The following is a 50,000-nucleotide window of genomic DNA, read 5'->3' as shown; positions in this document are numbered from 1 at the left end:
CGTCGGCGCCGGTCGAGATCTCGGATTGCGCGAATGCCGGAACCGACAGGGCGGCCAGGATTGCGGCGGTGCTGGTCAGCAGCGTAACTTTTTTCATTTTCGTCGTCCTCACGAGCTGAGTAGGATTGTCCCGGCCCCGTTCCGGGCACCAGAGCATCTCTGCTGGGACATCAATTAGCGCCCCCCCCTTTCGGTTCAAAGCCCACCACATTTCTTCTGCAAGTCGCGCAATCGTGAGCATGCTTGGGTCTTGACAGAAAACGGCGAAACCTTGCCGAAAATGACGTGTAATGTTTGGTGATGCAACTTTTTCGCGACTTGACGAACGTACTTGGAACACGACGTTTTTATGGGTTTCGCTTCGTTCCATCACTCAAGGCCGCGAAAACAACAGACTGAAACATCAGCGTGAGTGCCTTAATATTGGGCAAGATATTGACAGCGTTCAGGCATCATGAATGTTGCACAGATGCCACGATCCCGCTGTCAGAATGACACGACGTGCAAGGCGTCTGTCAAGCGAATGAACCCGTCCGTCCAATGAAAACGGCCCGGATCAGGGATCCGGGCCGCATCGTCATGACGGGACTGTCCGTCAGCCAAGGGAATCAGGTTTGAAGTCACGCGCCATGTGGTCCAGCACGGCATTCACGAAGCGCGCCTCGCGGCCGTCCGGAAAGAAGGCCTGCGTCAGCCGGACGTATTCGGTGATGACCACCTTGGCGGGTGCACGTTCGGCCACCAGTTCGGCGCCAGCGGCGCGGAACACGGCGCGCAACACCGGATCGATCCGGTCGATGGGCCATTTCGCCACCAACCCGCGGTCGGTGGCCTGGTCGATCTTGGACTGCCACATGACGACATCGTCGACGATGCGGGTGAACAGCGCCTCGTCGGCCTGATCGGTCGGGCCGTCGCGGTCGTCGAAATCGATGCGGAAGTTCTGGAATTCGCGCGTGACACGGTCGGCGGACTGACCCGCGGCCTCCATCTGGAACAGCGCCTGCACGGCATACATCCGCGCCGCGCTGCTGAGGGCGCGCCGGTCGGGCCGCTTGTCCTGGTCGTGGTCGGTCATGCCTTGCCCTGCCCTTCAAGTTCGCCCGCCAAGCGGATCACGTCATGGGCCGCAGCCTTTTGCGGTGTCGCCGCCCAACGGCGCGCAAGTGCCACCAGATGCAGCGCGGCCGCCGCGGCGCCCCCGCCCTTGTTCTGACCTGCCGGGTCCGCGCGGACCTGGGCTTGGGCCATCGTCTCGACCGTCAGGATGCCGTTGCCAAGGCAGACGCCCTGCAGCCCCAGCAGCGTCAGCGCGCGGGAACTGTCGTTGCAAACGGTGTCGTAATGCGTGGTCTCTCCGCGGATGACGCAGCCCAGGGCCACGAAGCCGTCATACTGACCGCTGCGGGCGGCAAGGCCCACGGCGGTGGGGATCTCCAGCGCGCCGGGCACCTCGATCACGTCAAGGCTGGCGCCCGCGGCATCCGCCGTGGCGCGGACCCCCGACAGCAGGCCGTCGGTGATGTCCTTGTAATAGGGTGCCACGACCGCCAGCAGGCGCACCGGAGCATCCAGACGCGGCAGCGCCAGTTCGTGATGTTGCGTGTTCGAGGCCATGTACCTAGTCCTTGGGGATAGGCCGGGTGGAATGGATGGAAAGGCCGTAGGCGTCAAGCCCAACCACCTTCACCGGCGCCGAATTGGTCAGCAGGATCAGGTCCGACAGGCCAAGGGCCGACAGGATCTGCGCGCCCAGGCCGTATTGACGCAAGGTATGCGGCCCGACATCGCCCGGATCGGCGATCGCATGGGACAGGTCGCGGATCAGCACGACGACGCCCCGCCCCTCGTCGGCGATGGCCTGCATCGCCGCGGGCAGGCTGCCCGCGCTTTCGCGCCCGACGCCCAGCACGTCGTGCAGCGGGTCCAGCGCGTGCATCCGCACCAGCACCGGCTCGGGGGTCGTCAGATCCCCCTTGGTCAGGACGATATGCTCGCTGCCCTGCGTCTCGTCCGCAAAGACCCGCATCATCCAGTCGCCGCCATGGGCGGAATGAACCGCCTTCTGCGACCGCTCGGCGATCAGGTTGTCGTGGCGGCGGCGATAGCGGATCAGGTCGCTGATCGTGCCGATCTTCAGCCCGTGGCGCTGCGCGAAATCGACCAGGTCTGGCAGGCGTGCCATGCTGCCATCGTCGTTCATGATCTCGCAGATCACGCCCGACGCGTTCAGCCCGGCCAGGCGGGAGATGTCGACCGCAGCCTCGGTGTGGCCCGCGCGGACCAGCACGCCCCCGTCGCGGGCGCGCAGCGGAAAGATGTGGCCCGGCGTTGCGATATCGGGCGCGCCCTTGGTCGGGTCGATCGCCACGCTGATCGTGCGCGCGCGGTCGGCGGCGCTGATGCCGGTGGTGACGCCTTCGCGCGCCTCGATGGACATGGTGAAGGCGGTCTCGTGCCGGCTGGAGTTCTTGGGGCTCATCAGCGTCAGGCCCAGGGTCTCGATCCGGTCGGCGGTCAGCGTCAGGCAGATCAGCCCGCGCCCATGCGTCGCCATGAAGTTGATGGCATCCGGTGTGGCCATCTGGGCGGGAATGCACAGATCGCCCTCGTTCTCGCGGTCCTCGTGGTCGACCAGAATGAACATCCGGCCGTTGCGGGCCTCGTTGATGATGTCCTCGATCGGAGAGATGGAGGCCGACAGGTCGCGTTCGACGGGGCCGGGTTCTTCGAATTGCATCTGTTCGTCCTTCACGCAGGCGTCACGCGCCGATCGGTTGTCCGGCTTCGGCCAGCCGCGCGACATAGCGGGCCAGCGTGTCGATTTCCAGGTTCACGACATCGCCCACCGCCGCATCGCCCCAGGTGGTCACCTGCTGGGTATGCGGGATCAGGTTGATGCCGAAGCTGTTGCCAATGACCTCGTTCACGGTCAGCGAGGTGCCGTTCAGCGTGACCGACCCCTTCTGCGCGATGAAGCGTGCCAGGTCCGCGGGCGCCTCGAAGGTCAGGCGCAGGCTGTCGCCGTCCTTCGCGGCGGCGGTGATCTGGGCCACGCCGTCGACATGGCCGCTGACGATATGGCCGCCCAGCTCGTCGCCGACGCGCAGCGCGCGTTCCAGGTTCAGGCGCTGGCCCACGGACCAACCCTCGGCGCCGATGCTGGTCTTGGACAGCGTCTCGGCCGAGATGTCGACGTCGAACCAGTCCGGGCCCTTGGCCACGACCGTCAGGCAGACGCCGTCGCAGGCGATCGAGGCGCCCAGATCCACGCCCGCCATGTCATAGGCACAGCCGATGCGCGCGCGCATGTCGCCGCGCATCTCGACCGCGCGGACGATGCCGATATCCGTGATGATCCCCGTGAACATCGCAGCCCTTCCCTGATGATCCAGGTTGGAACTAGGCCATCGGCCCTGCCCGTTCAAGCACCAAGCCCCCGCCCCCGCCCCGGGCCGCTAAAGCTTGATGCACAAAATGATGGATCGGTGGGGCATGACATGGCATGTCTGACGCATGGCCCCAGGCATTGCGGCCGCCCCTCCTTTTCAAGTCGACCATGATTCAGACCGGCGTCACCCCCCTGCCCCAGACCTCGCACGCGCCGACGGGCCGCGTGTCCGCGCAGGGTGATCCGGTCTTCCTGATGCTGCAGGGGCCCCACGGCCCGTTCTTCGACCGCCTTGGACGGCTGCTGCGCGCGGCGGGGGCGGTGGTCTGGCGCTGCGGCTTCAACGCGGGGGACGAGTTCTTCTGGTCCGACCCGAAAAGCTTCATCCGCCATCAGGGCAGCGTCGACGACTGGCCCGACCATCTGGCGGCGATCCTGGACGACAAGGGCGTGACTGACATCGTCCTCTACGGCGATGTCCGCCCGATCCACGCCACCGCCCGCCGCCTGGCCGCAGCCCGCGGCCTGCGCGTCCACGTGTTCGAGGAAGGCTATCTGCGTCCCTACTGGGTCAGCTATGAACGTCAGGGATCGAACGGCAACTCGGTTCTGATGCGCATTCCGCTGGCCCAGATGCGTGCCGCCCTGCGCGAGCAGATCAACGAGGTGCGCCGCCCGCCCGCCCATTGGGGCGATATGCGCCATCACAAGTTCTACGGCGCCTTCTATCATTTCCTGATCCTGGTCGCGAATGGCCGGTACCGCGCCTATTCGGGGCACCGTGCGATCGGCGTCGTGCAGGAATTTCGCCTCAACCTGCGGCGGCTGGTGCTGGCCCCGGCCTACAACCTGGGCCGCGCGCTGCAATGGCGGCGCCTGCGCCTGTCGGGCTGGCCCTACAACCTGGTCCTGATGCAGCTGGAACACGATTCCAACTTCTTGGGACATTCGCCCTTCACCCGCAACGCCCAGTTCGTCCGCACCGTGATCGAGGGGTTCGCCCGCGCAGCCCCCCGACACCACCACCTGATCTTCAAGGCCCACCCGCTGGAGGACGGTCGCGCGGGGAACCGCGCCGCCATCCACGCGGCGGCTGCCGAACATGGGGTGTCGGACCGCGTGCATTACGTCCGCGGCGGCAAGCTGGCCGAGATCCTGTCCCATGCCCGCGCCGTGGTCACCGTCAATTCCACCGCCGGCCAGCAGGCCCTGTGGCGCGGGATTCCGGTCAAGACCCTGGGCCGCGCCGTCTATGACAAGCCGGGGCTGGTGTCCGAGCAGACGCTGGAGGAGTTCCTGGCCGATCCTGACGCCCCGGATCCGCAGGCCTACCGCGTCTTTCGCGACTATCTGCTGCAGACCAGCCAGATCCCCGGCGGCTTCTATGCCGGTCGGTCGCGCGCCCATGCGCTGCGCCTGGTGGCCGACATGCTGCTGTCGCCGGACGACCCGTACCAGGCACTGGCGACCGGCCGAATCCTGCCGCGGCAGCAACTGGCGGACCGCCATGGCTGAAAGGCAACGCCCCGCCGACATTGCTCAAGATGATATAGCCTGTCTTTGCGGACAGGGTTACAGTGGATGCAAACCGGCATACAAGGCCGGAACCAGACAACATGGAGTATCAGAGGTGACAGTTTTATCCCGGTCGTCGACCACCCTGCGGATGCTGATGATCGCGTCAATGAGCCTTTTGGCCGCTTGCGCGCTGCCCCGTTCCGGCCCCAACAAGAACGAGATCTTCAACGGCGCGGTCGAACGCGGCGGCAACACGCAGGTGATCTACGTCAACGACCACGTCACCCGTGCCTCCGCCTTCGCACCCGCCTACGGGTTCTCGAACAGCTTCCGCAATGCCGGACAGGTCGGCGCGGACGAGATCCGGGCCGGCGACACGCTTGGCCTGTCGATCTGGGAGAACGTTGATGACGGTCTGCTGACCTCGCTCGGCGCCAGCTCGACCACCCTGACGGAAATCCAGGTGGACAGCGACGGCTTCATCTTCGTGCCCTATGCCGGCCGGGTCCGCGCCGCGGGCAATACGCCCGACCAGCTGCGCCAGGTCATCACCGACGCGCTCAGCGCGCAGACCCCCGACCCGCAGGTGACCGTCCAGCGCGTCGCCGGCAACGGTGCGACCGTGTCCGTGGTGGGCCGCGTCGGCGCTCAGGGCGTCTATCCGATCGAGCGCCCGACCCGGTCGCTGTCGGCCATGCTGGCCCGTGCGGGCGGCGTCGCCATCGAGCCCGAGGTCGCCGTCGTGACCGTCAAGCGCGGCAACGACAGCGGCCGCGTCTGGCTGACGGACCTCTACAGCAGCCCCACCAACGACATCGCCCTGCGTCCGGGTGACCTCATCGTGGTCGAGGAAGACCAGCGGACCTTCACCGCCCTCGGCGCCCTGGGCGGCCAGACCCGCGTGCCCCTGGGCAACGAGGTGATCAACGCGGCCGAGGCCATCGCCATGGTCGGCGGTCTGACCAGCGCCCTGGCCGACCCCACCGGCGTCTTCGTCCTGCGCGACGAGCCGGAATCGGTCGCCTCGCGCGTCCTGGGCAAGCCGGTCGTCGGCACGCAGCGCTTCGCCTATGTCCTGGACCTGACGCGCCCCAACGGCCTGTTCCTGGCCCGCGACTTCGTCATCCGCGACGGCGACACCGTCTATGTGACCGAGGCGCCCTACGTCCAGTGGCAGAAGACCCTGTCCGCCGTCACCGGCAGCGCCGCCACCGCAGACAGCCTGTCCAGCATCGGCAACTGATCTGCTGCCGACGCCGCAAGACGATCGTTCAGCCGCCGGGGAAACCCGGCGGCTTTGCGTTTTCAACCTTGGTTTCCTGACCCGCCCCCGGATCGCACGCATCCTGACGCTGGCTGGCCACCGTCCGGTCCTGGCCCTGCCCCGGCTTGGCGATGCGGTGGGCATCTGGGGCGACAGCCCGACGGCATGGCGCGGTCGGGCCATTGCGCAACGCCACCGCTGCCCGCTGATCACGGTCGAGGACGCATTCCTGCGATCGGTCCTGCCCGGCAGGGCCCGGGGGACACTGGCGGCTCGCGGCCCGGTCGGATTGATCATCGACCCCCAGGGGCTGCATTTCGATCCTGACCGGCCCTCCCGCCTGGAACACCTCATCGGACAACCGCTGGCACCCACCACGCGCGACCGCGCGGTTCGCCTGCTGGCCCGGCTGCGCACGGCGGATCTTTCGAAATACAATCTTCATGATCCCGACGCGCCGCTGCCGCCGCCCGGCTATGTCTTGGTCATCGATCAGACACGGGGCGACGCATCCTTGCGGGGCGCGGACCGCGCTTTGTTTCTGACGATGCTGCAGGCCGCGCGTGACGAACATCCCGGCTGCCGCATCGTGATCCGCACTCATCCCGAAACCGCGGCGGGGCTGCGACCCGGCCATCTGACAGCCGAGGACCTGCGTCCCGGCGACACGCTGTGCGACGGACCGGTCTCCCCGTGGCGGCTGGTCGAGGGGGCCGATGCGGTCTATTCCGTCAGCTCTCAACTGGGATACGAGGCCTTGCTGGCCGGGCACCGACCGCGCCTGTTCGGTCAGCCGTTCTATGCAGGCTGGGGCCTCAGCGATGACGAAACCCCGCCCGCCCGGCGCGGCCGCGCCACGCGCGAGGCATTGTTCGCCGCCAGTCACCTGACCGGGCCCACATGGTACGACCCCTGCCGCGACCGTCTGACCGATTTCGAAGGCGCGGTGGATCAGATCGAGGCCGAGACCCGCGCCTTTCGCCAGGACAGGCACGGCCACACGGCCTATGGCATGCGTCTGTGGAAGCGCCGCTTCCTGGCCCGTGAATTCGGCGATGCCCGCCCGCTGCGTTTTGCTGTTGAACCCGGACCGCAGGTGACCCTGGCTTGGGTCGGGGCTGCGCCTCAGGTGCCGCAGGCGATCCGGGTCGAGGACGGCTTTCTGCGATCGAACGGCCTTGGTGCCGCGCTGACCCCGCCTCTGTCGGTGGTGGCCGACGATCTGGGGATCTATTTCGACCCGACCGCGCCCTCGCGGCTGGAGGCGCTGATCTCTCGCGGCCCGCCGCCCTGCGGACGGGACAGGGCGGAACGGCTGATCGCCGCGCTGATCGCCGCGCGGCTGACCAAGTATAATCTGGGCGGGACTATTGACCTGCCCCCGCGCGACAGGCGCCGCCGCATCCTGGTGCCGGGACAGGTCGAGGATGACGCCTCGATCCTGAAGGGCGCGGGCGCCGAACGGACCAACCTGACGCTGCTGGTGCGGGTGCGGGCGGACAATCCGGATGCCTGCCTGATCTACAAGCCGCATCCCGATGTCGAGGCAGGGTTACGCCCCGGCGCGATCGATGCCGCATCGCTGGCGGCCTTGGCCGATCATGTCGCCACCGATGCCGACCCCGTCGCGCTGATCGAGGCCGTGGACGAGGTTTGGACCATCACCTCGACCCTGGGGTTCGAGGCGCTGCTTCGCGGCAAGCCCGTGACGGTGCTGGGCGCGCCCTTCTATGCGGGCTGGGGGCTGACGCGCGATCTGGGCCCCCTGCCCGCCCGGCGTCAGGCGCGCCCCGATCTGGCGGCGCTGGTCCATGCCTGCCTGATCGCCTATCCCCGCTATCGCGATCCGGTGACGGGCTTGCCCTGCCCGGTCGAACTGGCACTGGAAAGGCTTGCGGCGGGACAGGCGCATCCGCCACCGGCCCTGCGGCTGCTGGCCAAGGCGCAGGGCGCGCTGGCCGGACATGCCTGGATCTGGCGCCGCTAGTCAGGCACGGGTCCAGCGATGGAACAGATCGCCGCCAATGGCGCGCGTCTCGGCCAGGTGGAACCGCGGTGCCTGGGCCAGATGCGTCCAGCCGGTCGGACCCAAGAACGGCCGCGCCTCGGCCCCAAGCGCCAGGCCGGCGGTATAGCCGACCAGCTGATCGACCAGCCCCGCGGCCAGCAGGCTGGCAGCCAGCCGCCCGCCCCCCTCGCAAAAGACCCGCGTGATGCCGCGCGCCCCCAGATCGGCCAGGATCTGTGCCGGTGGCCCGTCGACCCTCCACAGCGGCCCGTGATCGGCGTCCTGCGGCGGCAATGGCGGCAAGGCCTGTGCAGACACGACGATGCGGACAGGCTGCTGCGGCGTGCGGATGCCGCGCACGTTCAGATGCGGCAGGTCGGTGCGTGCCGTCGCTCCGCCGACCATGATCGCATCATGTTGCGCCCGCAGGGCATGGACATGTGCACGGGCGGCGGGCCCGGTGATCCATCGGCTTTCCCCGCTGGCCATGGCGATGCGCCCGTCCAGGCTGCTGGCCAGCTTCAGCGTCATGAAGGGGCGGCCGGCGGTGATGCGCAGCAGGAACCCCGCCTGCAGGTCCGCGGCCTGGTCCGCCAGCACGCCTTCGGTCAGCGGAATGCCGGCATCGCGCAGCATCTGGTGACCCCGCCCGGCCACGCGCGGGTCCGGGTCGGTCAGCGCCGTTACCACCCGCGCAACACCCGCGCCGACCAGCCCCGCCGCGCAAGGCGGTGTGCGGCCGTGATGGGCGCAGGGCTCCAGCGTGACATAGGCCGTCGCCCCCGCCGCCAGCGGTCCCGCCTGGTCCAGCGCCATGCGTTCGGCATGCGGCCTGCCACCGGGCTGGGTCCAGCCGCGCCCGACCACACGCCCGTCGCGCAGCAGCACGCAGCCCACCGCGGGGTTCGGCCAGACATTGCCCAGACCGCGCCGCGCCAGGCGCAGGGCATGGGCCATGTGCCGGGCGTCTTCTGTCGGATCGGGGGTCAATCGTTGGCGGCGCCGGGGCGCAGCTCGGACACGAACTTGTCGAAATCGTCCGCGTCCTGAAAGTTCTTGTAGACGCTGGCAAAGCGGACATAGCCGACATTGTCGATGCGCGACAAAGCCTCCATCACAATCTCGCCGATGGTCTTGGACGGGATGTCGGTCTCTCCGGTGCTTTCAAGCCTGCGGACGATGCCGCTGATCATCTGTTCGATGCGTTCCGGCTCGACCGGGCGCTTCTGCATGGCGATGCGGATCGACCGGGCCATCTTGTCGCGGTCGAAATCCTCGCGGCGGCCGTTCGTCTTGACCACGACAAGATCGCGCAGCTGGACGCGTTCATAGGTCGTGAAACGCCCGCTGCAGGACGGGCAGAAGCGACGGCGGCGGATCGCCACGTTATCCTCGGCCGGGCGCGAGTCCTTGACCTGGGTATCGACATTTCCGCAAAACGGGCAGCGCATTCCGTTGTCCCTGTGCCAAGGCGATCCACCGTCACTATAGGCACCTTGGCAGGGATTGGGTAGCTTTATCCACAGCCCACAAGATAGGCCCCCTGGAACCTGTGGCCCGAATGCCGCGTTGCCGCCCGTAATTTCCTGCGGGATTCAACCGATTGAGGCATCCATGACCCAGACCCTGTTCATCACCGGCGCCTCCTCGGGCATCGGTGCGGCGACCGCGCGCACCGCCGTCGCCGCCGGCTGGAACGTCGCGCTGTTCGCCCGGTCCGCGGACAAGCTGTCTGCCCTGGCGGAGGAACTGGGCGACCGGGCGATGGTCGTCAGCGGCGATGCCACCGACATCGACGCCCTAACCGCCGCCGCGGCCCAGGTCGCCGACCATTTCGGCGGCATCGACGCGGCCTATGCCAATGCGGGGCGCGGCCTTTCCAAGCCGGGGACCGAGGCGGGCGATCTGGACGACATTCGCGGGATGATCGACCTGAACGTCATGGGCGTTGTCCTGACGGCGCGCGCCCTGCTGCCGCATCTGCGCAAGACGCGCGGAACGCTGGTGCTGACCGGGTCCGCGGCGGGACGCCAGCACATCAAGGGCTCGATCTATGGCGCGACCAAGTGGTTCGTGCACGGCTATGCTGGCAACTTGGCCGAAGAGATGCGCGAATGGGGTGGGCGCTGCTGCGTCGTGGCGCCGGGGATGGTCGACACCGCGTTCTTCGACGACGGCGCCCCGGACAAGCTGCAGCCGGACGATGTCGCCGCCGCCGTCATGCACATGATCACCGCCCCGGACCGCGCCGCGATCCGCGAGGTGTATCTGATGCCTCAGGCCTGAGGCGCGAACATCGCCACAACCTGACGCCGATGCGGGGCGCGACGGTGTTCCACCAGATAGATGCCCTGCCAGCGGCCCAGTATCATCCGACCCCGGTCGACCGGGATCTGCAGGGTCGTTGGCAAAACGGTCGCCTTCAGATGCGCGGGCATGTCGTCAGGCCCCTCATAGCGGTGCGTGATCCAGCCCATGGACGGATCGTCGGCGGGCGGGGCCAGACGGTCCAGCCATGCCAGTAGGTCAGCCTGCACCTCGGGGTCGGCATTCTCTTGGATCAACAGCGACGCGGACGTATGTTGCACGATGAGGGTCAGCACCCCCCGGACCGCGCCGCCGGAACGCAGCCAATCGGCCAGTTCCGCGGTGATGTCGTGACAGGCGGGCCCCTGAGTGGCGACGGTCAGGACATGCATCATTCGGCGGCCTCCGGGCCCAGCAGCGCATCGTCGCGGTCATGGTCAAGGTCGATCTGCTTGCTGGCACGTGCGCCCAGGGACCGCAGCATCTCGACCTGACGGATGACATTGCCGGACCCGCGCGTCAGCCGGTCCATCGCCTGACCGTGGGCGCGGTTGGCCTGGTCCAGCGCGCGGCCGACGCCGTCCATCGCCTCGACGAAGCCCGCGACCTTGTCATACAGCTGCCCCGCCCGGCGCGCGATCTCCAGCGCGTTGCTTTCGCGCCGCTCGACCGCCCAGATATGATCGACCGTACGCAGCGTCAGCATCAGCGTCGTGGGCGTCGTCAGCCCCACGCGGCGTTCCATCGCGAATGCTGCCAACGCCGGATCGGCCCGCAGCGCGTCCGAGAACGCCCCCTCGATCGGGATGAACATCAGCACGTAATCGACGGAGTTGTCGTCCATCCGCTGATAGCCCTTGCCCGACAGCGTGGCGATGTGCGTGCGGATGGCGGCCACGTGGCGGCGCAGCGCCGCGGCAGAGGCCGCCGGATCGTCCAGCGTCACCGAAGCCTCGTAATCGTTCAGCGACACCTTGCTGTCGATGACCATGACCTTGCCGCGCGGCATCTTGACCACCACGTCGGGACGCCACAGCTTGCCGTCGTCGTCGCGCCAGCTGGACTGCAGGTCGTAATGCGTTCCGGCCATCAGCCCCGAATCCTCCAGGATGCGTTCCAGAACCATCTCGCCCCAGGCACCCTGCTGCTGCTTGTCTCCCTTCAGGGCGCGGGTCAGGTTGACGGCCTCGCGGCTGATCTGTTCGCTGCGGTTGTGCAGGGACAGGATCTGTTCGCGCAGGCGGGCCGATTCCTCGTCCAGCACCTTGTTCCGGGCCTGCAGCTCTGTCTGAAACCGGCCGACCTGATCGCGGAACGGGGTCAGCAGGGCCGCCAGCTGGTCGTTCTGCAACCGCTGCAGGTCGTCCTGCTGGGCACGCAGCGTCTCTGCCGACAGCAGCTTGAACTGTTGCGTCATCTCGGCGCGCAGTTCCCGCAGGGTGGCGACCTCGCGCGCGCTGGCCTCGGCGTCTTTCTCGGCGCGCAGGCGTGTTTCGGCCAGACTTGTCTCCAGCTGCGCCGCCTGCCGGCGGGCGTGATGCAGCGCGTCGGTCAGACCGTCCCGCTCTTCGGTCAGATCGGCAAGGCGGGCATCCTGCGCCTCGGCCCGGGTCTGCGCGCGGGTGCGGTCCAGGTTCGCCTCGTGCAGTCGATCCTCGGCCAGTGTCGCGCGCACACGCATCCGCGACAGTGCCACCTGCCCGCGCCACCACAGCAGCAGCGCCAGCACGACCGCCAAGGCCGGCCCGATCACCGTCATGTCGGAAAGCCACGCCCCGGCATCGTCGAACTGCATCCTGTCATCACCCCGTCGTTTCGGGGCAGTGTTCACAGTTTGTGCCGCAAGCGCAAGGCGCTGTCAGAGATCGAGGCCCATCATGAAGGCGACCACGCCGCCCGCATAATCCCCGCGATGCACGGTCGAACTGTCGGACCGTGCGAACCAGTCCATCAGCGATGCCCTGTCCCGGTCCGAGAACCGCATCCGCCAATCCTGAAAGCGCCGGTGATCCAAAGCGCCCTGGTCCAGAATCTCGAAATCGCGATGACGGTCGTCGTCCATCAGCGACGCCACCACCTTCCGCAGGCCGTCGGCCGGTCCCTCCAGCCACTGGAAGAACAGGCCGTCCTCGTGGTGCAGGCATCCGGTCAGGCCAAGCGACTGGTTGCGATGGCGCGCGGTGCGCAGGATGTCCTGCATGGCCGAGCCGTCCAGACCGGCACGCGCGGTGCTGCGGTAGAGGACAAAGCCCAGGCCCTGCAGGTCGTCCAGATCACTGGTCAAGGAAGGACCGCAGCTTTCTGCTCCGCGACGGATGCTTCAGCTTGCGCAGCGCCTTGGCCTCGATCTGGCGGATGCGTTCACGGGTCACGCTGAACTGCTGGCCGACCTCCTCCAGGGTGTGGTCGGTGTTCATGCCGATGCCGAAGCGCATGCGCAGCACCCGTTCCTCGCGGGGCGTCAGGCTGGCTAGGACGCGGGTCGTGGTCTCCTTGAGGTTCTCCTGGATGGCGCTGTCCAGCGGCAGGACGGCGTTCTTGTCCTCGATGAAATCGCCAAGCTGGCTGTCCTCCTCGTCCCCGATCGGGGTCTCGAGGCTGATCGGTTCCTTGGCGATCTTCATCACCTTGCGGACCTTCTCCAGCGGCATCTGCAGCTTCTCGGCCAGTTCCTCGGGGGTCGGTTCGCGACCGATCTCGTGCAGCATCTGGCGGCCGGTGCGGACCAGCTTGTTGATCGTCTCGATCATGTGGACCGGGATGCGGATCGTGCGCGCCTGATCCGCGATGGACCGGGTGATCGCCTGACGGATCCACCAGGTCGCATAGGTCGAAAACTTGTAGCCGCGGCGGTATTCGAACTTGTCCACGGCCTTCATCAGGCCGATGTTGCCCTCCTGGATCAGGTCCAGGAACTGCAGGCCGCGGTTCGTGTATTTCTTGGCGATCGAGATGACCAGGCGTAGGTTGGCCTCGACCATCTCCTTCTTGGCCTGACGGGCCTCCTTCTCACCGCGCTGGACCTGGGCCACGATGCGGCGGAACTCCTCGATGTCCACGCCGACATACTGGCCGACCTCGGCCATGTCGCCGCGCAGACGCTCGACCTGGTCGCGCGACCGGTCGAACAGCGCCTGCCAGCCGCGCCCGGCCTGCGCGGACATGCGGTCCACCCAGTTCGGGTCCAGCTCGCTGCCGCGATAGGCGTCGATGAACTCGCGGCGGTTGATGCGGGCCGCGTCGGCCAGCTTGACCATGCCGCTGTCGATGGTGACGATCCGGCGGTTGATGCCGTAAAGCTGATCGACAAGCGCCTCGATCCGGCCGCTGTTGAGGTGCAGCGAGTTCACCAGGACGACTATTTCCGACCGCAAGTTCTGATAGTCGCTCTCGGCACTGGCCGAGAAGCTGTTGTCCTCGTTCAGCGTCGCGGACATGCGCTGGTCCTGCATGTCGGCCAGCCCCTCGTAGTGATGGGCGATGGCTTCCAGCGTCTCCAGGACCTTGGGCTTGAGGCTTGCCTCCATCGCGGCCAGCGACAGGTTGGCGCCCTCGTCCTCGTCCTCGTCATCCTCGACGCGCAGGGGGTTGCCGTCGGCGTCGAACTCCTCGCGCTTGGTCGCGGCGGGGCTGGCCTCGCCCTCGACGGTCAGTTCGACCTCCTCGGCCTCCTCGTCGTCCATGGACTGGCCGAAGGTGGTCTCGAGATCGATGACGTCGCGCAGCAGGATCTCTTCGTCCAGAAGCTCCTCGCGCCACAGCGTGATGGCCTTGAACGTCAGCGGGCTCTCGCACAGGCCCGCGATCATGGTGTTGCGGCCCGCCTCGATCCGCTTGGCGATGGCGATCTCGCCCTCGCGGGAGAGAAGCTCGACCGATCCCATCTCGCGCAGGTACATGCGGACGGGGTCGTCGGTGCGGTCCAGCTTTTCGGTCTCGCTGGCCGACACGGCCAGTTCGCGCGACCCGGACCCGGTGGTGACGATGGCCCCGCCCTCCGACTCCTCGGCGGCGTCGTCGTCCTCGATGACGTTGATGCCCATCTCGGACAGCATCGACATGACGTCCTCGATCTGCTCGCTGCTGACCTGCTCGGGCGGCAGGACGGCGTTCAGCTGGTCGTAGGTGATGTAGCCACGCTCGCGTGCCTCGGCGATCATCTTCTTGACCGCCGCCTGGCTCATGTCCAGCGTATGGGCATTGTCGTCCTTGTCGGTCTTGTCGTGGTCATCGTCCTTGGCGGCCATCCAGGGCTCCTTCTCGGCGAGATCGTGGGCGGGTGATTCGCATGTGCGTGCGAATCGTCGCAAAGTTGCTTCGGTTCTAACGTGCTTCTCGGCCGAATCAAAGGCCGGGCGCGCTGATGATTCGCAACCCCCGGGGGTTGCGAATCGCGGTCACCGCCGGGGCGGCTTGCGCCAGATCTGGCCCGACAGCCAATCCGACAATTGCGCCGACATGGCGTCGCGATCCTCGTTCATGTCGCCCGACGTCTCCATCTCGGGGTTCTCGGCCCGGTGGCGGGCGCGGGTGATCTGGCTGATGCGCCATGTCAGTCCCTCATCGGCCTCTCCCTGGATCTCGGATTCGGCGCGGGGCAGTTCGTGCGTCGTGGCGCGCGCGACCTCGATGCGGTCCAGAAGGTCCAGCAGCATCGTCACGGCGCCGTCGTCGTCCTTCCGTTCGATGATTGCGGGCGTCAGGCCCAGATGGGCGTCGCGGCGCAGGGTTTCAAGGCCGCGCCGCCCGGCCGGGCTGTCGGTATGGGTCAGCAGATCATGAAGCAGCGCCGCGCGGTCCGGGTCGCGCGGCAGCACGCGTTCAAGACGCGCCTCGACATGCGCCACGACCGAAGGGCGCAACGCACAGATCAGCAGGGCGGCGCCCTCCAGCGTCCCCTCTCCCTGTTCCGGGACGTTGATCCCCACCGGCAGGGACGGCGCCCGCGGGGCCATCGAGGCCCCTTGGCGCCGGGCCGGGCCACGCCCGGCCGCGCCCCCCCGCGGGGTGGTCTTGCGGGCGCCACCGCCGAAGAGCTCCCACTGCTTGCGCCGGATATCCTCGGAGTACAGCGCGCGGGTGCGTTCATCGGGGATGCGGGCAACAGCCTCGGCCAGGCGGCGATCCAGGGCCGCCTTGCGTTCCGGACTGTCGAAGACCTGCCCCTGCGTCTCGCGCGCCCAGAGCAGATCCAGCATGGGCCGTGCCTGATCCAGCAGCGCCCCCATCGCGCCCGGGCCGGATGCCTTGATCAGATCGTCGGGATCCTGCCCCGCGGGCAAAATGACAAAGCGCAGTGCCTGTCCGGGTCCGGTTAGCGGCAACGCCAGGTCGATCAGCCGCTGCGCCGCGCGCTGGCCCGCCGCATCGCCGTCCAGCGCGATCACCGGTTCGGGCGAGACGCGCCACATCAGGCGCAGCTGCTCCTCGGTGATGGCGGTGCCCAGGGGAGCCACCGCCCCCTCGAACCCCGCGCGGGCCAAGGCGATCACGTCCATGTAGCCTTCGGCCACGACCAGCCGCTGGCCCTTGGCGACCGCGCTGCGCGCAGGGCCCAGATTGTACAGATTGCGCCCCTTGTCAAAAAGCGGCGTTTCCGGGCTGTTGAGGTATTTCGCCCGCGCGTTCGGGTCCATCGCCCGGCCGCCAAAGCCGATGCAGCGGCCCTGTCCGTCGCGGATCGGAAAGATGATCCGCCCCCGGAACCGGTCATAGGCCGCGCCGCCGCCTTCGGGCCGGGCGGACATGCCGGCCTCGGCGATCTGATCCTCGGCAAAGCCCTTGTCGCGCAGGGCCGCGGTCAGGGCGGTGCGGTGATCGGGGGCAAAGCCGATCTCGAACCGGTCCAGTGCGGCGGCGTCCAGGCCGCGGCGGTCCAGGTAATCGCGCGCATCCGCCGCGGCGCCGGTCTGCAACTGCAGGCGGAACCAGCGGCAGGCGGCCTCGGTCACCTCCAGCAGCCGCCTCCGCCTGTCGGTCTTTTCGCGGGCACGGGGGTCGGGTTCGGGCATGGTCAGCCCGGCCTCGGCGGCCAAGAGCTTGACCGCCTCGATGAACTCCATCCCGTCGTGGTCGCGCAGGAAACCGATGGCGTCGCCCTTGGCCTGACAGCCGAAGCAGTAATAATAGCCCTTCTGGTCGTCACAGTGAAAGCTGGCGGACTTTTCCTGGTGGAAGGGGCACGGTGCCCACCAGTCGCCGCGGGCCTGGTTCGACTTGCGCAGATCCCACGTGACCTTCTTGCCGATTACCCGGCTGATCGGGACGCGGTTGCGAATCTCGTCAAGGAAACCGGGGGGCAGGGACATGGGCGCGATTATCCGGCATGGCGCGGGGGGCAGCAAGCGCCTTCAGGCACCCACCGCGCCGCGGGCCAGCCCCCAATAGATCTGGGCGATGCGGCCCCTGTCCAGGCGCCCGCCCTCGCGGTACCAGTTCGTCACCCCGGTCAGCATCGCGATCAGGGCCAGCGTGGTCAGCTTGGGATCCTCGATCCGCATGGAACGGGAGGCAACCCCGTCGCGCAGGATCCGCTCCAACGCGGCCTCGTACCGGCCCCGCAGCGCCGCGATGCGGCCGAAATTGTCGGGCGTCAGGTTGCGCAGCTCCATGTAGGACAGGAACACCGCGTCGCTGTGATCAAGGCTGAAATCGATGTGGAACCGCACGAAGCGTTCCAGCCGCGCCAGCGGATCGGCCGCCGGATCGTCCGACCAGGCGTCCAGCAGCTCCTGCATGTGGCTTTCCAGCAGGTCGGCCAGCAGCGCCTGCTTGTCGGGCGTATAGGCGTAGAGTGCGCCGGCCTGCACGCCCACGGCGGCCGCGATCTGGCGCATCGACACGGCGGCATAGCCCTGCCGCGCGAACAGGCGGCGGGCCTTGTCGCGGATCAGGGGGCCGGTGATTTCAGCGCGGGAACCGGTGGTGCGGGCCATGGCCCCGTGTCTAGCGCGCGGCCACGGCCGAGGGAAGGCGTTGCCGGGCGCCCCCGGCCCGCGTATCGTCGCCGCCATGAAGCACGCCCTGATCCTTGCGCTGACGCTGGCCGCCTGCACCGCCGACGGGGATTATCCCCGCCTGCTGCCGACGGAACAGGCCTTGGCCGAACCCGCCCTGCCCGCCCATGCGACCGCAGCCCGCACCGACCCCGCGCCCCTGGAGGATGCGACCGCCGCCCGTGCAGCCGCCCTGCAGGCGCGGGCCGATGCGCTGCGCGGCCCGGTGGTCGATCCGGGCCTGCGGAGACGCGCGGGCGGGTGATTGCCAGGGGCCCGCGCAACTGGTAATAAGTTTTGACCAGTTCGCGAAAGGCCATGCCATGCCCGTCATCACCTGCATCGACGATCTCAAGCGGATGCACCGCGCCCGCACGCCCAAGATGTTCTACGATTACGCGGAATCGGGCAGCTATACCGAACAGACCTTTCGCGACAACACGACCGATTTCGCGCGGCTGAAGCTGCGCCAGAAGGTCGCCGTGGACATGTCCGACCGCCGTCTGTCGCGGCAGATGGCGGGTCAGGCGGTGACCATGCCGGTGGCGCTGGCTCCGGTCGGCATGACAGGCATGCAGCATGCCGACGGAGAGATCCACGCCGCCCGCGCGGCCGAGAAGTTCGGCGTGCCGTTCTGTCTGTCCACCATGTCGATCTGTTCGATCGAGGACGTGGCCGCGCACACGACCGCGCCCTTTATGTTCCAGTTGTACGTGATGAAGGACCAGGATTTCGTGGCCGCCATCATCGAACGCGCCAAGGCCGCCAACTGCAGCGCGCTGGTCCTGACGCTGGATCTGCAGATCCTGGGCCAAAGGCACAAGGACTTGAAGAACGGCCTGTCCGCGCCACCCAAGATGACCCTGCCCACGATGCTGGACCTGTCCACCCGCTGGCGGTGGGGCATGGGCATGCTGAAGACCAAGCGCCGCTTCTTCGGCAACATCGTGGGTCATGCCAAGGGCGTGGGCGACACCTCCAGCCTGATGAGCTGGACGGCCGAGCAGTTCGACGAGCGCCTGGACTGGGACAAGATCGCCAGGATCCGCGACATGTGGGGTGGCAAGCTGATCCTGAAGGGCATCCTGGACCCCGAAGACGCCCGCATGGCCGCCGATTTCGGCGCCGATGCGATCATCGTCAGCAACCATGGCGGGCGACAGCTGGACGGCGCCCTGTCGTCGATCCGGATGCTGCCCCACATCGTCAAGGCGGTGGGCGACCGGGTCGAGGTCCACATGGACAGCGGCATCCGGTCGGGTCAGGACGTGCTCAAGGCGCTGGCGCTTGGCGCGCACGGCACCTGGATCGGACGGGCCTGGCTGCACGGGCTGGGCGCGATGGGAGAGGCCGGCGTGACCCGCGCGCTGGAGATCATCCGCAAGGAGCTGGACATCAGCATGGCGCTGTGCGGCGAACGCTACCTGGACAATATCGGGCCCGAGCATCTGCTGATCCCGCGCGACTTCCTGGACGAATACCAGATCGGCCAGCCGGCCTAGAACAGGCGCGACAACCAGCGGTGGCGTCGGCCCGCAAGGCTGACGCCCCAGACCAGCAGGAACGGCAAGGCGATCCCCAGGACCGCCGTGACGCCGGGGTGGTCCACCCCCAATTTCGGCAGCCCCTGCAGCACGATCACGTGCAGCACATAGATCCCCGCCGCCGCCCGCCCCAAGGGCAGCGCCGTGTCGGGCACCCGCAGCCGCATGACCAGCAGCAGCAGCGCCGGACACAGGATCAGGTGGCCGACCGGGATCTCCAGCAGCGGCTCCTCTCCGATGCGGCGCAGCCAGTACAGGCTTTCGCCGATGGTCAGGGCCAGCCCCCCCGCGACCATCGCCCACAGAAGAGCCGTCGACAGGCGCGGCGGATGCACGGCCATCAACCAGCCCATCACCAGATAGGGATAGAGGTAGAAGGGGCCGTTGCGATAATGTTCGACGGGCATCTCGGACAGTCCCGCCATCCGCGCGTATTGCAGCGCAATCCCCACAAGCCCCAGCACGACCGCCGACGCGACCACGGCCCCCGATCCCAGCAGCCGCACCGCGCCCAGGATCACGCCGGAGATCGCCAGCCCCTCCAGGAACCACAGGTGCATGAAGCCAAGCGTCAGTTCGGTCGCGGTCAGGCCAAGGGGCCGGTTCGTGTAATAGGGCCACAGGAACAGCAGATAGACCACGGACCAGACGGCATAGAGCACCAGCAGATGCCCCACCCAATCCGACAGCCGCGCCCGCCGCAGCACCGATGCCAGGAAATACCCCGCAATCAGCGTGAAGACCGGCACCGCGACGCGCAGCACGCTGTTGCCCGTGGCCAGCGCGACCAGGCCCGCATCGCCCCAGCTCCGGAACGTCTCTCGGGCCAGGCCCGAATGCGCGACGACCACGAAGGCGGCCAGCACCACCCGCAGATAGTCCACCGACATCAACCGCGCCTGCGTCTTGTCCACCGCTGCCCCCAAGCCCCGCCCACGCCTTGCGCGCAGGCCCTGTCGGCCCATAGGGCCGGGGGGACCGGCAAGTCAATTCACCTGCGCGCATGCGTCGCGCGGCGTGGCATTTCTGACTTCACATCCGGGCCGGTCTGCGCTAAGGGCACCGCTTGGCGCCACGCACCCTTGGAGGGTGGCGTCTTCAATCATGGTTAAGGATTAAGAAAATGGCCAAAGAGATTCCGAATCTGGTGGCCGAGGCACGCGCGGGGTCAGGCAAGGGGGCCGCCCGCCAGACCCGCCGCGAAGGCAAGGTGCCCGGTATCGTGTATGGCGACGGCAAAGAGCCCGTCTCGATCGCGTTCGACTTCAACAAGCTGCTGACCACGCTGCGCGCCGGCCGCTTCATGTCCACGCTGTGGAACCTGCAGGTCGAGGGCCAGGACGATGTCCGCGTCATCTGCCGCGGCGTCCAGCGCGACGTCGTCAAGGATCTGCCGATCCACATCGACTTCATGCGCCTGCGCCGCACGTCCAAGGTGAACCTGTTCATCCCGGTCGAATTCATCAACGAGGACAAGTGCCCCGGCCTCAAGCGCGGCGGCACCCTGGTCACCGTGCGTCCCGAGGTCGAACTGGTCGTGACCGCGGGTGACATCCCCGATCACCTGACCGTGGACCTGGAAGGCCGCCAGATCGGCGACACCATCCACATCAGCGACGTCACGCTGCCGAACGGCGCCAAGGCGACGATCGACCGTGACTTCGTGATCGCGAACCTGGCCGCACCGTCGGCCCTGCGCGCCGAGGATGATGCAGAGGACGGCGACGCCGCCGAGGCAGCCGCCGAGGCCTGATCCCGCGCGGATCGGTCGCATGACCCTGGGGGCGGTGCCGACGGCGCCGCCCCTTTCCATTCCGCCACGGCCTTGCTAGCCCACCCGTCAAGGAGACACGCATGGAACCCGTCCACATCATCGGTGCCGGCCTTGCCGGATCGGAAGCCGCCTGGCAGATCACCCGGATGGGCGTGCCCGTCGTGCTGCACGAGATGCGCCCGCAGGTCGAAACCTTTGCCCACAAGACCGGCGACTGCGCCGAGATGGTCTGTTCGAACAGCTTCCGCTCGGATGACGACGTGATGAACGCGGTGGGCCAGTTGCATTGGGAGATGCGGGCCGCGGGCGGTCTGATCATGGAGATGGCGGGCCGCCACCGCCTACCCGCGGGCGGCGCGCTGGCCGTCGACCGCGAGGCCTTTTCGGCCGCCGTCACCGCCGCGCTGCAGGCGGAGCCGCTGATTACCATCGTTCCCGGAGAGATCACCGAACTGCCCGGCACCGGCAACTGGATCGTGGCGACGGGGCCGCTGACCTCGGACGCGCTGGCCGGGGCGATCCGCGGCGTGACGGGGACGGACGCGCTGGCCTTCTTCGACGCCATTGCGCCCATCGTGCATGCCGACACGATCGACATGTCGATCGCCTGGGAGCAGTCGCGCTATGACAAGGGCGCGACGGAGGCCGAGCAGAAGGCCTATATCAACTGCCCGATGAACCGCGACGAATACGAGGCCTTCATCGACGCGCTTCTGGCCGCCGACAAGACCGAGTTCCACGAGGGAGAGACCGCGGGCTATTTCGATGGCTGCCTGCCCATCGAGGTCATGGCCGAACGCGGCCGCGAGACCCTGCGCCACGGCCCGATGAAGCCCGTGGGCCTGACCAATGCCCACAAGCCTCAGGAAAAGGCCTATGCCGTGGTCCAGCTGCGCCGCGACAACGCGCTGGGCACGCTGTACAATATCGTGGGCTTTCAGACCAAGATGAAATACGGTGCGCAGACCCAGGTGTTCCGGATGATCCCTGGCCTGCAGAATGCCGGCTTTGCCCGGCTTGGCGGCATCCACCGCAACAGCTTTTTGAACTCACCGACGTTGCTGGACGACCGCATGCGCCTGCGCCTGGCGCCGAACCTGCGCTTTGCCGGGCAGGTCACCGGGGTCGAGGGATATGTCGAAAGCGCCGCGATGGGGCTGCTGGCCGGGCGCATGGCCGCGGCCCAGGCCCTGGGGCGCGATCTGGCGCCGCCGCCCTTCACCACCGCAATGGGCGCGCTGGTCAACCACATCACTGGCGGGGCCGAAGCCAAGNCCTTTCAGCCGATGAACGTGAACTTTGGCCTGTTCCCGCCCCTGCCCGACAGCCGGTCGGGTCGCCGCGGCCGCAAGGACCGCTATCCCGCCTACACGCAGCGCGCCAAGGACGATTTCAACGTATGGCTGGCCGCCCAGTAACACGGTTCGCACCGTCGCCCACTGGGCCGCTGCACCTGGGCCATGCGTTTTCGGCCCTGACCGCGGCGGCGCAGGGGGATTTCCACCTGCGGATCGAGGATATCGACCGCGACCGCTGTCGCCCGGAATACGAGGCCGCGATCTTCGAGGACCTGGCTTGGCTGGGCCTGGACTGGCCGCGGCCGGTCATGCGCCAGTCCGACCGCATGCCGGCCTATCAGGACGCACTGGCGCGGCTGGCGCCGCTGACCTATCCCTGCCGCTGCCGCCGGGGGGATATCCGCGCAGCGCTGTCCGCCCCGCAGGAGGGCGCCCTGCCTGCCGGGCCGGATGGCCTGATCTATCCGGGCACCTGCCGCCACCGCGACCTGCGCGATGCCGGCCCTGATGACGTGATCCGGCTGGACGCCGGTCGCGCCTTCGACGCGCTTGGGCTGGACAGCATCGGGTTCACGGATGAAGGCCGAAGCCACATCCTTACCCGTCAGCAGTTCCTTGCGGGCATCGGCGACGTGGTCCTGTCGCGCCGGGGGATGGGCACGTCCTATCATCTGGCGGTTGTCGTGGACGACGCGGCACAGGGGATCACGCTGGTGACGCGGGGGATGGACCTGTTCGCATCGACCCATATCCACGTGCTGCTGCAGCACCTGCTGGACCTGCCGACGCCGGCCTATCTGCACCACCGACTGATCCGCGACACGGCGGGGCGGCGGTTGGCGAAGCGCGACGATGCCCGCGCGATCTGCCAGTACCGGGCGGACGGAGCGTCCCCCGACGACATCCGCCGCATGGTCGGGCTTTAGACCATCGGTTCGGTCAGCACGACCTCGGCCCCGTCCCGGATGCCGGTGTAAAAGCAGCTGCGCCGGTTCGTGTGGCAGGCGGGCCCGGTCTGGTCGACCAGCACCAGCAGACAGTCGCGGTCGCAGTCGACGCGCATCTCGACCAGCGCCTGCACGTGGCCCGAGCTTTCGCCCTTGATCCAGAACGACGACCGCGACCGCGACCAATAGGTCACGCGCCCGGTCTCCAGCGTCCGGGCCACGGCGTCGGCGTTCATCCAGGCCATCATCAGCACCTCGCCCGAGGCGGCGTCCTGCGCGATGGCGGGGATCAGGCCGGCCGCGTCATATTTCAGGCTGAGGGGGTCGAACATCGGGTTTCCTTTCGGCATGGCCGTCCCTATCTACTCATCGACCCGCGCTGATGAAACCCCAAGGGATGACGCATGGCCGAAACCGATCTGATGCAGCTTTATTCGCGACGCATCCTCGCGCTGACGACCGCCATCCCCCATCAGGGCCGGCTGGACGACGCACAGGCGAGCGTCCAGCGCCGGTCGCCGCAATGCGGATCGTCCGTGACTGTGCACCTGTCGATGGCCGATGGCCGCATCAGCGATTTCGCGCAAGAGGTGCGGGCCTGCGCCCTGGGTCAGGCTTCGGCCTCCGTGCTGGGACAGGCGGTGATCGGCATGGACCGGGCGGGCATCGTGCAGGCGCGCGATCAGTTGCGCGCGATGCTGACCCAGGATGCACCCGCCCCCGGCGCGCCCTTTTCCGACCTCGAGGCGCTGACGCCCGCGCGCGCCTATCCCAACCGCCATCCGTCGATCCTGCTGGCCTGGGACGCCACGCTGGAGGCGCTGGACAAGGCATCTGCATGAAAAGGGCCGGCCCCCTGCGGGGCCGGCCAGGTGCGCGAGCTTTGGGGACGGATGGCGCACAGGCGGGGCGCCATCCCTGCGTCGCGGGGCAGTCGGTCAGACCTGCAGCATGGCGGGCAGCCACAGCAGGACAATGGTGGTCAGGCTGAGCGCGGCGGCCCCGATCAGGTCGATGGCGGTGTCTTTGGTCATGACAGCAACTCCTCTCTGTTGCCTCTTTGTTCTCATGTTCTCTCGATTCGGTAAAGAACTTTTTAAGAACATTCCGGCTTGTCAGCCGACCTGGATCAATCGAATCGCCTGATCCTGCTGCATCAGCCACATCAGCAGCCGCAGCGCCTGCCCCCGCGGGGTCTCCAGTGTGGGGTCGCGTTCCAGCAGTGACCGTGCGTCCTGGCGCGCCACAGCCATCAGCCCGGCCTGGTGTTCCAGGTCCGCGATGCGGAACCGCGGCAGACCAGACTGCGCGGTTCCGATCACATCGCCCGCGCCCCGCATCTCAAGGTCGACCTCCGCGATGCGGAACCCGTCCTCGGTGTCGCGCAGGGTGGTCAGACGGCGGGCGCCGGTCTCGTTCAAGGGCCCATGATACATCAGCAGACAGGTCGAGGCCCCTGCCCCGCGCCCGACCCGACCCCGCAGCTGGTGCAGCTGCGCCAGACCAAAGCTTTCGGCGCGTTCGATCACCATGATCGTGGCCTGGGGCACGTCCACGCCCACCTCGATCACGGTGGTGGCGACCAACAGCTGCGCCGTACCGTCGGCGAAATCGGCCATTGCCGCGTCGCGCTGGTCGGGGGGCATCTGGCCGTGGATCAGCCGCACCCTGTCGCCGAAGATCGCGCGCAGATGGGTGAACCGCGCCTCTGCCGCGGTCAGATCGGTGACCTCGCTCTCCTCGACCAGGGGGCAGACCCAATAGGCACGCGCGCCCTGCGCCATCGCGGCGCGCAGGCGTTCGGTGACCTGGTCCAGCCGCGTGTCCGCGATCATCACCGTGGTGATAGGCTGGCGCCCCGGCGGCTTTTCGTCCAGCACCGACAGGTCCAGATCGCCATATTGCGACAGGGCCAGCGACCGGGGGATGGGCGTCGCGGTCATGATCAGCATGTCGGGCGGCACGTCGCCCTTGGCCGACAGCTCCAGCCGTTGGGCCACACCGAAGCGGTGCTGTTCGTCGATGATGGCCAGGCGCAGGTCGTGGAAAGTCACGTCCTTCTGGAACACCGCATGGGTGCCGACCAGGATGTCGATGGTGCCGTCCGCCAGATCGGTCAGGATCTGACTGCGCAGGTCGCGCTTGTCGCGCCCGGTCAGCGCGGCCAGCCGCACCCCTGCCGCACGAGCCAAGGGTTCCAGCGCGCGGGCATGCTGGCGGGCCAGGATCTCGGTCGGGGCCATCAGCACGGCCTGTCCCCCGGCCTCGACCGCAACCAGCGCGGCCATCAGCGCGACCAGCGTCTTGCCCGCGCCGACATCGCCCTGCAGCAGGCGGTTCATGCGGCGCGCACTGGCCATGTCATCGGCGATCTCGGCGATCGCGCGGGTCTGAGCGCCCGTGGGCGGCCAGGGCAGGCTTTGCAGCACCCGCGCGCGCAGGGTGCCGTCACCCGCACTGGCCCGCCCCTTCNGCCGCCGCTTGTCCCGCCGCACCAGTGCCAAGGTCATCTGATGGGCCAGAAATTCGTCATAGGCCAGCCGCGCCCGCGCCGGGCTGTCGGGCGACAGCGCGCCGGGCGATTGCGGCGCATGCGCCTGGTGCAGCGCATCGGCAAAGGAGGGCCAGCCGCGCTGCGCGATCAGCTGCGGGTCGATCCATTCCTCGACCGGGGGCAGCCGGTTCAGCGCGGCATCGACCGCCTTGGCCATGCCCTTCTGTGTCAGCCCCGCCGACAGGGGATAAACAGGCTCGAAGCTGGGCGGCAGCGCATCGCCATCCGCCAGGATGTGGTCGGGATGCACCATCTGGGCCAGCCCGTCGAACAGTTCCAGCTTGCCGCTGAGGATGCGACGCGCGCCCACGGGCAGCTGGCTTTCGATCCAGTTGTCGCGCGGACGGAAGAACACCAGCGTCAGGTCGCCCTCTCCGTCGGTGCAATGCACCCGGAACGGGCGGCCGCGGACCTGGGGCGGATGGTGGCGTGTGACGGTAACTGTGATCGTCACGATCTCGGGCGCGCTGGCGTCGGCGATGCGCGCGATGCGGCGGCGGGTGATGCCGCTGGCCGGCAGCGTCAGGACCAGGTCGCGCGGCTTGTCGATGCCCATCTGTTCCAGCGCGGCGCGCCCCTTGGGGCCGATGCCGGGCAGCGTGTCGATGGTCGCGAACAGCGGGAACAGCGCGGGCGGGCGGCCCTTGGGCGCGGTCATCCGGCCCCCGCGATGCGCAGCCATTCGTCCTCGTCGATGACGGTGACGCCCAGGGCCTCGGCCTTGGCGGCCTTGGACCCCGCCCCGGGCCCCGCGATCAGCAGGTCGGTCTTGGCGCTGACGGACCCCGCGACCTTGGCCCCCATCGCCTCGGCCCGCGCCTTGGCCTCGGCGCGGGTCATCCGCTCCAGCGTGCCGGTGAAGACCAGCGTCTTGCCGGAAATTTCGGTCTGCACCGTATTGGCGGTATCCACCGGCCGGATGTCCAGAAGGGTCGCCAGCCGGTCGATGCTGGCGCGTTCTGTCGGCTGCGCGAACGTCGTCACCAGCGAATCGACCAGCACCGCGCCGATGCCGTCGATGCCGGTCAGCTCGGCCCAGTTCGGGCTGTCGGCCAACGCCGCGCGACGGGCCTTGTCGTCCGGGGCAGCAAAAGCGGGCTCCCGTGCCGCCCCGTCGATGGCGGCGATCAAGGCAGGCCAGTCGTGGAAATGCCGGGCCAGGGTCGCGGCCGCGACCTCGCCCACATGGCGGATGCCCAAGGCAAAGATCAGCCGGGCCAGGGGGATCGCACGGCGATCCTCGATGGCGGCGAACAGTTTTTCGGTCGAGCGTTCGCCGAACCCCTCGCGGTTCTTCAGCTTGGTGAAGTTCCGGGCGTCGCGATCGGCCAAGGTGAAGATGTCGGCGGGCTCGCGGATGGGCAGCTGATCGTCTGCGAAGAACATCTCGATCTGCTTGGCGCCCAGCCCGTCGATGTCGAAGGCCGCGCGGCTGACGAAATGCTTCAGCTTCTCGACCGCCTGCGCGGGGCAGATCAGGCCGCCGGTACAGCGGCGCACGCTGTCGCCCGGCTCGCGGATCGCCTCGGACCCGCATTCGGGGCAGTGTGACGGAAAGACATAGGGCACGCTGTCCGCGGGCCTGCGCGACAGGTCGACATCGGCGATCTTGGGGATCACGTCGCCGGCGCGATAGATCTTGACCCAGTCCCCCTCGCGGATGTCGCGACCGTCACGGATGGGCGCGCCAGAGTTGTCCTGCCCGGCGATGTAATCCTCGTTGTGCAGGGTCGCGTTGGACACGACCACGCCGCCCACGGTCACGGGCTCCAGCCGCGCGACGGGGGACAGGGCGCCCGTACGACCGACCTGGATCTCAATCCGGTCAAGCCGGGTCCAGGCGGTCTCGGCCGGAAACTTGTGCGCCAAGGCCCATCGGGGCGTGGTCGACCGAAAGCCAAGCCGCCCCTGGAATGCAAGGTCGTTCACCTTGTAGACCACGCCGTCGATGTCATAGCCCAGGGTGGCGCGCTGCTGTTCGATCTCGGCCCAGGTGGCGATCATCTGCGCGGTGTCGGTGCACAGGCGCGTCAGCGGGTTGGTTTGGAACCCCAGGGCGGCCAGCCGCTCCACGGAGGCCATCTGCGTCGGCGCCAGCGGTTCGGACAGCTGCCCCCAGCCATAGGCGAAGAAGCGCAGCGGCCGGCGCGCGGTCACCGCCGGGTCGATCTGGCGCAGCGATCCCGCAGCCGCGTTGCGCGGATTGGCAAAGACCCGCCCCGCATCGTTCAGCGCCGCAAAGTCGTCATGCCCCATGTAGACCTCGCCGCGCACCTCAAGGATGGCGGGGATGTCACCCTCCAGTTGGTGGGGGATGTCGGAAATCGTGCGGGCGTTGGCGGTCACGTTCTCTCCCACCACGCCATCGCCGCGGGTCGCGGCATGGACCAGCACGCCGCCCTCATAGCGCAGCGACAGGGACAGGCCGTCGATCTTCGGCTCGGCGGTCACCTCCAGGGGCATGTCGGGGGCAAGGCCCAGAAAGCTGCGGACGCGGGCGGTGAAGTCGGCGACGTCGCCCTCGGTGAAGGCATTGCCCAACGACATCATGCGTTGCGCGTGGACGATCTTGCCGAAGCCCTCGGCCGGGGCGGCGCCGACCTTGCCGGTCGGGCTGTCGGGCAGCGCCAGATCGGGAAAGTCCCGCTCCAGCGCCGCCAGCTGCGCCTTGAGCGCGTCGTATTCCGCATCCGATATCTGCGGTGCGTCCTCGGCGTGATAGGCCTGGTTCGCGGCGGCGACCCGTGCCGCCAGATCCGCGATGCGGTCCGCGGCCTGACCGCGATCCATCTTCCGGTCCGGTTGCCCCACCGACTTGTCCTGCGCCATCGCCGCCCCCATCATCCGCATCCGGCCGAACCATGCAACCGTCTCAGATGTGGGTATCGCCCAAGGGCAGGCAATCGTCCAGAAGCCGTATCAGGCCCCGATCGCCAGACGTTCCGCCTGCCCCGGACCCGGATCGCGCAGGACATAGCCGCGGCCCCAGACCGTCTCGATATGGCTCTCGCCGCCCAAGGCCTCGGACAGCTTCTTGCGCAGCTTGCAGATGAACACGTCGATGATCTTCAGTTCGGGTTCGTCCATGCCGCCGTACAGGTGGTTCAGGAACATCTCCTTGGTCAAGGTCGTGCCCTTGCGCAGGCTCAGCAGTTCCAGGATCTGGTATTCCTTGCCGGTCAGGTTCACCGGCTTGCCCTTCACCTCGACCGAACGGGCGTCCAAGTTGACGGTGATCTCTCCGGTCCGGATCAGCGCCTGGCTGTGCCCCTTGGAGCGGCGGATGATCGCCTGGATGCGGGCCTGCAGCTCTTCGCGGTTGAAGGGCTTGGTCATGTAATCGTCCGCGCCGAAGCCGAAACCGCGCAGCTTGCTTTCCGTGTCGTCGGACCCGGTCAGGATCAGGATCGGCGTGTCGATGCGGGCCAGGCGCAGATGGCGCAGGACCTCCATCCCGTGCATGTCGGGCAGGTCCAGATCCAGCAGGATCAGATCGTAATCATACAGCTTGGCCAGATCGATCCCCTCCTCGCCCATGTCGGTCAGGAACACGTTGTAGCTGGCCGCCGTCAGCATCAGTTCGATCGCCCGTGCAGTGCTTGGGTCGTCTTCTACCAGAAGGATTCGCATGGCTTGGTCTTTCCCCGATTCGCCGAAGGTCATGTCCCGACAATCTGACGAACAGGTTAATATGTCGTTACCACTTGCATTCCTTCTGCGTCATGCACCCTATGGTTGTCTATACTTTTGAAGCGCCGTAACCTTCAAAGCCGCCTTTCCGTGGCGCGCGACCGCGGTGCACCAGCCGTCGAACTCCTCCTCCGACAGGCCATAGCGGCGCAGCGCGTCGTCGCGGCTGATCAGCCCGTGCGACACCGCCAGCACGACCGTATGCTTGCGGCTGGCGACCCATCTGGTGTCGGCCATCGGCAGATCCGCCACGCTGAGGATGCGCCCATCCGCCAGTGTCACGATCCGCGGGCCTGTGGTCTTTTTCACGAACATTGCAGCGTCCTTCCGTCACGTTCTGCAAGTTCTGGTCGAAAGCACTTAAGGCACGGTTAGCCTGATCGGGATTTCGGCCCCGGCCGGGGTTGAGAATCCGACCAATTTGCCTATATTTTGACGCAAATCCCTTTGCCGCCCGACCAGCACCGCCCCTGGCGGGCCGAAAGATCATCCATGACCCTGACTGCTGCCCTGCGTGCCGATGCGCCCGCGACCGAACTGAACAGCCTTGGTTTCGCAAAATCCCCTGCGCAGACGCGTGTCGTCGTGGCGATGTCGGGGGGCGTGGACAGTTCCGTCGTCGCGGCGCAGCTGAAATCCGAAGGCTATGACGTCATCGGGGTCACGCTGCAGCTGTACGACCATGGCGCGGCACTGGCCAAGAAAGGCGCGTGCTGCGCGGGCCAGGACATCCACGATGCCCGTCGCGTGGCCGAACGCATGGGCTTTCCCCATTATGTCCTGGATTACGAGAACAAGTTCCGCGAATCGGTCATCGACGAATTCGCCGACGCCTATCTGGCCGGCGCGACGCCCGTTCCCTGCATCCGCTGCAACGAGCGGGTCAAGTTCCGCGACCTGCTGGAAACCGCACGCGATCTGGATGCCGACTGCATGGCGACCGGCCATTACATCCAGCGCAAGGACGGCGCGCATCGCGCCGAACTGCACATGGCGGCCGACCCGAACCGCGACCAGAGCTATTTCCTGTTCTCGACCACCCAGGAACAGCTGGACTTCCTGCGCTTTCCCCTGGGCCATCTGGTCAGCAAGGCCGAGACGCGCGCCCTGGCCGCCGATTACGGCCTGTCCGTCGCGGACAAGCCCGACAGCCAGGATATCTGCTTTGTCCCCAACGGCGACTATGCCGCGGTGATCGAGAAGCTGCGCCCCGGTGCCGCAGATCCCGGCGAGATCGTCGACCAGCAGGGCACCGTCCTGGGCACCCATCGCGGGGTGATCCATTATACGATCGGACAGCGGCGCGGGTTGGGCATCGGCGGCGGCAGCCCGCTCTATGTGCTGCGGCTGGAGCCGGAGACGCGCCGCGTCGTCGTCGGCCCGCGCGAGGCGCTGTCGACGCGCACCATCGCCGTGACCGAGGTGAACTGGCTGGGCGATCAGCCCTTCGAGGGAGAGATCGCCTGCTTGGTCCGCATCCGGTCCACGCGCCCGCCGCGGCCCGCGATCCTGCGCCCCCTGCCCGGCCGCCGTGCCGAGGTCGAACTTCTGGATCCCGAGGACGGCGTCAGCCCCGGCCAGGCCTGCGTCTTCTACGAGGCCGAGGGCACGCGCGTCCTGGGTGGCGGCTGGATCAGCCTGCGTCGGCGGCCAGCTGCCTGATCCGGGCGATCATCGCGCGCACGCCGTTCGATCGTTGCGCCGACAGGTGTTCGTCCAGCCCAAGGCGCGCCAGCGCGGCCTGGGCGTCCACCGCCTCGACCTGGTCCACCGGCAACCCGGCATACAGCGCGTGCAGCACCGCGATCAGGCCGCGCACGATCAGCGCATCGCTATCGCCCTGAAAGTCAAAGCTGCGCCCCTCGATCCGCGGCAGGATCCAGACCTGGCTGGCGCAGCCGTCGACCTTGGTGGCCGGGACCTGCACCGCGGATTCCATGGGCGGCAGGGCCTTGCCCATCTCGATCAGGTGACGATAGCGGTCTTCCCAATCGTCCAGAAAGTCGAAGGTTTCGGCGATGTCCTCGAAGGCGGGGGTGGCCATGGGTCTCTCCTGATATCAGGGGTCATGGCCTAGCGCGCCGCGGCGGTCAGGTCAAAGAGGCTTTTCGGCGCGGCCCGGATCGCCTATCACGGGGCCAAGGACCGCCAAGGGGACATGCCATGACCAGACTTACCCTGCCGCTGCTGATCGGCGCCCTGATCCTGTCCGGCTGCGGGCGGTTCGGCGACAGCGGCTGGAACCCGCTTGGCTGGCGTGGCGCGGGTGCGTCGACCCCCGAAACCCTGGCCCCGGAAGGCGGCTATCCCACGGCCCAGGACGCCCGCCCCGCGGTGCCGCAGATCCTGGGTGCCGAATGGCAACCGCTCAGCGACGGCCGCCTGCTAGTGCTGCGCGGCTTTGCCCCGGTCAAGGGCTATCACTCGGCCGCCCTGGTCCGGTCGGTGCCGCGGTCCGGCGACCAGCTGCAGCCCGACCCGGACGGCGTCCTGCGCCTGCGCTTCGTGGCCTCGCCCCCGGTCGCGGACAACCCCGCGGCGGCCCTGCCCGCAAATCCCGTCACGGACACGATCACGGTGGCGCTGCCGATCAGCTTCCTGCGTCTGTCGCGCCTGTCCGCGATCCAGGTCGAGGGCGGCGACCGTGTGATCACCCTGACCCGCTGAAGGCTTGCGCAAACGCCCGCGGCGCGCTAGTCCGCAGCGGTCGGAGGCGTGGCAGAGTGGTTAAATGCACCGGTCTTGAAAACCGACGTGGGTGAAAGTCCACCGTGGGTTCGAATCCCACCGCCTCCGCCATCCCCAACTCATCTGATCTGATCTGATCGTCCGCGCCCCGACCCTGCCTGTGCGTCGATATGTCCGCCGGAAAATAGCGCTTGCCAGGTCCGCCCTTCGCTGCGTTATATCCACCCGGACATATCACCGACGGAGATTGCCATGCCCGGTCCGGATCGCCTTGCCCTTGCCGCCTGCGTGGCGTTGATCGCGTCTCCCGCGCTGGCCGATGACGTGACGGTCTTTGCTGCTGCCAGCCTGACCGACGCGCTAGACCGCATTGCTGCCCAGTGGAGCGAAGAGACCGGTCAGATGGCCGTGATGTCCTATGCCGGATCGTCCGCTCTGGCCCGCCAGATCCAGCAGGGCGCGCCCGCGGACATCTTCATCTCGGCCAGCGAGGAGTGGATGGACGCGGTGCAGGCCTCGGAGGACATCCGTCCCGACACGCGTCGCGACCTGCTGGGCAACAGCCTGGTGCTGATCGCGCATGGCGACGCGGCCCCGGTGATCATCGACACGACGCTGGACCTGACGGCGATGCTGGACGGGGGGCGGCTGTCCATGGCGATGGTCGACAGCGTCCCGGCGGGCATCTATGGCAAGGCCGCGCTGACCCATCTGGGGCTGTGGGACGCGGTGGCGCCCATGGTCGCACAATCGGACAACGTGCGCAGCGCCCTGACCTTCGTCGCGCGCGGAGAGGCGCCCCTGGGCATCACCTATGCCACCGACGCCGCCGCGCAGGACGACGTGACCATCCTGGGCACCTTTCCTCCCGACAGCCACGACCCGATCGTCTATCCCGCAGCCGTCACCGCGCAGTCGGACAATGATCAGGCGCAGGCCTTTCTGGACTATCTGTCATCGGACGCGGCACGGGCGGTCTGGACAGAGTTCGGCTTCACGACCCCACAATGATCGACGCCGTCACATCCTGGCTGGGACCGACCGAATGGCAGGCGGTGCGCCTGTCGCTGTGGGTCGGGCTGGTCGCCACGCTGGTCAGCCTGCCATTGGGCATCGTGACCGCCTATGCCCTGGCGCGCTGGTCCTTTCCCGGCAAGCAGATCCTGAACGGCATCGTCCACCTGCCGCTGATCCTGCCGCCCGTGGTCACGGGCTATCTGCTGCTGGTCACCTTCGGGCGGCGGGGCAGCGTCGGGCAGTCGCTGGAGACGGTGGGCATCGTCTTCTCGTTCCGCTGGACCGGGGCGGCGCTGGCGGCCGCGATCATGGCCTTTCCGCTGATGGTGCGCGCCATCCGCCTGGCGATCGAGGCGGTCGATCCCCGGCTGGAGGCGGCGGCGGGCACGCTTGGCGCCAGCCCTTCTTGGGTGTTCGCCACGGTGACCCTGCCCCTGATCCTGCCCGGCGTGCTGGCCGGATCAATCCTGGCCTTTGCCAAGGCGATCGGTGAATTCGGGGCGACCATCACCTTCGTGTCGAACATCCCCGGCCAGACCCAGACCGTCCCCTCGGCCATCTATGCCCTGCTGCAGGCGCCGGGCGGAGAGGCGGCAGCGGGGCGCCTGGTCCTGGTGTCGATCACCATCGCCATGACCGCGCTGCTGCTGTCAGAGGTTCTGGCGCGCCGCGTCGCGCGGCGGGTGGCAGGCGCATGACGCTGCAGGTCCGCCTGACCCACTGGTTTGCCGGGTTCGACCTGGACGTGGCGTTCGACGCGCCCCCGGGACTGACGGTGCTGTTCGGGCCATCCGGTTCGGGCAAGACCACGGTCGTGAACGCGGTCGCGGGCCTGCTGCGACCGGATGCGGGGCGGATCGCGGTCGATGACTGGGTCCTGACCGACAGCGCCCTTCGGCGCCACCTGCCCCCCCACCGCCGCCGCCTTGGCTATGTCTTCCAGGAGGGGCGGTTGTTCCCGCATCTGTCGGTCCGCCAGAACCTCCTCTATGGCCGGTGGTTCGCGCCGCGCGACGCCACCGCGCCCGATCTGGATCGCGTGGTGCAGATGCTGGGCATCGGCCCCTTGCTGGCCCGCCGTCCCGGAACCCTGTCCGGCGGAGAGCGCAGCCGCGTGTCCATCGGGCGCGCCCTGCTGGCGGCCCCGCGCCTGATCCTGGCGGACGAGCCGCTGGCCGCCCTGGACGAGGCCCGCAAGGCCGAGATCCTGCCCTATTTCGAACGCCTGCGCGATGAGGCCGGCGTGCCGATCCTCTATGTCAGCCATTCCAGCGCCGAGGTCGCGCGGCTGGCCACCACCGTGGTGGCGCTGCGGGCCGGGCGGGTCGCGGCCATCGGGCCGCCGGCGCAGGTCCTGGGCGATGCGGGCGCGGTCGGTGCGGACACGGCATCGGTCCTAACCACGCGCGTCGCCGGCCATGATGCAGACGGGCTGACACGGCTGCAGACGGGGGCGGGTCCGGTCTTCGTCGCCCGCCTGGATGCCCCGCCCGGCACGCATGTGCGCCTGCGCGTGGGGGCACGCGACGTCATCCTGTCACGGGATCGGCCGCAGGGCCTGTCGGCGCTGAACATTCTGGCGGGCCGCATCGCCGCGATCACGGCCGAGGAAGGACCGAACGCGCAGGTCGTCCTGACCGTTGGGTCCGACACGCTGACGGCTCGCCTGACGCGCCGCTCCGTCGCCGCGATGGGTCTTGCGCCGGGGCAGCCCTGCCACGCGATCCTGAAGACCGTGGCGGTGGCCGCCGGTGACATCGGCGCATTGCACACTGTCCCGCCCGCGACGTGACCGCATCTTCGGATGCAGAAATTTGATGGCCGACGCCGAAATGACCGGCCACCGCAACCGAAGGTGGCATGCCTTCGGATGCAGTGGCCGTGAACGCTCGGTCCTGGTCAGCAGACCAGCGTCTTGCCGTTGCGGCGGTGGCGCTGAACCATCTTCTGGGCCTTGCCGCCGGGCACGAAGGGCCGTGCTGGTTCCGACGGGCCAGCACGCAGTTCGGGGAACAGCGTGAAGATCTCGTCCTGCGCGGCCTGGCCCAAGGACTTCATCGCCTGGGGCCCGGTATACAGCGACTCGGTCTGCGCGTCGTTCGAGAAGACGATCTCGTGGCGGGCGAACAGGATGTGATAGTACTGGACCGAGTCCACCGCGACCTCGTCGACGCCGTCCAGCGCGGTCAGCTGACGTGCGGCGACCAGAACCTCGGTCGTGCCGAACATGCGCTGCGCGATGGCCGACCGGACCAGCACGCGATGCTGCGGCGACACCATCAGGTCGCGGCTTGGCAGATCCTGCGCCAGGGCGCCCGCGCGGATGCGGATCGGACGCAGTTTGGGAACCATGGTCAGATCCACGCGGTCCAGCGCGCGCCCTCCGATCCAGCGGATCGGACGGGCGCCGTTGTCGCGGGTCTCGACCAGGTCGCCCACGCGCAGGTCCTCGACCGCGACGTCGCCATCGGGGGTGCGGATCATCGTGCCCGCGCAAAAGCAGGGAATGCCCATCCCGTTCAGGCGCGACGGCGTCAGGCTGTCGGGATCGACGTCGCGCATCCACAGCTCTTCCCCGTTCGGGAAGGAGATGACGGCGTACTTGTTGTCCCACTCGTCCACATCGGCGCGGATCTTGACGTCTGACAGGTCGATCGGGTTGCCATCGGCATCATGCAGGCCGCTGAGGTCCAGCACGTCCGCGGCGGCGGGGTTGCCCTCGCTGTCCAGCTCGTCCCCGAACCCGAACCCGCGGATCGTGTCATGGCCAAAGCCGTCGGTCAGGACCAGCGTGTCGACCTCGGCATCAGGACGGCTGACGGCGGCGAACAGATCGCCGTTCATCGAGATCTCGTCGTTGCCAAGGCCGCCGATGATGGTATCGGCGCCCCACCCGCCTTCCAGGACGTCGTTGCCGTCGCTGCCGATGATCATGTCGTCGCCCGCATCGGCAAAGACGCGGTATCCGTCGACGCCTGCCGCCGATCCGTCGATCACGTCATGACCGCCGCCGGTCCGCAGGTTCTGCATGTTCAGGAACCGCAGATGCCCGTCCACGCCGCCCAGGGCGTCGATGTCGCCCGAGCTGGAGCTGTCCAGCACGACATGTACGCCGGGCGCGGATTCGGTGGGCTCCGACGGGGCGGACTGCCAAGCGTTCAGGGTGTTGTACCCCCCGTCGCCGTCGTACATCGGTTTACGATGAGTGTGCTTCTGCCGCCGTTGCCCAAAAGATAGCGCACCACCCGCGCCATAAGCGATATTGTCGCCCCCATAAACACAGCGGGCGCTCAGCCAGTGCCGATCGTATCTTCGTCGTCGCCAAGGTGGAGGCTGACGCCGATCATGTGCGTCGGACTATCGATATACAAAATATCGGCGTTTGATCCCTCTATATGGTCGTCCCAGACGAGCCGGCACACGGCATCGCTGATCTACATTTGCTCAGCAAAGCGTTTCCAAATTGCATGTGTCCTTTTCTACAGGCCACGGGCATGGCATGGCACGACCCCGCCGCACCATGCCGCGCCGGTCAGTAGATCAGCACGAGGGCACCGATCACCCCGCCGAACACCAGCGCGAAGATCGCCCAGTGCAGCAGGACGTTGTGCGGCGTGGTCGGGGGTTGCACCAGGCGCCAGTCCTCGACCGGGCCGGGTTGTGCGTCCATGTCGGTCGGTGCCGGGGGCGTGGCCGCCCGGTCTTGGTTCATCTCTGTCATCTGGATGTCCTGAAAGAATGAGGTCGCGACGAACCGCCCGCCGGGGCGGTGTCCGTTCAGATCGTCATTGTTTCAGGGGCGTGGCGGCGCGCGGGGCCTGCGCGTCCGCCGGACAGGCCGCGGGGGTGCGGCGCGGCGTGCCTGCGGCAGGACCAGCCTGACGGGCGCACGCGGGGGCGGCGGCGAAAACGGTTCCGGATCGGCCCCCGCGGCGGGTGACGGCACCACCGGCACGCCCTGACGGTCGACCAGCGCGACGGTCGCGGGCAGGCCGAGCTGTGACAGGCGGTCGCCAGACAGATGCGGCACCTGCCGTTGCCGCTTGTCGATGCGGCGGCCGTCCAGGTCCACCACCTCGATCCGCCAGGGCGACAGGGTCACGTGGGCGCCCACCTCGGGCAGGACGCCCGCAAGGTCAAGAACCAGGCCGGCCACGGATTCGTAATCGCGATCCTCGGGAAGCGGGACGCCCAGCAGGTCGGAGAACTCGTCCACCGGCATCCAGCCCGCGATCAGCCAGCTGCCGTCGTCGCGCCGGACGGCCTTGGGCTCGTCCTCTCCGGGGTCGGGGAAATCGCCGGCGATGGCTTCCAGCACGTCCATCGCGGTGATCACACCCTCGAAATGCCCGTATTCGTCAAAGACCAGCAGCATGTGCGCGGGCGAGGATTTCAGCTGCTCGATCACGTTCAGCGCCGGCAGACCGTCGCGCACGACGGGCACCGCCTGAATCAGCGCGCGCGGGTCGGCGGCGGGATCGGCCTGCAGGCGGATCAGGTCGCGGGCATGGATGACGCCGACGATGTCGTCATCGGCCCCGTCCCGCAGCAGGATGCGAGAGCGATGGCCGGTGCGGAAGACCTGCGCCAGATCGTCGGGGGTGGCGTTCGCGTCGGCGATCAACACCTCGTGGCGGGGGGTCATCAGGCCGCGCGCGGTGCGGTCGGCGATGCGCATGACGCCGGCGATCATTTCGTTCTCGGCCGGGGCGATGACGCCGGCGTTGTGCGCCTCGGCCAGCATGACCTTGATCTCCTCGTCGGACATGCTGCTCTCGGCCTTGCCCGATTGGCCCAGCAGGGCCAGCAGCACCCGCCCCGACCGGTCGAGCACCCAGACCACCGGCGCCGCGATGCGCGAGATCATCCGGATCAGCGGCGCGATGCGCGCGGCCACGGCCTCGGGGGCGCGCAGGGCGATCTGCTTGGGGACCAGTTCCCCGACGATCAGCGACAGATAGGTGATGGCGACGACCACACCGCCCACGGCCAGCGTATGGGCCAGCGCGGGCTGCATGCCCCCCGCGACCAGGGCGGTGGCCAGGCGCGTGCCCAGTGTCGCGCCCGAGAAGGCGCCCGACAGCACGCCCACCAGCGTGATGCCGATCTGGACGCTGGACAGGAACCGGCCCGGATCGGCGGCCAGGTCCAACGCGGTCGCGGCCCCCCGGCTGCCCTGCTGGGCCATGGTCTTGAGCCGGGCGGGCCGGGCAGAGACGATGGCAAGTTCGGACATGGCAAGAACGCCGTTGAACAGGGTCAACAGCAGGACAATGGCGATTTCGAGGAGCATGGGACTTTCGTCAGGTGATGAAAGGCGGCGTCACGGCCGTCCTGGACCGCCACGATAGGCGACGGCCCCCCATCGGACCAGCACCTTTCCGCGTCCGTTCACGCAATCGTCGGTTTTCCGCCAACGTGGCGCGGAAACACGAAGACGCGCCGCGGGGGGCGGCGCACCGGGTGGCGGATCGGGCCAGGGCCGCGATCAGATATGGGTCGGAAAGCTGTCGCGGCGGATGCCCAGCTGCTTCAGGCTGGCATCGGCGGGACGGCGATGGGCGCGGACGGCGCGGGCCGCCTCGAGGCTGGCACCCAGAGTGTCCATCGCGGACAGAAGGCGGTTCCAGGCATTGCGCAGGGTGGTCATTTCGGTCTCTCTTTCCGTCATCAGGTGACAGCAGAGATATCGGGTCCGACCCCCGTTTCTGCAATGCAGCATCCGGTCAACCCAGCCTTGCGCCGGGTGCATGACCCCGGCCCGTCACCGGGCCGGGGTTTCGCGTCAATCCTCGTCCGATGCCATCTGGCTGAGGACCTGACCCTTGCCGCGGGCCCGCATGATCATCGGAACGATCAGCGCAAAGGCCGCGACCGCGATCAGCCCCGCGGACACCGGGGTCGAGACCAGCGTCATCACGTCGCCCTGGCTGATCGACAGCGCGCGGCGCAGCTGCTGTTCGGCCATCGGGCCCAGGATCAGCCCCACGACCACCGGCGCGATGGGATAGCCGTAGAGGCGCATCAGGTAGCCCATGACGCCAAAGATCAGCAGCATCGACAGTTCGATCGGGGACGGGTTGGCGCCGATCGTGCCCAACGTGGCAAAGCACAGGATGCCCGCGTAAAGCCACGGCCGCGGGATGGTCAGCAGGCGCACCCACAGCCCGATCAGCGGCAGGTTCAGGATCACCAGCATCACGTTGGCGATCAGCAGCGACGCGATCAGGCCCCAGACCAGGTCCGGGTTGGTCGCGAACAGCAGCGGTCCGGGCTGCAGGCCGAACTGCTGGAACCCGGCCAGCATGATCGCCGCGGTGGCGGTGGTCGGCAGGCCCAACGTCAGCAGCGGGACCAGCGTGCCCGCGGCGCTGGCATTGTTCGCGGCCTCGGGCCCGGCGACGCCCTCGATGGCACCGTGGCCGAACTCCTCGGGGCGCTTGGCGGCGCGTTTCTCGGCGGCATAGGACAGGAAGGTGGCGATGTCGGCACCGCCCGCGGGCATGGCGCCGATGGGAAAGCCGATGAAGGTGCCGCGCAGCCAGGGTTTCCAGGACCGCTTCCAGTCCTCGCGCGTCATCCAGACCGATCCCTTGACCGCCGTCACCTTGTCCTCGACGCCATGACGGTTAGCGGCGACGATCATCGCCTCGCCCACGGCGAACAGCGCCACGGCCAGGGTCGTGACCTCGATCCCGTCCAGCAGCTGCGGGACGCCGAAGTCCAGCCGCGCCTGACCGGTCAGCTGGTCGATGCCGACCAGGGCCAGCGCCAAGCCGATGAACAGCGATATCAGCCCCTTGCGCGCGCTGTCGCCAAAGGCAGACGACACGGTGACGAAGGCCAGCACCATCAGCGCGAAATACTCGCGCGGGCCGAAGGTCAGGGCCAGCTTGACCACCGTCGGCGCGACGAAGGCCAGAAGCAGCGTCGCGACCAGCCCCGCGACGAAGGACCCGATGGCGGCGGTCGCCAGCGCCGGCCCGCCGCGTCCGGCGCGGGCCATCTTGTTGCCCTCCAGCGCGGTCACGATAGAGGCGCTTTCGCCCGGCGTGTTCAGCAGGATCGACGTGGTCGATCCGCCATACATGCCGCCGTAATAGATGCCCGCGAACATGACCAGCGACCCAGCCGGGTCCAGCCCGTAGGTCACCGGCAGCAGCAGCGCCACGGTCAGCGCGGGCCCGATGCCGGGCAGCACGCCCACGGCGGTGCCCACGGTCACGCCGATCAGCGCGTAGAGCAGGATCATCGGGTCGGTCGCGACCATCAGGCCCTGGAACAGGTATCCGAACGTGTCCATGCCCCTAGCCCCCCGTGATCAGGCGTTCCAGCGGACCCGCCGGAAGGCTGAGGTTCAGAAGCTGGGAGAAGACCAGATAGATCGTCCCGGTGAAGATCAGCCCGATGGGCAGGGTCAGCGCCAGGTTGCGCTTGCCAAAGGCCCGGGCGGTGGCCGCGAACAGCAGCGCGGTCGCAATGACGAAGCCCGCCGTGTTCAGCAGCGCCAGCTGTGCGGCCAGGCCGCCGATGATCCAGGCGATGGGCGCGGGATCCTGGGCCGGGCGTTCGGCCGGCGCGTCGCGGAATGCCGCGACGACGGTCCAGGCCGACAGCGCCAGCAGCGCCCAGGCGATCCAGCGCGGGACGTCGGCCGGGCCGACGCCGGAATAGCCCCGGTTCTGCGGCAGCGTGGCCACGTCGCGGAAAATGATGACCGCGATCAGCGCCAGTACGGCCGCCACGGTCAGCGCCGCCCCGTCGGGGCGGCGTCTCGTGTCCGGGGCAGTCGTCATTCGACCAGCCCGATGTCCTTGAGGACCGCGGCCGTCGTGGCGGTCTCCTCCTCCAGCTGGGCGCGGAACGCGTCGCCCGCCAGATAGGTGTCGGCCCAGCCCTTGGTCGCCAGCGCCTCCTGCCATGCGGTCGATTTGGCCATCGTCTCGATGTCGGCGGCGATGGCGGCCTCGTCCTCGGGGGACAGTCCTGCGGGGGCGGCGACCATGCGCCAGTTCTGCAGCACGACGTCCAGGCCGACCTCGGTCAGGGTGGGGGCGTCGACGCCCTCGATCCGCTCCTCGGAGGTGACGGCCAGGATGCGCAGCGTCCCGGCATCGGCCTGCGGCTTGAACTCGCCAAGGCTGGAGATGCCTGCCGTCACCTGGTTGCCCAGGATCGCGGCCAGTGCCTCGCCGCCACCGGAATAGGCGATGTAGTTGATCGCGGTCGGGTCGACATCGGCGGCATTGGCCAGAAGGCCCACCGCGATGTGGTCGGCGCCGCCCGCCGAACCGCCGGCCCAGCTGACGGAGCCGGGATCGGCCTTCAGCATCTCGACCAGCTGGTTGATGTCCTGGATCTCGGATGCCGTGGGCACCACGATCGCCTCGTATTCGCCGGTCAGGCGGGCGATGGGCGTCACGTCGGCCAGCGACACGGGCGAGGCGTTGGTCAGGATCGCCCCGACCATCACATAGCCGCCCACGATCAGCTGGTCGGCCTTTCCGGTGGCCGAGGACGCGAACTGCGCCAGACCCACGGTGCCGCCGGCGCCCGGAACGTTCTGGACCTGCACGGAATCAGAGATGCCCTCGGCCTGCAGGACCTCCTGCATGGTGCGGGCGGTCTGGTCCCAGCCGCCGCCCGGTGCGGCAGGTGCCAGGATGGTATAGTCGGTGGCCAGCGCCGGAACGGCCAGGGCCGCGGTGAACAGGCCCGCAAGAATCGCGTGTTTCAAGATAGTCCTCCCCATTGGCCGGGCCTCCACCCGGCAACGGGCATCCTGACACGCCAACCTGACGCAAAGCTGACATCGGCGCGATTATTCCGGGCCCGGCTCCGGCTCCGGCGGGGACAATGCCTGCTGCCATCGCGCGATCAGCCGGGCACGGCGCGACTGGTCCAGATAGGCCAGCAGGCCGGGGCTGATCGCCACGGGGCGCAGCTGCGCGCCCAGCGCCGGGGGCATGCCGTCCGCGCCCGACGACACCTCCAGGCTGACGGCGGGCAGGCGCAGCTCCTCGGCCAGGATGGTCTGGCCCTCGCGCGACATCAGGAAGGCCAGGAAGGCCGCGCCCAGGTCGGGCCGCGCCGCGGCACGCGGCACCAGCGCCACCCGCGACACGACCACGGTGAAGTCGCGCGGCAACAGCAGGCCCACATCCGGCTCCTGCCGCGCCCAGTCCGCGGCATAGGACCCCAGGATGTTGTATCCGACCGCCAGCCGCCCGTCGGCCACGCGTTCCAGGATCTCGCGTGAGGTCGCGAACTGCTGGACGCCCGCGCGTCCCATCGCCTGGCCCAGGTTCCAGATGTCGAAGAAATGCTCCTGGTCGCGGGCCAGGAACAGGTATCCCACCCCCGACAGTGCGATGTCATAGGTGCCGATGCGCCCCTGCACCGTCGCCCCGCCATGATCCAGCCAGTCCAGCAGCTCGAACCGGGTCGCGGGGGGCTGGCGGTCGCGGAAGCTGGGCTTGTGATAGACCAGGACGGCGGGTTCGAATGTGATCGCATAGGCCGTGTCGCGCCAGTTCGCCCAGCGCGGCCAGTCGGCCGAGGACGGCGTGGCCACCGCCTGGGCATAGCCGTCATTGGCCAGCTTGATCTGCAGGTCCATGGCCGAGGAGAACGCCAGATCCGCGGTGGTGCCGCCGGCATCAGTCTCCTCGGTGATACGCGCAAAGATCTGGCCGGTCAGCAGGTCCTGGTATTCGACGGCGATGTCGGGGTTCAGCGCCTGGAACCCCTGGATCAGCGGGCTGGCCAGATCCTCGTCCAGCGACATGTAAAGGCGCAGCGGCCGGTCCTGCGCGCCCGAGGGCGCGGGAAACCGCAGCGTGTCGGCCGCCGCCGCCCCGGCGACGACGGACAGGATCAGCGCAACGCAGGACAGGCGGGGAATCATGCGCACCAGCATGGCGCATCGTGGCACCCGCCGCCCCGCCGGACAAGCGGGCCGCGCGCCCGTGCCTGCCCGGCCCGCGCGGCCCTAAGATCGCCGCCGGGGGGACGGTCGATGCGCATTCTGCTGGTCGAGGACAACGCGGCGCTGGCCGACGGGCTGGTGCAGCTTCTGGCCGGCGCGGGGCATGCCGTAGATCATGTCGATGACGGCGCCTCGGCCGAGGCGCTGATCGCGGCGGAGCGGTTCGACCTGGTGATCCTGGACCTGAACCTGCCGCAGATGGACGGGCTGGAGGTCCTGCGCCGCATGCGCNCCCGCCGCGACCCGGCCGCGGTGATGATCCTGACCGCCCGCGGCACGCCCGAGGAACGCGTCCGGGGCCTGGACCTGGGGGCCGACGACTACATGGTCAAACCCTTCGAGATCACCGAGTTCGAGGCCCGCGTCCGGTCGCTGCTGCGCCGCCAGGCGGGCCTGCGCGCGGCCGAGGTCACGATCGGCGGCGTCATGCTGGACCTGACCGCGCGCCGTTTCCTGGCCGAGGGGCAGCCGATGGACCTGCCCGCCCGCGAACATGCGCTGCTGGAACTGCTGTTCATGCGCGCCGGCAAGGTCGTCCCCAAGGAGACGATCATGCAATCCATGACCTCGCTGGAGGATACCCTGTCGGACAACGCGATCGAGCAATATGCCAGCCGCCTGCGCCGCAGGCTGGCGCCCCACGGGGTGCAGCTGCGCACCGCGCGGGGCATCGGCTATTACATCGACAAGGGCGTCTGAGCGCCGATGGGATCGCTGCGCCGCCGACTGCTGGCCTGGCTGCTGGCGGCCACGGCCGCCCTAGGCACGCTGGCGATGGCCGACACCTGGTCCGAGGCCGTGTCCACCGCGCGCGCCGTGTCCGACCGGGTGCTGACCGGATCGGCGCTGGCCATCGCGGAACGGGTGACGGTGGGCGACGATGCCGCCCTGCAGGCCGACATCCCCTATTCCGCGCTGGAGATGCTGACCTCGACCGCGCAGGACAGCGTGTTCTATCGCGTCGACGGGCCGGGCGGGTTCATGACCGGCTATGCCGACCTGCCGCTGGCCGAACCGGGCTCGGATGGGGCGGGCTACGCGGATGCGGTGTTCGCGGGCGCGCCGATCCGGGTCATCACGCTGGCGCGGACCGTGTCGACGGGCATCGAATCCATCCCGTTCCGCGTGACGGTCGCGGAATCCAAGCTGGCGCGGAACCAGCTGTCGCAGGCGATCCTGCTGCGCTCGGCGGCCAGGTTGGCGCTGATGATCTGCGGGGCGGCGGCGATCATCTGGATCGCGGTTCCACTGGCGCTGCGCCCGCTGAACAGGCTGGGCGACGCGATCAGCGCGCGGCGCGCGGACGACCTGTCCCCCCTGCCCACCGACGTCCCGCAGGAGGTCCAGGACCTGGTCGCGGCGATGAACTCGTTCATGGCGCGGCTGGACACGGCGCTGTCGGCGCTGCGCAACTTCACCGGCAATGCCAGCCATCAGCTGCGCACGCCGCTGGCGGTGATCCGCACCCAGCTGACACTGGCGCAGCGGGCGGGCGACGCGCAGGCCGCGCGATCGGCGGTGGCCAAGGGCGACGCGGCACTGGCCGATGCCGAACGGATCCTGGCGCAGCTGCTGCTGCTGGCGCGGGTCGATGCGGCAGCGGGCCATCCGATGGTCGCGCCGCTGGATGCCCACGCCCTGGCCCGCGATCTGACCGGAGAGATGATCCCCCGCGCCGCCGGTGCGGGGATCGACCTGGGCTATGACGGCCAGCCCGTCGTCGTGCGCGCCGAACCCGTCCTGCTGGCCGAGGCGCTGAAGAACCTGGTCGACAACGCGCTGGCCTATGCCGGCCGCGGGGCAGAGGTTACCGTCCGCGTCGCGCGGCAGGACGGCACGGCGGTGATCTCGGTCGAGGATGACGGCCCCGGCATCGCCGCCCCGGCGATGGACCAGCTGACCTCGCGCTTTACCCGCGGCGCGTCGGCCGAGGCGCGGCCCGGCGGCAGCGGCCTGGGCCTGTCCATCGTGACCGAGATCGCGCAGCTGTTCGGCGGGACCTTGCGGCTGCGCGCGGGGGCGCAGGGGCGCGGCCTGCGGGCCGAACTGCACCTGCCGGTGGGGTGACAAACGCGTCTGCGCCCCCCACCCGCCCTTGCATCGCCCCGGCAGCGTCTGCAATATCCGCGCCATGGACGGACAGCGGACACCCTTGGCGTGCATCATGCGCGTTCTGGTCCTGGTGGCCAGCATCGTGCAGCTTGCGCTGTACGGGGCGACGGCGCCTGCCTCGGTCGAACTGGGGCCGCAGTTCCTGCGCCTGACCGAGGAGCAGCGGCTGTATTCCGACAGCCCGGCCCAGGTCGCCGTCCTGACCTCCAAGGCTCCGGCCGGACCGCAGGCGACATCACCACTGCCGGACGCCGATCCCTGGTACCGCACGCCCGCGAGGCCCGTCCCGCCACAAGCGGTCTCGATCATCGCCGCGTCCGACGCGGACGTTCCCCGGCCGCAGGGCGTCGCCCGCCCTGCCCGCGCCCGCGGCCCTCCGCTGGCCTGACCCGCGCCCAAGGACGCCTGCTGTCCTGACCCGCGGCCGGTGGCTCCGCGGCCGCCCCCACAGAGGTGATCCCGGACGGATCGTGCCGCGGCACGGCCGCATCGCATGCGCCGTCCCGTCATCACCCACATCTTGCCGCATTCCCCCGACGCCCGCATGATCCCGCCTGGGATCCTGCCCCGCCCTGCATGCCGCCCCAGCGAAGGACCGCCCTTGATGATCACCCCCACCGCCCTTGCACAGCAGAACCTTCTGGTGCTGCTGGCGGTCCTTCCCTTCCTGTCCGCGCTTCTGCTGATCAGCGTCTCGGGGCGCGCGGCGGGGATTCTGGCGGGCATCACCATGCTGGCCGGGATCGCGCTATCGGCGGGGCTGGGGGGACCCGTGATGTCGGGCGAGGTGCTGCGCGCATCGCTGGACTGGGTGCCGTCGGCGGGGCTGTCGCTGTCGCTGCGGATGGACGGGTTCGCCTGGATGTTCGCGACGCTGGTCAGCGCGATCGGCCTGCTGGTCGTCGTCTATGCCCAGGTCTACATGGCGGGCAAGGACCGCCTGCCACGCTTCTTCGCACTGCTGATGGCGTTCACCGGCGCGATGCAGGGCATCCTTCTGTCGGGCAACCTGCTGATGCTGGTGGTGTTCTGGGAGCTGACATCGGTCGTGTCGTTCCTGCTGATCGGGTTCTGGCACCAGGGCCAGGCGGCACGCGACGGCGCGCGCACCGCGCTGCTGATCACCGCGATGGGCGGGCTGTGCCTGCTGCTGGCGATGCTGATGCTGGGCCATGTCGTGGGCAGCCACGATCTGGACGTGGTGCTGGCCGCGGGGCCGCAGGTGCGCGAACATCCGATGTACGGCGCGGTTCTGGCGCTGTTCCTGCTGGGTGCGTTCACCAAGTCGGCGCAGGTGCCGTTCCACTTCTGGCTGCCCGGCGCGATGTCGGCGCCGACCCCGGTCTCGGCCTTCCTGCACAGTGCCACGATGGTCAAGGCCGGGGTGTTCCTGCTGATCCGCTTCTCTCCCGTCCTGGGCGGGACCGAGGCGTGGTTCCTGGCCGTGACCGGCATCGGCATGGCGACCTTCCTGACCGGCGGGGTGATCGCCCTGTTCCGCCACGACCTCAAGGGGTTGCTGGCCTATTCGACGATCAGCCATCTGGGCCTGATCACCGCGCTGGCGGGCATCGGCAGCCAGGGCGCGATCCTGGCCGCGATCTTTCNCATCTGCAATCACGCGGTCTTCAAGGCGTCGCTGTTCATGACCGCGGGCATCATCGACCACCAGACCGGCACGCGCGACCTGCGCAAGCTGGGCGGACTCGCGCACGTGATGCCCTTCACCGCGACGCTGGCAATTATCGCATCCGCCGCGATGGCGGGCGTGCCGCTGCTGAACGGCTTTCTGTCCAAGGAGATGTTCCTGGCCGAGGCCGTCGCCTGGCACAACGGCAGCTGGCTGGACGACAGCCTGCCCTATCTGGCGGTCGTGGCCAGCGCGTTTTCCGCCGCCTATGCGATCCGGTTCATCGCGTCGGTTTTCTTCGGCCCGCTGCCCCACGCCCTGCGCGGCCGCGTGTCCGAGGCGCCGGTTCTGCTGCGCCTGCCCGTCAGCCTGCTGGCCGCGGCCTGCCTGGCGGTGGGCATCCTGCCCGCGCCGGTGATCGGCCCCGTCATCAACCGCGCCGCGCGCGCCGTGCTTGGGCCCGACCTGCCCTATTACGACATCGCGATCTGGCACGGGGTCAATGCGGCGCTGATTCTCAGCCTGGTGTCCCTGGGCGTGGGCACGCTGATCTATGCGATGACCCGGACCCGCATCCCCCTGGGACCCGAAGGCCCGCCCCTGCTGCACCGCCTGCGCGGGCAGCGCGTCTTCGACCGGCTGATGCTGAAGGGGGCGTGGGTCCTGCCCCGCCGCGTGCTGGGCCGGCTGGCGACCGAACGGCTGCAGCCGCAGCTGCGCCTGCTGGTGGCGGTCGCGCTGTTTCTGGCCGTCGCGGCCATCGGCGCACGGTTCCCCTGGGCACCCCCGGCGCGGGTGACCGATTTCAGCCCGGCGTTCGCGCTGATGTGGCTGATCGGCGGGGCCTGCGCGGTGGGCGCGGCGTGGCAGGCCAAGTACCACCGCTTTGCCGCGCTGGCGATGCTGGGCGGCGCGGGTCTGGTCACCTGCCTGACCTTCGCCTGGCTGTCGGCCCCCGACCTTGCCGTGACCCAACTGCTGGTCGAGGTGGTGACCACGGTCCTGCTGCTGCTGGGCCTGCGCTGGCTGCCCCAACGCCGGGCGGGCCTGCCCGAGGACAACCTGGCATCCGCGCGCAGGCGGCGGATGCGCGACCTGGTGATGGCCGTCGCGGGCGGGTCGGGCATCGCCCTGGTGGCGCATTCCGTGATGACACGGCCGCTGGTCCCGAACGTGGGCGACTGGTTCCTGGCCAACGCCTATTACGAAGGCGGCGGCACCAATGTGGTGAACGTCATCCTGGTCGATTTCCGCGCCTTCGACACGTTCGGAGAGATCGCCGTGCTGGCGATCGTGGGCCTGACCGTCTATTCGCTGCTGCGCCGCTTCCGCCCTGCCCCCGAAAGCGTGGACCAACCCAACCAGCAGCAGGCCACCAGCCAGCAGGCGCTGGACGACTACCTGATGGTGCCGTCGGTCATCATGCTGTGGATGTTCCCGGTACTGATCATGGTCGCGGCCTATTTCTTCTTCCGCGGCCATGACCTGCCGGGCGGCGGCTTCGCCGCGGGCGTGACCATGGCCATCGCCTTCCTGCTGCAATACCTGGCCACCAATGTGCGTTGGGTCGAGGCGCGGCTGACCATCCTGCCGATCCGCTGGATGGGCATCGGCCTGCTGATCGCGGTGGGCACGGGGATGGGGTCGTGGATCTTCGGCTATCCGTTCCTGTCGGCCCATGCCCGCTATGTCTCGATCCCGCTGATCGGGAACGTGCCCGCCGCGACCGCGCTGCTGTTCGACCTGGGGGTCTTTGCCCTGGTCGTGGGCGCGACGGTGCTGATGCTGATCGCCATCGCCCACCAATCCCTGCGCGCCGCGCGCCTGCGCGAACAGGACGATGCCGCCCCCGCCACGAAGGAGATCCGCTGATGGAGATCGTGCTGTCCCTGGCCATCGGCGTTCTGTCGGCGTCGGGCATCTGGCTGATCCTGCGCCCGCGCAGCTTCCAGGTCATCGTCGGGCTGTGCCTGCTGTCCTATGCGGTGAACCTGTTCATCTTTTCCATGGGGCGCCTGACGCTGTCGGCGCCCGCGATCATGCCCAAGGGCGGCTTCGTCGATCCGACCCGCTATGCCGACCCGCTGCCCCAGGCGCTGGTCCTGACCGCCATCGTCATCAGCTTTGCCACCACGGCGCTGTTCCTGGTCGTGCTGATCGCCTCGCGCGGGTTCACCGGCACCGACCATGTCGACGGCCGCGAGAGAGAGCAGCCATGAGCCAGCACCTGATCATCGCCCCGATCCTGATCCCCTTCGTCGCCGGCGCGCTGATGCTGCTTTACGACGACCGCCAGCGCGCGGCGAAATTCTGGCTCAGCCTGATCGCGACCGGCCTGACGCTGGCGGTGGCGGTGGCGCTGCTGATGCGCGCCAAGCTGGGCGCGTCCGAAGGGGCCGAGAACATCGGCTTCTACCTGCTGGGGGACTGGGCCGCGCCGATGGCGATCGTCCTGGTGCTGGATCACCTGGCGGCGATGATGCTGCTGCTGACATCGGTGCTGGCGCTGGCGTCGCTGGTCTATGCGCGGGCGTCCTGGCATCGGCAGGGGCAGCATTACTTTTCGCTGTTCCAGTTCCTGCTGGTCGGTCTGAACGGCGCGTTCCTGACCGGCGACCTGTTCAACCTGTTCGTCTTCTTCGAGGTGCTGCTGGCCGCGTCCTATGGCCTGCTGCTGCACGGGTCGGGACAGGTGCGGGTCCGCGCGGGCCTGCATTACATCGCGATCAACCTGGCGGCGTCCCTGCTGCTGCTGCTGGGGATCAGCCTGATCTATGGCGTGACGGGCACGCTGAACATGGCGCATCTGGCCAGCATGATGCCCGACATCGATGCCGCCAACCGGCCCCTGTTGCAGATGGGCCTGGCGCTGATGGGGGTGGCCTTCCTGGTCAAGGCGGGCATATGGCCGCTGTCCTTCTGGCTGCCCAACGCCTACATGGCCGCCGCCGCGCCGGTGGGCGCGATGTTCGCGATCATGACTAAGGTGGGCATCTATGCGATCCTGCGCCTGACGATGCTGCTGTTCGCGGCCGGATCGGGCCCGTCTGCGGGGCTGGGCGCGGGGCTGCTGATCGGGCTGGGCATGGCCACGGTCGTCTTCGGCATGCTGGGCGTGCTGGCGTCGCAAAGCCTGGGGCGGATCGCGGCGCATGCGGTGATCCTGTCGTCGGGCACCATGCTGGCGGTGACCGGGCTGGCGCTGGCGGGGGGCGGGGAATGGATGCTGGCGGGCGCCCTGCATTACATGGTCGCGTCGACCCTGGCCGCGGGCG

Annotated in this window: 48 protein-coding genes, 1 tRNA gene and 1 pseudogene (1 of these 50 running past the window's edge); 22 read left to right on the top strand and 28 right to left on the bottom strand. The window is 68.5% G+C overall.

The features are described 5' to 3' along the window. The 5 genes from GBO37_RS16045 to GBO37_RS16025 form a co-directional block, all read right to left on the bottom strand. Nucleotides 1–241, bottom strand: the beginning of a protein-coding gene (locus GBO37_RS16045; protein ID WP_252929993.1) for a YdiY family protein. The gene continues 842 nt to the left of window position 1, outside the view; only the first 241 of its 1,083 coding nucleotides appear in the window; it begins with the start codon at nt 239–241; the stop codon falls past the left edge of the window. Between the two features lie 354 nt (nt 242–595). Next, a complete protein-coding gene (nusB, locus tag GBO37_RS16040) occupies nt 596–1,078 on the bottom strand; it encodes a transcription antitermination factor NusB (RefSeq protein WP_045982058.1) in 483 nt (160 codons plus the stop codon). Further along, complete coding sequence (locus tag GBO37_RS16035) at nt 1,075–1,617, bottom strand: 6,7-dimethyl-8-ribityllumazine synthase (protein WP_046000249.1); 543 nt, start codon at nt 1,615–1,617, stop codon at nt 1,075–1,077. Before GBO37_RS16035 ends, nusB begins: the two co-directional genes overlap by 4 nt. A 4-nt stretch (nt 1,618–1,621) precedes the next feature. Then, nucleotides 1,622–2,740 carry a 3,4-dihydroxy-2-butanone-4-phosphate synthase gene (gene ribB, locus GBO37_RS16030; RefSeq protein WP_252929992.1) on the bottom strand — a complete coding sequence of 373 codons (1,119 nt, stop codon included), beginning with the start codon at nt 2,738–2,740 and terminating at the stop codon, nt 1,622–1,624. A gap of 22 nt (nt 2,741–2,762) precedes the next feature. Next, nucleotides 2,763–3,371, bottom strand: coding sequence for a riboflavin synthase (locus GBO37_RS16025; RefSeq protein WP_252929991.1), 609 nt, complete (start codon nt 3,369–3,371; stop codon nt 2,763–2,765). Nucleotides 3,372–3,559: 188 nt separating this feature from the next. Between GBO37_RS16025 and GBO37_RS16020 the strand changes: the two genes are divergently transcribed. From GBO37_RS16020 to GBO37_RS16010, 3 genes are all read left to right on the top strand, one after another. Beyond that, nucleotides 3,560–4,906, top strand: coding sequence for a capsule biosynthesis protein (locus tag GBO37_RS16020; protein WP_252929990.1), 1,347 nt, complete (start codon nt 3,560–3,562; stop codon nt 4,904–4,906). Between the two features lie 157 nt (nt 4,907–5,063). After that, nucleotides 5,064–6,152, top strand: coding sequence for a polysaccharide biosynthesis/export family protein (locus GBO37_RS16015; RefSeq protein ID WP_369799423.1), 1,089 nt, complete (start codon nt 5,064–5,066; stop codon nt 6,150–6,152). 4 nt (nt 6,153–6,156) lie between these two features. Next, a complete protein-coding gene (locus GBO37_RS16010; RefSeq protein ID WP_252930028.1) occupies nt 6,157–8,160 on the top strand; it encodes a capsular polysaccharide biosynthesis protein in 2,004 nt (667 codons plus the stop codon). Here GBO37_RS16010 and ribD read toward each other — a convergent pair whose 3' ends face one another. Both ribD and nrdR read right to left on the bottom strand, forming a co-directional pair. Beyond that, nucleotides 8,161–9,171 carry a bifunctional diaminohydroxyphosphoribosylaminopyrimidine deaminase/5-amino-6-(5-phosphoribosylamino)uracil reductase RibD gene (ribD, locus tag GBO37_RS16005; RefSeq protein ID WP_256481084.1) on the bottom strand — a complete coding sequence of 337 codons (1,011 nt, stop codon included), beginning with the start codon at nt 9,169–9,171 and terminating at the stop codon, nt 8,161–8,163. It abuts the gene before it with no gap. Then, complete coding sequence (nrdR, locus tag GBO37_RS16000) at nt 9,168–9,632, bottom strand: transcriptional regulator NrdR (RefSeq protein WP_045982052.1); 465 nt, start codon at nt 9,630–9,632, stop codon at nt 9,168–9,170. The genes ribD and nrdR overlap by 4 nt, the downstream gene beginning before the upstream one ends. 163 nt (nt 9,633–9,795) lie before the next feature. On the opposite strand from nrdR, the gene GBO37_RS15995 reads away from it, so the two are divergent. Further along, on the top strand, nt 9,796–10,467 hold the full coding sequence (locus GBO37_RS15995) for an SDR family oxidoreductase (protein ID WP_127898067.1): 672 nt from the start codon (nt 9,796–9,798) through the stop codon (nt 10,465–10,467). On the opposite strand, the gene GBO37_RS15990 is transcribed toward GBO37_RS15995, so the two are convergent. The 6 genes from GBO37_RS15990 to GBO37_RS15965 all read right to left on the bottom strand — a co-directional run bounded on the left by GBO37_RS15990 (nt 10,458) and on the right by GBO37_RS15965 (nt 17,423). Beyond that, nucleotides 10,458–10,883 carry a secondary thiamine-phosphate synthase enzyme YjbQ gene (locus GBO37_RS15990; protein ID WP_252929988.1) on the bottom strand — a complete coding sequence of 142 codons (426 nt, stop codon included), beginning with the start codon at nt 10,881–10,883 and terminating at the stop codon, nt 10,458–10,460. The genes GBO37_RS15995 and GBO37_RS15990 overlap by 10 nt on opposite strands. Further along, the gene (gene rmuC, locus GBO37_RS15985; RefSeq protein WP_045982049.1) at nt 10,880–12,283 is read right to left on the bottom strand and encodes a DNA recombination protein RmuC; all 1,404 of its coding nucleotides are present in this window, start codon (nt 12,281–12,283) and stop codon (nt 10,880–10,882) included. The genes GBO37_RS15990 and rmuC overlap by 4 nt, the downstream gene beginning before the upstream one ends. Before the next feature lie 63 nt (nt 12,284–12,346). Beyond that, nucleotides 12,347–12,772 carry a BLUF domain-containing protein gene (locus tag GBO37_RS15980; RefSeq protein WP_052714688.1) on the bottom strand — a complete coding sequence of 142 codons (426 nt, stop codon included), beginning with the start codon at nt 12,770–12,772 and terminating at the stop codon, nt 12,347–12,349. Further along, a complete protein-coding gene (gene rpoD / locus GBO37_RS15975) occupies nt 12,762–14,735 on the bottom strand; it encodes an RNA polymerase sigma factor RpoD (RefSeq protein ID WP_046000242.1) in 1,974 nt (657 codons plus the stop codon). The genes GBO37_RS15980 and rpoD overlap by 11 nt, the downstream gene beginning before the upstream one ends. Nucleotides 14,736–14,885: 150 nt before the next feature. Beyond that, nucleotides 14,886–16,796, bottom strand: a complete 1,911-nt coding sequence (dnaG, locus tag GBO37_RS15970) for a DNA primase (protein ID WP_252929987.1) — start codon at nt 16,794–16,796, stop codon at nt 14,886–14,888. Nucleotides 16,797–16,838: 42 nt separating this feature from the next. After that, nucleotides 16,839–17,423: a TetR/AcrR family transcriptional regulator gene (locus GBO37_RS15965; RefSeq protein ID WP_252929986.1), complete on the bottom strand. Its 585-nt coding sequence runs from the start codon at nt 17,421–17,423 to the stop codon at nt 16,839–16,841. Between the two features lie 40 nt (nt 17,424–17,463). Here GBO37_RS15965 and GBO37_RS15960 point away from each other — a divergent pair, with 40 nt between their 5' ends. Both GBO37_RS15960 and GBO37_RS15955 read left to right on the top strand, forming a co-directional pair. Further along, nucleotides 17,464–17,748 carry a hypothetical protein gene (locus tag GBO37_RS15960; RefSeq protein WP_252929985.1) on the top strand — a complete coding sequence of 95 codons (285 nt, stop codon included), beginning with the start codon at nt 17,464–17,466 and terminating at the stop codon, nt 17,746–17,748. Between the two features lie 58 nt (nt 17,749–17,806). Continuing rightward, entirely contained in the window at nt 17,807–18,985 is a 1,179-nt protein-coding gene (locus tag GBO37_RS15955; RefSeq protein ID WP_252929984.1) for an alpha-hydroxy acid oxidase, read from the top strand. On the opposite strand, the gene GBO37_RS15950 is transcribed toward GBO37_RS15955, so the two are convergent. Then, complete coding sequence (locus GBO37_RS15950; RefSeq protein WP_252929983.1) at nt 18,982–19,941, bottom strand: acyltransferase family protein; 960 nt, start codon at nt 19,939–19,941, stop codon at nt 18,982–18,984. The genes GBO37_RS15955 and GBO37_RS15950 overlap by 4 nt on opposite strands. Before the next feature lie 209 nt (nt 19,942–20,150). On the opposite strand from GBO37_RS15950, the gene GBO37_RS15945 reads away from it, so the two are divergent. From GBO37_RS15945 to gluQRS, 3 genes are all read left to right on the top strand, one after another. Next, complete coding sequence (locus tag GBO37_RS15945; protein ID WP_045982043.1) at nt 20,151–20,780, top strand: 50S ribosomal protein L25/general stress protein Ctc; 630 nt, start codon at nt 20,151–20,153, stop codon at nt 20,778–20,780. A gap of 101 nt (nt 20,781–20,881) precedes the next feature. After that, nucleotides 20,882–22,219 carry a methylenetetrahydrofolate--tRNA-(uracil(54)-C(5))-methyltransferase (FADH(2)-oxidizing) TrmFO gene (gene trmFO, locus GBO37_RS15940; protein WP_252929982.1) on the top strand — a complete coding sequence of 446 codons (1,338 nt, stop codon included), beginning with the start codon at nt 20,882–20,884 and terminating at the stop codon, nt 22,217–22,219. Continuing rightward, nucleotides 22,201–23,025 carry a tRNA glutamyl-Q(34) synthetase GluQRS gene (gene gluQRS / locus GBO37_RS15935; protein WP_252929981.1) on the top strand — a complete coding sequence of 275 codons (825 nt, stop codon included), beginning with the start codon at nt 22,201–22,203 and terminating at the stop codon, nt 23,023–23,025. The genes trmFO and gluQRS overlap by 19 nt, the downstream gene beginning before the upstream one ends. On the opposite strand, the gene hisI is transcribed toward gluQRS, so the two are convergent. Beyond that, nucleotides 23,022–23,378 carry a phosphoribosyl-AMP cyclohydrolase gene (hisI, locus tag GBO37_RS15930; protein ID WP_127898056.1) on the bottom strand — a complete coding sequence of 119 codons (357 nt, stop codon included), beginning with the start codon at nt 23,376–23,378 and terminating at the stop codon, nt 23,022–23,024. The two genes, gluQRS and hisI, sit on opposite strands and share 4 nt — an antisense overlap. 72 nt (nt 23,379–23,450) lie before the next feature. On the opposite strand from hisI, the gene GBO37_RS15925 reads away from it, so the two are divergent. Then, complete coding sequence (locus GBO37_RS15925; RefSeq protein ID WP_045982039.1) at nt 23,451–23,888, top strand: iron-sulfur cluster assembly scaffold protein; 438 nt, start codon at nt 23,451–23,453, stop codon at nt 23,886–23,888. Between the two features lie 273 nt (nt 23,889–24,161). On the opposite strand, the gene recG is transcribed toward GBO37_RS15925, so the two are convergent. The 4 genes from recG to GBO37_RS15905 all read right to left on the bottom strand — a co-directional run bounded on the left by recG (nt 24,162) and on the right by GBO37_RS15905 (nt 29,605). Continuing rightward, nucleotides 24,162–26,282, bottom strand: a complete 2,121-nt coding sequence (gene recG, locus GBO37_RS15920; RefSeq protein WP_252929980.1) for an ATP-dependent DNA helicase RecG — start codon at nt 26,280–26,282, stop codon at nt 24,162–24,164. Then, a complete protein-coding gene (gene ligA, locus GBO37_RS15915; RefSeq protein WP_371927612.1) occupies nt 26,255–28,444 on the bottom strand; it encodes an NAD-dependent DNA ligase LigA in 2,190 nt (729 codons plus the stop codon). Before ligA ends, recG begins: the two co-directional genes overlap by 28 nt. 75 nt (nt 28,445–28,519) lie before the next feature. After that, entirely contained in the window at nt 28,520–29,230 is a 711-nt protein-coding gene (gene ctrA, locus GBO37_RS15910; protein WP_042249236.1) for a response regulator transcription factor CtrA, read from the bottom strand. Between the two features lie 99 nt (nt 29,231–29,329). Then, the gene (locus tag GBO37_RS15905) at nt 29,330–29,605 is read right to left on the bottom strand and encodes a DUF1153 domain-containing protein (protein ID WP_252929979.1); all 276 of its coding nucleotides are present in this window, start codon (nt 29,603–29,605) and stop codon (nt 29,330–29,332) included. A 177-nt stretch (nt 29,606–29,782) separates the two neighbouring features. Between GBO37_RS15905 and mnmA the strand changes: the two genes are divergently transcribed. Then, nucleotides 29,783–30,952 carry a tRNA 2-thiouridine(34) synthase MnmA gene (gene mnmA / locus GBO37_RS15900; RefSeq protein ID WP_252929978.1) on the top strand — a complete coding sequence of 390 codons (1,170 nt, stop codon included), beginning with the start codon at nt 29,783–29,785 and terminating at the stop codon, nt 30,950–30,952. Here the strand turns inward: mnmA and GBO37_RS15895 are convergent. Continuing rightward, complete coding sequence (locus tag GBO37_RS15895; protein ID WP_252929977.1) at nt 30,924–31,334, bottom strand: SufE family protein; 411 nt, start codon at nt 31,332–31,334, stop codon at nt 30,924–30,926. The genes mnmA and GBO37_RS15895 overlap by 29 nt on opposite strands. A gap of 119 nt (nt 31,335–31,453) precedes the next feature. Here GBO37_RS15895 and GBO37_RS15890 point away from each other — a divergent pair, with 119 nt between their 5' ends. From GBO37_RS15890 to modC, 5 genes are all read left to right on the top strand, one after another. Continuing rightward, on the top strand, nt 31,454–31,957 hold the full coding sequence (locus GBO37_RS15890) for a hypothetical protein (RefSeq protein ID WP_139599144.1): 504 nt from the start codon (nt 31,454–31,456) through the stop codon (nt 31,955–31,957). A 42-nt stretch (nt 31,958–31,999) separates the two neighbouring features. After that, a tRNA-Ser gene (locus GBO37_RS15885) sits at nt 32,000–32,089 on the top strand. A gap of 141 nt (nt 32,090–32,230) precedes the next feature. Beyond that, a complete protein-coding gene (gene modA / locus GBO37_RS15880) occupies nt 32,231–32,989 on the top strand; it encodes a molybdate ABC transporter substrate-binding protein (RefSeq protein ID WP_252929976.1) in 759 nt (252 codons plus the stop codon). Continuing rightward, nucleotides 32,986–33,693, top strand: coding sequence for a molybdate ABC transporter permease subunit (gene modB / locus GBO37_RS15875; RefSeq protein WP_252929975.1), 708 nt, complete (start codon nt 32,986–32,988; stop codon nt 33,691–33,693). Before modA ends, modB begins: the two co-directional genes overlap by 4 nt. Next, nucleotides 33,690–34,787 carry a molybdenum ABC transporter ATP-binding protein gene (gene modC / locus GBO37_RS15870; RefSeq protein WP_252929974.1) on the top strand — a complete coding sequence of 366 codons (1,098 nt, stop codon included), beginning with the start codon at nt 33,690–33,692 and terminating at the stop codon, nt 34,785–34,787. Before modB ends, modC begins: the two co-directional genes overlap by 4 nt. Before the next feature lie 107 nt (nt 34,788–34,894). Here modC and GBO37_RS15865 read toward each other — a convergent pair whose 3' ends face one another. The 8 genes and pseudogenes from GBO37_RS15865 to GBO37_RS15830 form a co-directional block, all read right to left on the bottom strand. Then, the gene (locus GBO37_RS15865) at nt 34,895–36,187 is read right to left on the bottom strand and encodes a Hint domain-containing protein (protein ID WP_252929973.1); all 1,293 of its coding nucleotides are present in this window, start codon (nt 36,185–36,187) and stop codon (nt 34,895–34,897) included. Nucleotides 36,188–36,527: 340 nt separating this feature from the next. Further along, the gene (locus tag GBO37_RS15860; RefSeq protein ID WP_252929972.1) at nt 36,528–36,716 is read right to left on the bottom strand and encodes a hypothetical protein; all 189 of its coding nucleotides are present in this window, start codon (nt 36,714–36,716) and stop codon (nt 36,528–36,530) included. A gap of 321 nt (nt 36,717–37,037) precedes the next feature. After that, a pseudogene (locus GBO37_RS15855) lies at nt 37,038–38,288 on the bottom strand (hemolysin family protein); the annotation flags it as partial. 195 nt (nt 38,289–38,483) lie between these two features. Next, a complete protein-coding gene (locus tag GBO37_RS15850; protein ID WP_157020456.1) occupies nt 38,484–38,645 on the bottom strand; it encodes a hypothetical protein in 162 nt (53 codons plus the stop codon). Between the two features lie 135 nt (nt 38,646–38,780). After that, a complete protein-coding gene (locus GBO37_RS15845) occupies nt 38,781–40,298 on the bottom strand; it encodes a tripartite tricarboxylate transporter permease (protein WP_045982029.1) in 1,518 nt (505 codons plus the stop codon). Nucleotides 40,299–40,302: 4 nt separating this feature from the next. Continuing rightward, entirely contained in the window at nt 40,303–40,791 is a 489-nt protein-coding gene (locus tag GBO37_RS15840; protein WP_045982028.1) for a tripartite tricarboxylate transporter TctB family protein, read from the bottom strand. Beyond that, nucleotides 40,788–41,732, bottom strand: a complete 945-nt coding sequence (locus GBO37_RS15835; protein WP_240542512.1) for a tripartite tricarboxylate transporter substrate binding protein — start codon at nt 41,730–41,732, stop codon at nt 40,788–40,790. Before GBO37_RS15835 ends, GBO37_RS15840 begins: the two co-directional genes overlap by 4 nt. 84 nt (nt 41,733–41,816) lie before the next feature. Then, nucleotides 41,817–42,914: an ABC transporter substrate-binding protein gene (locus tag GBO37_RS15830; protein WP_205963184.1), complete on the bottom strand. Its 1,098-nt coding sequence runs from the start codon at nt 42,912–42,914 to the stop codon at nt 41,817–41,819. 99 nt (nt 42,915–43,013) lie between these two features. Here GBO37_RS15830 and GBO37_RS15825 point away from each other — a divergent pair, with 99 nt between their 5' ends. From GBO37_RS15825 to GBO37_RS15800, 6 genes are all read left to right on the top strand, one after another. Then, nucleotides 43,014–43,682, top strand: a complete 669-nt coding sequence (locus GBO37_RS15825; protein ID WP_252929971.1) for a response regulator transcription factor — start codon at nt 43,014–43,016, stop codon at nt 43,680–43,682. Nucleotides 43,683–43,688: 6 nt separating this feature from the next. Further along, nucleotides 43,689–45,050, top strand: a complete 1,362-nt coding sequence (locus GBO37_RS15820) for a sensor histidine kinase (protein ID WP_252929970.1) — start codon at nt 43,689–43,691, stop codon at nt 45,048–45,050. A gap of 97 nt (nt 45,051–45,147) precedes the next feature. Then, entirely contained in the window at nt 45,148–45,483 is a 336-nt protein-coding gene (locus tag GBO37_RS15815) for a hypothetical protein (RefSeq protein ID WP_252929969.1), read from the top strand. Between the two features lie 216 nt (nt 45,484–45,699). Further along, a complete protein-coding gene (locus GBO37_RS15810; protein ID WP_252929968.1) occupies nt 45,700–48,597 on the top strand; it encodes a monovalent cation/H+ antiporter subunit A in 2,898 nt (965 codons plus the stop codon). Continuing rightward, entirely contained in the window at nt 48,597–48,944 is a 348-nt protein-coding gene (locus tag GBO37_RS15805; RefSeq protein WP_045983165.1) for a Na+/H+ antiporter subunit C, read from the top strand. Before GBO37_RS15810 ends, GBO37_RS15805 begins: the two co-directional genes overlap by 1 nt. Continuing rightward, the coding region (locus tag GBO37_RS15800) for a monovalent cation/H+ antiporter subunit D (protein WP_252929967.1) at nt 48,941–50,000 on the top strand (1,060 nt) is incomplete at its 3' end. The genes GBO37_RS15805 and GBO37_RS15800, both read left to right, overlap by 4 nt.

This window comes from Paracoccus sp. 08 (assembly GCF_024105395.1).
In the GTDB taxonomy this organism is placed as follows: domain Bacteria; phylum Pseudomonadota; class Alphaproteobacteria; order Rhodobacterales; family Rhodobacteraceae; genus Paracoccus; species Paracoccus marcusii.
Note: the sequence above shows the minus strand (reverse complement) of the source record. Positions and strands in the feature narration are given on the sequence as shown.

Bases quoted from the DNA above. Each gene is read 5' to 3' on its own strand.
- nusB (WP_045982058.1), bottom strand. From the start codon at position 1,078: ATGACCGACCACGACCAGGACAAGCGGCCCGACCGGCGCGCCCTCAGC.
- GBO37_RS16035 (WP_046000249.1), bottom strand. From the start codon at position 1,617: ATGGCCTCGAACACGCAACATCACGAACTGGCGCTGCCGCGTCTGGAT.
- ribB (WP_252929992.1), bottom strand. From the start codon at position 2,740: ATGCAATTCGAAGAACCCGGCCCCGTCGAACGCGACCTGTCGGCCTCC.
- GBO37_RS16025 (WP_252929991.1), bottom strand. From the start codon at position 3,371: ATGTTCACGGGGATCATCACGGATATCGGCATCGTCCGCGCGGTCGAG.
- GBO37_RS16020 (WP_252929990.1), top strand. From the start codon at position 3,560: ATGATTCAGACCGGCGTCACCCCCCTGCCCCAGACCTCGCACGCGCCG.
- GBO37_RS16015 (WP_369799423.1), top strand. From the start codon at position 5,064: ATGATCGCGTCAATGAGCCTTTTGGCCGCTTGCGCGCTGCCCCGTTCC.
- nrdR (WP_045982052.1), bottom strand. From the start codon at position 9,632: ATGCGCTGCCCGTTTTGCGGAAATGTCGATACCCAGGTCAAGGACTCG.
- GBO37_RS15995 (WP_127898067.1), top strand. From the start codon at position 9,796: ATGACCCAGACCCTGTTCATCACCGGCGCCTCCTCGGGCATCGGTGCG.
- GBO37_RS15990 (WP_252929988.1), bottom strand. From the start codon at position 10,883: ATGATGCATGTCCTGACCGTCGCCACTCAGGGGCCCGCCTGTCACGAC.
- rmuC (WP_045982049.1), bottom strand. From the start codon at position 12,283: ATGCAGTTCGACGATGCCGGGGCGTGGCTTTCCGACATGACGGTGATC.
- rpoD (WP_046000242.1), bottom strand. From the start codon at position 14,735: ATGGCCGCCAAGGACGATGACCACGACAAGACCGACAAGGACGACAAT.
- dnaG (WP_252929987.1), bottom strand. From the start codon at position 16,796: ATGTCCCTGCCCCCCGGTTTCCTTGACGAGATTCGCAACCGCGTCCCG.
- GBO37_RS15965 (WP_252929986.1), bottom strand. From the start codon at position 17,423: ATGGCCCGCACCACCGGTTCCCGCGCTGAAATCACCGGCCCCCTGATC.
- GBO37_RS15955 (WP_252929984.1), top strand. From the start codon at position 17,807: ATGCCCGTCATCACCTGCATCGACGATCTCAAGCGGATGCACCGCGCC.
- GBO37_RS15945 (WP_045982043.1), top strand. From the start codon at position 20,151: ATGGCCAAAGAGATTCCGAATCTGGTGGCCGAGGCACGCGCGGGGTCA.
- gluQRS (WP_252929981.1), top strand. From the start codon at position 22,201: ATGGCTGGCCGCCCAGTAACACGGTTCGCACCGTCGCCCACTGGGCCG.
- hisI (WP_127898056.1), bottom strand. From the start codon at position 23,378: ATGTTCGACCCCCTCAGCCTGAAATATGACGCGGCCGGCCTGATCCCC.
- GBO37_RS15925 (WP_045982039.1), top strand. From the start codon at position 23,451: ATGGCCGAAACCGATCTGATGCAGCTTTATTCGCGACGCATCCTCGCG.
- ligA (WP_371927612.1), bottom strand. From the start codon at position 28,444: ATGATGGGGGCGGCGATGGCGCAGGACAAGTCGGTGGGGCAACCGGAC.
- ctrA (WP_042249236.1), bottom strand. From the start codon at position 29,230: ATGCGAATCCTTCTGGTAGAAGACGACCCAAGCACTGCACGGGCGATC.
- GBO37_RS15905 (WP_252929979.1), bottom strand. From the start codon at position 29,605: ATGTTCGTGAAAAAGACCACAGGCCCGCGGATCGTGACACTGGCGGAT.
- mnmA (WP_252929978.1), top strand. From the start codon at position 29,783: ATGACCCTGACTGCTGCCCTGCGTGCCGATGCGCCCGCGACCGAACTG.
- GBO37_RS15895 (WP_252929977.1), bottom strand. From the start codon at position 31,334: ATGGCCACCCCCGCCTTCGAGGACATCGCCGAAACCTTCGACTTTCTG.
- GBO37_RS15890 (WP_139599144.1), top strand. From the start codon at position 31,454: ATGACCAGACTTACCCTGCCGCTGCTGATCGGCGCCCTGATCCTGTCC.
- modA (WP_252929976.1), top strand. From the start codon at position 32,231: ATGCCCGGTCCGGATCGCCTTGCCCTTGCCGCCTGCGTGGCGTTGATC.
- modB (WP_252929975.1), top strand. From the start codon at position 32,986: ATGATCGACGCCGTCACATCCTGGCTGGGACCGACCGAATGGCAGGCG.
- modC (WP_252929974.1), top strand. From the start codon at position 33,690: ATGACGCTGCAGGTCCGCCTGACCCACTGGTTTGCCGGGTTCGACCTG.
- GBO37_RS15865 (WP_252929973.1), bottom strand. From the start codon at position 36,187: ATGTACGACGGCGACGGGGGGTACAACACCCTGAACGCTTGGCAGTCC.
- GBO37_RS15860 (WP_252929972.1), bottom strand. From the start codon at position 36,716: ATGACAGAGATGAACCAAGACCGGGCGGCCACGCCCCCGGCACCGACC.
- GBO37_RS15850 (WP_157020456.1), bottom strand. From the start codon at position 38,645: ATGACCACCCTGCGCAATGCCTGGAACCGCCTTCTGTCCGCGATGGAC.
- GBO37_RS15845 (WP_045982029.1), bottom strand. From the start codon at position 40,298: ATGGACACGTTCGGATACCTGTTCCAGGGCCTGATGGTCGCGACCGAC.
- GBO37_RS15840 (WP_045982028.1), bottom strand. From the start codon at position 40,791: ATGACGACTGCCCCGGACACGAGACGCCGCCCCGACGGGGCGGCGCTG.
- GBO37_RS15830 (WP_205963184.1), bottom strand. From the start codon at position 42,914: ATGCTGGTGCGCATGATTCCCCGCCTGTCCTGCGTTGCGCTGATCCTG.
- GBO37_RS15820 (WP_252929970.1), top strand. From the start codon at position 43,689: ATGGGATCGCTGCGCCGCCGACTGCTGGCCTGGCTGCTGGCGGCCACG.
- GBO37_RS15815 (WP_252929969.1), top strand. From the start codon at position 45,148: ATGCGCGTTCTGGTCCTGGTGGCCAGCATCGTGCAGCTTGCGCTGTAC.
- GBO37_RS15805 (WP_045983165.1), top strand. From the start codon at position 48,597: ATGGAGATCGTGCTGTCCCTGGCCATCGGCGTTCTGTCGGCGTCGGGC.